This window comes from Pseudonocardia acidicola, assembly GCF_012911935.1.
Classification (GTDB): Bacteria; Actinomycetota; Actinomycetes; order Mycobacteriales; family Pseudonocardiaceae; genus Pseudonocardia; species Pseudonocardia acidicola.
Window position 1 is genome coordinate 1 of the sequence record NZ_JAAXLA010000024.1, and the last position, 56,408, is coordinate 56,408.

A 56,408-nucleotide genomic window follows, 5' to 3' on the forward strand; every position below is an offset into this window, starting at 1 on the left:
GGGTCAGGGGGCGGGCCAGCGGACCTCGAGCCGGGCTCCGCCGTCGGCGGCAGCGCCGGCCACGACCGTTCCACCGCGACCGCGGACCAGCGCCGCGACCAGGGCCAGGCCGAGGCCCGCACCGCCGCCCCCGGCCTCCGGGGCCAGCCGGGTGAAGCGGTCGAACACGCGTTCGCGGTCGGCCTCGGGGATGCCGGGGCCGTCGTCCTCGACGACGAGCCGCACCCAACGGCCGGCCGGCAGCACGCCGATCCGGACCACCGAACGGGCGTAGCGGCATGCGTTGCCCAGCAGGTTGTCCAGGACCAGCCCGACCTCGGCCGGGCTGGCGGCGGCCTTGGCCGGGGACGGCGCGACGAGCTGCAGTACCGGTCCGTCGCCGTTGTCGATCATCGCCGCTCGCCCGATCGCCTCCCGGGCGGCCTCCACCAGGTCGACCGGCTGGGCGGCCGGACGCTGCCCGGCGTCGGCCCGGGCCAGCGCGAGCAGGTCGGAGAGCAGCACCGACAGCCGCTGCGCCTCCACCGCGACTCCGCGCAGGGTCTCGTCGGCCAGTGTCGGGTCGGGGTGTGCGACCGCGACCTCGGCCTGCGCGCGGATCGCGGCCACCGGCGAACGAAGCTCGTGCGCGGCGTCGCCGGTGAACCGCTCCAGCCTGGTCACGGCGTCGTCGCGCCGGGCGAGCAGCGAGTTGATCTCCTCGGCCAGCGCGTACAGCTCGTCGCGGGCGGTGGGCAGCGGCAGCCGCTCCCCCGGCGGGAGTTTCGCCGCGGCCAGGCGCATCCGGTCGACCGGGCGCAACGCGGCCCGGGTCGCGACCCACGCCGCCAGCGCGACGGCCACGGCCGCCAGCAGCGCGGCCAGCAGCAGCCCCAACGCCCCCCGGGCCAGCAGCGTCCCCGCGCCCACCAGGTCGCCGGAGGCCACCACGAGGCGGGTCGAGCCGTCGGGGAGGATCGCCGGCACCGCCAGCCAGCGCCGCGGCTCGCCGTTGCGGAAGACGTTCACCGACTCGCCGGCCGCCAGGTCACGTATCTCCCCCGGGCGCAGCGGCAGCGGCCCACGGCCGTCGACCGGGGTGCCGGCGGTGTCCACCACCCGGACCGACTCCTGCGGCGCCAGGGCGTCCACCGGTGTGCCGGCGGCGATCCGGCCGGCGGCGGCCCGGGCCTGCCCGCGCAGCTCGGCGTCGGCCGCGCTGAGCAGCGTCGACTGCAGCAACCCGGCGCCCAGCTGGCTCAGCGTGATCAGCGCGCAGAGCGCGACCACCCCGACGACCAGCGTGATCCGGAACCGCAGCGTCCGGGCGGCCCACCATCGGCGCAGCCGGCGGATCACGCAGAGCCGACCAGGTACCCGTAGCCCCGCACGGTGCGCACGACGTGTCCGGCGCCGACGGCGTCGAGCTTGCGCCGCAGGTAGCCCACGTAGACCTCGACGACGTTGCGGCTGGCGGCCTGCTCGTCTCCCCACACCAGCCGGAGCAGCTCGTCCTTGGCCACGGCGGTGTCCGGGTGGGTCGCCAGTGCGTGCAGCAGCGCGAACTCCCGGGGCGAGAGCTCGACGGGCCGGCCGTCCCAGGTGACCGTGCGCGCCGCCGGGTCGACCACCAGCGACCCCAGCCGCACCCGCTGCCCGGTCCGGCCCAGCGCGGCGTCGCGCCGGCGCAGCATCGCCCGCAACTGCGCGACCAGCACGACGAAGGAGAACGGCTTGACCAGGTAGCCGTCGGCTCCGAGGTCGAGACCGTCGGCCTGGTCGATCTCGCCGTCCTTGGCCGACACCAGCAGCACCGGGGTGTCGACGCCGCCCGCTCGCAGGCGTTCGAGCACCCGGTAACCGGACAGCCCGGGCAGGATGATGTCCAGGACCACGGCGTCGAAGCTGCCGGTCATCGCGGCGCGCAGGGCGGACGGGCCGTCGCCGACCGCGACGACCTCCATGCCCTCGGCGGTCAGCCCCCGGGCGAGTGCGGTCCGCACCCCGGGTTCGTCGTCGACCACCAGCACTCGTGCCATCGGCGGCGACGCTACTGGTCCGGACGCGGCCGCGGGAACGTCGTGCCGGGCCCGTCACCTCAGACATCTCTCAGCCGCGATGCGTCAGGCTGTGCCCATGGCTGTAGGGCGCACGGGCTGGATCAGGGTCGGGATGGGCGTGACGGTCGCCGGTGCCGTCGGGCTGGGGCTGCTCGCGGTGCCGGCGGGGGCCGGGGCGGCTCCGCAGCTGCCACCGGTCTCGCCGGAGGATCTGGTCAGCTCGGTGCTCTCGGCGAAGCCGGGGCCCTTCAACGGCACCGTCGAGCTGGACAACGCGCTCGGCCTGCCCCCGATCCCGCAGCTGCCGCAGGCCGCGAACGGGACGAGCACGGCGCGGGTGTGGTCCGACGGCGATCACAAGGGCCGGCTGGCGGTGCCCACCGCGCAGGGTGAGCGCACGATCGTCGCCGACGGGACGACGGTGTGGTCCTGGAACTCCGCCGACCGCACCGTCACCCGCAAACCGGAGGGTGCCGGGGACCGGACGGCGCCCGAGTCGGCCATGACCGACCCGAGTGGCGCCGCCACCCAGGCGATCCGGAAACTGCGTACGACGAGCACGGTCAGCGTCGACGGCACCGCCGAGGTCGCCGGGCGGCCGGCCTACGAGCTGGTGCTCGCGCCGGCGCCGACCGAGCGGACCCTGCTGCGTGAGGTCCGGATCGCGGTGGACGCCCAGAAGCGGGTCCCGCTGCGGCTGAGCGTGCTGGCGAACGGCTCGTCCGCCCCGGCGCTGCAGATCGGGTTCACCGACGTCACGTTCGGCCCGCAGGACGGGTCGCTGTTCAGCTTCACCCCGCCACCCGGGGCCACCGTCACCAACGCACCGGCCGAGCACGGGCCCCAGGGCCAGCAGGGCCCGCCACCCGGGACGAAGGTCATCGGTGACGGCTGGGACGCCGTGGTGATCGGCAAGGTGCCCACGACCGGCGGCAGCCAGGGTGGGGCGCCCGGCGCGGGCCGCGGCAACGTCGCCGACCTCGCCGGCCTGGGCAAGCCGGTGAGCGGTAGCTGGGGCAGCGGCCGGGAGATCACCACCGCGGTCGCGACGGCGATCATCACCGGCGACGGCCGGATCGCGGCCGGCGCGGTGCCGGAGCAGGTCCTCACCGAAGCCCTGTCGAAGTGACCCTGACCCCCGACAATGCGCGGGTGGCCGTCGCACCGTCCGATGTTCCAGAGGTCACCACCGCGCCGCCCGCCGCGCGTGCCCGCGGGCTGCGCAAGGTGTTCGGGCGGACCGTGGCCGTCGACGGGATCGACCTGGACGTCCCGGCCGGTTCCGTGCTCGGGATGCTCGGCCCGAACGGTTCGGGCAAGACCACGCTCATCCGGATGCTGCTCGGGCTGACCCGTCCGACGGCCGGCACCGCCGAGTTGCTCGGCTCCCCGGTGCCCGAGGCGGTGGCGTACGCCCTGCCCGACGTCGGGGCCCTGGTGGAGGGCCCGGGGTTCCACCCGTTCCTGTCCGGCCGGGAGAACCTGCGCCGCGCGGCCGCCGCCGAGCCGCGGCTGGCCGGGCGGGCGATCCCGGGCGCGGTCGACGCCGCACTGGGGCGGGTGGGCCTGGCCGACGCGGCCGACCGTCGCTACCGCGGCTACTCCCTCGGCATGAAGCAGCGGCTCGGGCTGGCCGCGGCGCTGCTCGTGCCGCGCCGTCTGGTCGTCCTCGACGAGCCGACGAACGGCCTGGACCCGGCCGGTACCCGCGACGTGCGGCGGGTCATCGCCGAACTGCACGCGGGCGGCGCGACGGTGCTCGTGTCGTCACACCTGCTGGCCGAGGTGGAGGCGACGTGCACGCACGTCGCCGTGCTGCAGGCCGGCTCGCTGGTCGCCGCCGGTGAGCTGCGGACACTGCTCGAGGCCGACACCGGCGGGCTCGTGATCAGCACCCCGGACGTCGACGAGGCGTTGCGGGCGTTGCGGGGCGCGGGGGCCACGGCGTTCCGGGAGGGCGACGCGGTGGTCGTCGCCGACGACGGCCCGCCGGCGCCGGAGATCATCGCGTTGCTGGTCCGGGCCGGGGTGGCGGTGCACGAGGCGCGCCGGCGCCGCGCCCGGCTGGAGGAGCTTTTCGCGCGGCTGACGGAGGAGGCCCGGTGACCACAGCAGTGCCGCTCGCGGCGGACCCGGCGACCCACCCGCGCACCGCTGCGCCGCTGGGCCGGCTGCTCGCCGCCGAGGTCCGCTGGGTGCTGCGCCGCCCGCGCACGCTGGTGATGCTCGGCCTGTTCGCGCTGATGCCGGTGCTGATCTCGATCGGGGTGGTGATCGCGGACCGGCAGAGCGGCGGCGGGTTGATCGGCGCGATCGCCGGCAACGGCCTGGTGCTGCCGATCGCGACGATGACGCTGGCGCTGGCCCTGCTCCTGCCGCTGGCGGTCGCGATGGCTGCGGCCGATGCGATCGCCGGGGAGGCGACGCACGGGACGTTGCGCGGGCTGCTGCTGGCGCCGGTCGGGCGGCTGCGGCTGGTCGGGATGAAGGCATTCGGGGTGCTGGTGGTGGCCGTGCTGGCCACCGGGGTCATCGCGGTGGTCGGGGTGCTGGCCGGGCTCGTGGTCGTGGGCGGGGCCGACGGGCAGCTGGTGACGCTGTCGGGCACCACGGTGGGGCTCGGCGACGCGCTGGGCCGGGTGGCGCTGGTGGTGGTGTGGACGGTCGGGCAGCTGGCCGCCGTGGGGGCGATCGCGCTGGCGGTCTCGGCGCTGACCGAGCACCCGCTGGTCGTGCTGGCCGCAGTGCTCAGCGGGCTCATCGTGTTCGGCGTGCTCGGTGCGATCCCGGCGCTGGACTGGCTGCAGCCCTACCTGCTCACCTCGGGCTGGGGCGCGGGCGCCGACGCGCTGCGCGACCCGCTGCCGCTCGACGGGATGGTGCAGAGCTCGCTGCGGGCGCTGTGCTACATCGCCGTCGGCGGCGGGCTGACCATGGTCCGGATGCTGCGCCGCGACGCCTGACCCGTCGTGCGCGGTGAGTGGTGCGTCAGCGCCACCCACCGCGCACGGGTGTACGGGAGGATGGCGCGCATGGCTGATCTGCTCGACGACGCTGCGATCACCTCCGCGCTGGACGGCCTGCCCGGCTGGGAGCGCGACGGCGACTCCTTCGTCCGCACCGCGAAACTGCCCAGTTTCCCCGCCGCGATCGCTGTGGTGGACCGTGTCGCCGCCATCGCCGAGGAGCGCGACCACCACCCCGACATCGACATCCGCTGGCGGACCCTGACCTTCCGGCTGTCCACGCACTCCGCGGGCGGGCTGACCGAGCTCGACGTCGGGCTGGCCCGCGCCATCTCCGAGCAGCTCGACGCCGCGCAGGGCTGAGCGGCGGCTCAGGAGCCGGCGCGCTGCGCGGGGATCGTGTGGTCGACGAAGAACCGCTCGTCGGCGGGCACCGCCGGCAGGCCCAGCGCGTAGCGCTTGCGGCGGGCTTCCTCGGCGGTGAGCGGGCACCGGGTCGCCCATTGCCGGACCGGCGCGTCGGCGGGCAGGTAGCGGATCAGGTCGGTGTGGTAGATCCCGGCGGCCAGCCGCGCGGCCCGGCTGAGCACGGCCCGCTCGGTCCGGACGGTCAGCGGCGCCGGCGCCAGCATCGCGAGCCCGGGATCCGGGTCGAAGCCGACGATCTCGCTGAGCGCGGCGAGTACGTCGTTGCCCGCCCCGCGGGGCACCGGCCGCGACAGCCCCAGCCGGATCCGCGGGACCTCACGCAGCCCGAGGCGGGAGAACCTGCGGGCGACGGTCGTGCTGGAGCAGACGCCGTCGGTGACCAGGAGGACCTCGATCGCGGCTCCGTGAGCCGCCAGCCGCAGCAGCAGCCCACCTGCTTCGGCGAGCAGCTCGAACGGCTCGACGGCGAGCGCGACGACGCGGTGCACACGTTCGAGTACGGGCGCCGGGCCCCCGAGACTGGCCGGGTTGTCCGGCGCGGCGGTGCGCCGGGTGTCGCTCACGGCTCCTCCTCGCAGACACCGCTGGATTCGCGTCCGTCACCCGTCGCGTTACCCACCCCGGATGCGGCGTACTCGCTGCTCGGCCGCCGCCGGACCCATCCCGGCGCCGTCAGGGGGAGACTGGGCGCCTGCCGACCCATGGGAGCACTGATGACCGGGACCGAGCGGCCGCAGGCCCAGCGGCTGCCACGCAGGCTCTACGAGGCCGAGCTGCTGCGGTTGCAGAGCGAGCTGGTGCAGCTGCAGGAGTGGGTGCGCGGCAGCGGTGCCCGGCTCGTCGTGATCTTCGAAGGGCGGGACGCGGCGGGCAAGGGCGGCGCGATCAAAAGGGTGTCGGAGTACCTGAACCCGCGGATCTGCCGCATCGTGGCGCTGCCCGCGCCCACCGAACGGGAGCGCACCCAGTGGTACTTCCAGCGCTACGTCGAGCACCTGCCGGCGGCCGGGGAGATCGTGCTGCTCGACCGCAGCTGGTACAACCGCGCCGGCGTCGAGCGCGTGATGGGGTTCTGCACGCCCCAGGAATACAAGCGGTTCCTGCGCCAGTGCCCGATCTTCGAGGAACTGCTGATCGACGACGGCATCGAGCTGCGCAAGTACTGGTTCTCGGTGAGCGACGCCGAGCAGGAGCGGCGCTTCCGCGGCCGGCTCTCCGACCCGATGAAGCAGTGGAAGCTCTCCCCGATGGACCTGGAGTCCATCAGCCGCTGGGAGGACTACTCGCGGGCCAAGGACGAGATGTTCGTGCAGACCGACACCCGCACGTCGCCATGGCTGGTGGTCGAGGCCGAGGACAAGCGGCGGGCCCGGATCAACATGATCGCCCACCTGCTGTCCAGCGTGCCGTGGCGGCCCGTGGAGCGGCCCGAGCTGACCCTGCCGAAGCGGCCACGATCACAGGGCTACCTGCGGCCGCCCCGGGAGATGTTCAACGAGGTGCCCGACCACGCGGCGACGCTGAAGGACTGACCGGCACGGATCAGAACCGGCGGTTGGCCAGCACCCCGGTCCGCGCCCGAGCCGTCTCGGCCTGGTCGAGGTCGAGGTCGGCGACCAGCAGCCCGGGCTCGGCCCCCAGCTGCGCGACGACGGCGCCGAACGGGTCGGCGACGAGGCTCGCCCCGATCCCGGTGGGTGCCTTGCCCGCCTCACCGCCCACGGTCGTCGGGTCGGCCTGGTCGCACGCCGCGACGAACGCGCCGGAGTCCAGCGCGCGGGCGCGCACCAGCACGTCCCACTGCTCACGCTTGCCGCGCCCGGCCCCCCATGACGCGGGCAGCACGATCAGCGCCGCCCCGCGCCCGGCCAGCTGCTGGAACAGCCCGGGAAACCGCACGTCGTAGCAGGTCGCGAGACCGACGGTGTGGCCGTCGACGTCGGCGGTGACCGGCTCGCGGCCCGGCGCGACGGTGTCGGACTCGGCGAACCCGAAGGCGTCGAACAGGTGGATCTTGTCGTAGGACGTGTCGACGCCGCCGCCGGTGGCCAGCAGCGTGTTGTGCACCCGCCCGTCCGCGGACGGGGTGAACATGCCGGCGACCAGCGTGATCCCGGCGTCGGCCGCGATGGCCCGGACCCGTGTCGCCCACGGCCCGTCCAGCGGCTCGGCCACCGGCCCGAGCGGGACGCCGAACCGGCACATCGCCGCCTCCGGGAACACCACCAGGCGGGCGCCGGCGTCGGCGGCCCGCCGGGTGTAGTCGTCGATCAGCTTCAGGTTGTCCTCGGGCTCGGTCGAGGAGGCGGCCTGGGCGAGGGCGATGCGCATGCCGGAGATGATCCCCGTACGAGGCCCGCACGGCGAACCGCTAGAGTCGAGCCCGTGCAGCGCCAGTACTGGTTTGGACGCCCGGCCCCGGATGGGCCGGCAGGCGTCTCGCTGCGCTGACCTCCCATCCCCGAGCCGGATCGACAAGCCGGCTCGACGGGACCGACGAGGCGGCTTGCCGGAAAGGAAGCCCCCGTCATGTCTCTCACCGCCCACCCGGCGGACGCCTGCGACCAGGTGCTCGACGACCACCGCACCAACCGGATCAGTCCGCTCCTGTCCCCCGCGTTGCTGCGCCACGAGCTGCCCGTCGACGCGGCCGTGGCGGAGACGGTCACCCGTGCCCGCGCGGAGATCGTCGACGTCCTCGACGGGCGTGACGACCGGCTGATCGTGGTCGTCGGACCGTGCTCGATCCACGATCCCGAGGCCGCCCTGGACTACGCCCACCGGCTGGCCGCGCACACCGCGGGTGTCAGCGACCGGCTCCTGGTCGTCATGCGGGCCTACTTCGAGAAGCCCCGGTCCACCCTCGGCTGGAAGGGCCTGATCAACGACCCGGGCCTGGACGGGACGTTCGACGTCAACACCGGCCTGCGGCTGGCCCGCAAGCTGCTGCTCGACGTCTCCGCGCTCGGGCTGCCCGTCGGCTGCGAGTTCCTCGACCCGATCACCCCGCAGTTCATCGCCGACACGGTCAGCTGGGGCTCGATCGGCGCCCGGACCGCGGCCAGCCAGGTGCACCGTCAGCTGTGCAGTGCGCTGTCGATGCCGGTCGGGATCAAGAACTCGACCGACGGTGACGTCCAGGTGGCGGTCGACGGCGCGCGGGCGGCCGCGGCGAGCCACGTGTTCATGGGCATCAACCGCGACGGGCTCGCGGCGCTGATCACGACGTCGGGCAACCCGGACTGCCACGTCATCCTGCGTGGCGGGTCGGCCGGGCCCAACCACGACGCCGTCACCGTCGCGCACACGATGGAGCGGCTGCGCGCGGCCGGGCTGCCCGAGCGCGTGCTCATCGATGCCAGCCACGGCAACAGCGGCAAGGACCACGTGCAGCAGGCCGCCGTGGTCCGCGACGTCGCCGCGCGGATCGCCGCGGGCGAGCGGGGTGTGGCCGGCGTGATGCTGGAGAGCTTCCTGGCCGCCGGCCGCCAGGACCTGACGCTCGGTGCGCGCGACGAGCTCAGCTACGGCCGCAGCATCACCGACGCCTGCATGGACTGGGACACGACCGCGGCGCTGCTCGACGAGCTCGCGGCGGCGGTGCAGACCCGGCGCTGAGGCCCGGCACCACTGTCGCGCGCGGCTTCACGTCGTGGTCGCCGGCCGGAAACGACTACCGCGTGAAGCCGCGCGCGGGCGCTCCCTGCGGATGCCGCCGCAGCGCCGTAGGTTCGGCGGCATGCCCGACCCGCGGCTTCGAGTCTTCGTGGAGAACGGTCCTCGCGGGGGCGAGTGGGTGACGATCGAGGCCGGATCCGACGGCGCGCCACCGCCCCGCATCGAACTGCTCGACCCGGCGGTGGCGCAGGTCGTCGACGACAACACGTCGATGCCGCTGCCACCGGCGCAGCGGAAGCTGTCGACGTACGAGCGCACCGGGGTCCGGCACGCCGACGGCAGCGCGGTCTACCGGTGGTCGGGGCCGACGGACGCGCCACCGACTCGGCGGTGAGCCGCAGAGGTGCAAGCCCGGCAAACACGGGCGAGTGGTACCCTTTCGGTCGAATCCGGCGCGCCGCAGCCCCACGTTCGATCACGGAACGCAATTCACAGCGGGCGCTCCGACTGCCTCCATTAGCACGATCCGGCGACGGTCGTTCGCCAACCCCTTCCTCCGTGGTCGCCGCGCAAGCGTGCCACTCTGCTGCCGTGGCGACCGGCGACATGGAGCAGACAGTGCCCCTGGCCCGCACGCGGCACCTGCTCTGCAAGGTTCCCGAAGCGACGGTGTACTTCTGGATCATCAAGGTGCTGACCACCGGGATGGGCGAGGCCGCGGCCGACTACCTGGACCACGCGCTCAGCCCGGTGCTCGCGGTCGCACTCGCCGGCGTGGGGCTGGTGGCCTCACTGACGCTGCAGTTCACCGCCCGCCGGTACGTGGCGTGGATCTACTGGCTCGCCATCGTCATGGTCAGCGTGTTCGGCACGCTGGTCGCGGACGGTGTGCGCCTGGCCCTGGGGTTGTCGTACCTGGAGTCCACCCTCGGGTTGGTGGTCGTGCTGGCACTGGTCTTCGCGGCCTGGTACGCGAGCGAGAAGACGCTGTCCATCCACAGCATTCACACCCGGCGCCGAGAGTTCTTCTACTGGGCCGCGGTGATGACCACGTTCGCGCTCGGCACGGCAGCGGGCGACCTGACCGCGAGGACCCTGGCGCTGGGCTACCTCGCGTCGGGTGTGCTGTTCGCCGTGGTGATCGCGGTCCCGGCGGTGGCGCATCTGCGGTTCGGCCTCAACGCCATCCTGGCCTTCTGGCTGGCCTACATCGTGACCCGGCCGCTGGGCGCCTCGTTCGCGGACTGGGCGGCGGTGCCGCCCGCTGCAGGCGGCCTCGGGCTGGGCACCGGGACGGTCAGCGTGGGCCTGGCGATCGTGATCCTCGGTCTCGTCGGCTTCCTGAGCGCCACCCGCGGGGACGTCGCCTCGCAGTCCTGATCGGACAGTCCGCCCGGGATGCTCACCGCGTCCTGGCCGGCCGCCCCCGAACACCGCTGACGCGCTGACCTGCGGGCGCGCGATCGCCCGCGCCCGGCTATCGCCGCGGGGGTGGAATCGCGGCGCGGATTTCGGCCTCCCAGCAGCAGGCGCCGCCCGACCCTGCGCGTCACCCTGACCGGAGGAGTACGTGCGCACGTCCGCAGAAGCGGTGCACGTCCGCGGGGAAGCGGGTGCGTACGTCCGTGAAAGCGCGTGCGCACGCCGTGGCCTGGAACGGCCGCCCGGGCAGATGCACCGGGCCCGCACCGGTCGACCAATGGTGATCACTCGGTGTCCACGGGCGGCCGAACCGTTCGAGGAGGACAAATGACCGAAGGCATGACGCAAGGCCGGAACATCACGGTGGCCATCACCGGTGCAGGCGGCACCGGAGCCGCCAAGCGGCTACTGCAGGCCCTGCAGCAGGACACCCGCGTCTCGCACGTCGACCTCATGGTCTCGGACAACGGACGCAAGCTGGTGGCCTTCGAATTCCACACCGGGGAGGACCAGAACTCGGTGCTGCAGGCCCTCGGCGTGACCTCGCCGAAGGTGCGGGTGCTGGATCCCGACGACATGAGCGGACCGGTGACCAGCGGCAGCTATCGCAACGATGCCATGATCGTGCTGCCGTGCGCGGCCGGCGTGCTGGGCCGGATCGCGCAGGCCCAGGCGCTGACCCTGATCGAACGAGCCGCGGACGTGGCCCTCAAGCAACGCCGCACGCTGATCCTGTGCCTGCGGGAAGCGCCGTTGAACCTCGCCCACCTGCGCAACATGGTCGCGGTCACCGAGACCGGCGCGATCGTCTACCCGATGATCCCGACCTACTACAACGTCCCGCAGACCCTGGGGGAGTTGCAGGACGAGTTGGTCGAACGGCTGCTGGAACTCATCGACCTGCCGGAGACCGACCGCTACCAGTGGGACGGCCACGAGACCGTTGCCCACCGCGAGCACGTCCTCGAACACCGGTAACCGGTCCGGAGAACCGGCTTCCCGCACGTCAGAGGAGAAACTCCGTGCGAGTCGTGGTCGCGATGACCGGCGCCACCGGGGCGGTGCTCGGCATCCGGATGCTGGAGGCGTTGCGCGAACTCGAGGTGGAGACACACCTGGTGGTGAGTCGCTGGGCGCGGGCGACGGTGGCGCACGAGACGCCCTATTCGATCCGGGACGTCACCGCGTTGGCGTCTGTGACCTACAGCCCGGACGATCAGGGCGCGGCGATCTCCAGCGGCTCGTTCCCGACCGACGGCATGGTCGTGGCGCCGTGCAGCATGAAGACGCTGGCCGGCATCAGGACCGGATACGGCGAGGGACTGATCGCCCGCGCGGCCGACGTGACGCTGAAGGAGCGGCGCCGACTGGTACTGGTGGCCAGGGAGACGCCGCTCTCGGCGATCCATCTGGAGAACATGCTGGACCTGACCCGGATGGGCGCGGTGATCCTGCCGCCGATGCCCGCCTTCTACACCCGGCCGACGAGCGTCGCCGAGATCGTCGACCACATCGTCGGCCGTGCTCTGGATCAATTCGGCCAGTCGCTGCCGTCCGTGCGGCGGTGGGCGGGGATGGGCACAGCGCCCTCGACCCGACTCGCCGCGGTCCGACCTGAGGAATGAACATGGCGTACTCGGATCTACCTGACTTTCTGTCCCATTTAGACAACAACGGCCAGTTGCTGAAGATCACCGACACGGTGAAGCCCGAGCCGGACCTGGGCGCGGCGGCCCGAGCGGTGTCCAACCTGACCGATCGCGGGCCGGCGCTGCTGTTCAACAACATCTACGGCTACGAACACGGGTCGGTGGCGCTCAACGTGATCGGCTCGTGGCCGAACCACGCGCTGATGCTGGGCTTGGACAAGGACACCCCGGTCAAGGAGCAGTTCTTCGCGTTCGCCCGTCGCTGGGACGACTTCCCGGTCGCCGTGGAGCGCCGGGACGACCCGCCGTGGCGGGAGCACACCATGGACGGCGGGATCAACCTGTTCGACCTGTTCCCGTTGTTCCGGCTCAACCGCTACGACGTGGGCTGCTACATCGACAAAGCCGCGGTGGTCAGCCGCGATCCCGACGACCCGGACGACTTCAACAAGCAGAACGTCGGCATCTACCGCATCCAGGTCAAGGACATCGACCGGCTGGGGATCCAGCCGCTGCCCACCCACGACATCGGGCTGCACCTGCGCGCAGCCGAGGAGCGCCGGGAGAACCTGCCGGTGGCGATCACGATCGGCAACGAGCCGGTGATCACCACCGTCGGCGGCATGCCGCTGACCTACGAGCAGTCCGAGTACGAGATGGCCGGCGCCATCCAGGGCAGCCCGTACCAGATCGCCACGGCGCCGCTGACCGGCTTCGACGTGCCGTGGGGGTCCCAGGCGGTCCTGGAGGGCGAGATCATCGCCGGGGTCCGCGAGATCGAGGGCCCGTTCGGCGAGTTCACCGGACACTACTCGGGTGGACGCCGGCAACCGGTGATCCAGATCCGCAAGGTCAGCTACCGGACGAACCCCATCTTCGAGCACCTCTATCTCGGCATGCCGTGGACCGAGATGGACTACACGCTGGCCCTGAACACCAGCGTGCCGCTGTATCAGCAACTCAAGAGGGACTTCCCCGACGTCATCGCGGTCAACGCGATGTACACCCAGGGGCTGTTGGCCATCATCTCGGTCAAGCAGCGCTACGGCGGCTTCGCCAAAGCAGTCGGCCTGCGCGCCATGGCCACCCCGCACGGCCTCGGCTACTGCACCGTCATCATCATGGTCGACGACACGGTCGACCCGTTCAACCTGGCCCAGGTGATGTGGGCACTGTCGGTCAAGTTCCACCCGCACTACGACATCGTGACCGTGCCCAACGCGTCGGTGCTGCCGCTCGATCCCAGTTCCGATCCGCCCGGGATCATCCACAAGGTGGTGCTGGACGCGACCACTCCGATCGCGCCGGAGACCCGTGGCCACTACTCCCAGCAGGTCGACTCGCCGATGGGTACGAGGGAATGGGAAGAGAAGCTCAAGGGGCTGCTGCGATGACCAAGTCCGACGAATTGCCGACCATCTGCCCCCGCTGCGACGATCACGACATCCGGGTGCTCACCGTCTCTCCGGTCCCCGGCGCGTGGACCATGTTCTCCTGCCACACGTGTTTCTACAGTTGGCGCAGCACCGAACCCTCCTACGCCACCGATCCGGCCACGTACCCGGAGGTCTTCAAGATCGACCCGAAGACCATTCCGGAGATGCCGGTGTTCCCGTCGATTCCCGAGCCCCGGCAGCAGTAGCGCCCGCGGCAGCGTCGAGGATCGGCCACGACAGGGGAAGCACCCATGCCCTTCTACCAATGCACCACTCGTGCCGGGCTTCTGACCGGCGAACAGAAGGCCCGCCTGGCCAGGGAGATCACGCGCATCCACTGCGCGACAACGGGTGCACCGGAAAGCTTCGTCACGATGTCCTACAACGAGGTGTCACCGGCCGATCTGTTCGTCGCCGGCGAACCGTCGTCGGCATCGCGGATCACCGGCCTGATCCGTGCGGGGCGGCCGGAATCGGTCACCCTCCAGCTGCTCACCGGCATCTCCCGCGCGTGGAGCGCGGTCACCGGCCGGCCGGAGAACGATGTCGCCGTCTTCCTGCAGGAGATCGAGGCGCAGCACGTCATGGAGGGTGGCCGGGTCCTGCCCAGGCCGGGCGGGGAGCAGGAGTGGCTCGCCCACCGGAACTGACCGGCCGCGGCGGCATCGGCTGAACTGCCGCGGCACCGAGGGGAAGCAGGCTGGGATGGCCCGGTTGATCGGCGACCGTCTTCCTCCCGAGCTCGTCGAGGCACTCGGCGACGACGCTCTGGCCGGCGAGGATCAACCCGCCTATCTGCTGAGCACCTGCGACGATTCCGGCAACCCGCGGATATCCATGCTGAGCGTGGGCGAGCTGGTGGTCCCGGACGACCGGCACCTCCGGGTCGCGCTGTGGCAGGACACGCACACCGGCCACAACCTACGGGCCGGACGACCGGCGCTGTTCAGCTCCATCGCCCCGGGGTCGGTGCTGTACGTCCGCACCGACCCCGCTCCCCTGCCGGCGCCGCCCGGCTCCCGCCTGGACTTCTTCGAGCTGACGGTCACCGCCGTCGAGTCGGACGAGCACATCGGCATGCCGGTGACCAGCGGCATCACCTTCACGACGGCCGGCGCGGACGCCGGCCACGACGACATCGTGGCGACCTGGCGCCGTCAACGGGGACTGCTGGCCGCCGCACCCCGATCATGATTCCGGCGAGCTGCGACCCTCATCCTCGCCGGGTGAGGCGGCGCCGGGACGGCCGCCCTAGCGTCCGGTCGGTCAAAGCACCTGATTCCGTCCGACCGAGGAGCTGGGATGGCAGCCGCCTTCGACCGGAGCACGCTGCCCATCCGCCGTCCGCCGTTCGGCGGCACGACGAGAAGGACCCTCGAGGGGTCGGTTCCGGATTGGGACCAGGCGTCGCACGTCAAGCCACCCGACGGGGCGCCGAACGTGTTGCTCGTGCTGATCGACGACGCGGGCTTCGGCAACCCGAGCACGTTCGGCGGTGCGATCGACACCCCCAACTACACGCGCATGGCCGACGGCGGCCTTCGGTACAACCGCTTCCATGTGACGGCGGTGTGCTCGCCGACGCGAGCGGCGCTGCTCACCGGCCGCAACCAGCATCGCGTCGGGTTCGGTCTGGTCAGCGAGTTCTCCGGGCCGTTTCCCGGCTACAACGCCACGATCCCACGTGACTGCGCGACGCTGCCGCGTGTCCTCTCCGACAACGGCTACCTCACCGCAGCCATCGGGAAGTGGCACCTCACTCCGGATGATCAGCAGGGCGCTAGCGGCCCGTTCGACCGCTGGCCGACAGGACTGGGATTCGACTACTTCTGGGGATTCCTCGGTGGCGAGGCGGGCCAGTACGACCCGCTGATCACCGAGAACCAGAAGACGGTCGGCGTCCCCACCGGAACGAACGGCGAGCCGTACTACTTCCCCGACGACATGGCCCGCACGACGATCGACTGGCTGCACCGGGTACGGGCGGAGGACCCCGAGACACCGTGGTTCGTGTACTACGCGACCGGCTGCAGCCACGCCCCGCACCATGTGCCGAAGCGATGGTCCGAGAAGTACGCGGGGAGGTTCGACCGGGGCTGGGACGTGGTGCGCGAGGAGACCCTGGCCCGGCAGAAGGCCCTCGGCGTGGTTCCCCCCGAGACCACGTTGCCGAGCAACGATGCGTTCCCGGCCTGGGACTCCCTCGACGAGACGCACAAGCGGCTCTACGCCCGCCAGATGGAGGTCTACGCGGGCTACTCGGAGAACGCCGACTGGAACGTCGGCCGGGTGCTCGACTCGATCGAGGAGATGGGCGAGCTCGACAACACGCTGATCATCTGGATCTGGGGTGACAACGGGGCGAGCATGGAAGGGACGCTCACCGGGACGTTCAACGAGCTGACCACGCTCAACGGCATCTCGCTGACTCCCGAACAGCAGATGGGTCTGCTGTTCGAGCACGGCGGCCTGGAGGCCTGGGGCAGCGAGGAGCTGGCTCCGCACTACTCGGCGGGGTGGGCGTGGGCCGGTAACTGCCCCTTCGACTGGGGCAAGCAGGTGGCCTCCCACCTCGGCGGGACGCGCAACCCCCTCGTGATCCACTGGCCTGGCCACATCGACGCTGCCGGGCAGTTGCGAACGCAGTTCACCCACGTCACCGACCTCGCCCCGACGATCCTCGACATCGCCGGCATTCCGCGGCCAACCCATGTGGACGGCATCGAGCAGGAGCCGCTGCACGGCTTCTCGTTCGCCGACTCGTTCACCGATGCGCAGGCCCCCGAGCGACACACCCAGCAGTACTTCGAGGCCGTGGGCAACCGTGCGATGTACAAGGACGGCTGGTGGCTGGCGATGCGGCTGCCCCGGATCCCGTGGGAGCTTCATCCGCAGGCCCTGCGCCGCTTCGGCCCCGGCTGGGACCCCGACGCGGACCCCGTCGAGCTCTACTACCTGCCCGACGACTTCGCCCAGGCCCACAATCTCGCGGACGGGCACCCGGAGAAGGTCGAGGAGCTGCGCGCGCTGTTCTGGCAAGAGGCCGAGCGCTACCAGGTCCTGCCGCTGCTCGGTGGCCTCTCGTCCTTCTACGGCATCGTGCCGCCCGTCCCGAAGGTCTCGACGTTCACCTACCGCGGGCGGATCGAGAACGTCCCGGCCGGGATGATCCCGCGCATCTACAACCACTCGTACTCGATCAGCGCCGACCTCGTCATCCCCGAACGAGGCGCCGAGGGGGTGATCGTCGCCGCCTTCGACCACCTCGGCGGGTTCGCGCTGTTCGTCGAGGACGGACGACTCAAACACACCTACTCGATGCTCGGCGTCCTCGTGTACACGCAGGAGGCCCCCGAGCCGCTGCCGTCCGGCGAGGTCAACGTCACGATGGTGTTCGCCGCCGACGCCCCGGAACCGGCGACCGGCGGCGATGTGACGCTGTCCGTCAACGGAAAGCCCGTGGCCCGTGGCCACATGGAGCACACCGTGCCGGCCCGGTTCTCCGGCTACGCCGGGATGGACATCGGCTGTGACAACGGGCTCGTCGTCGATCCCCGCTACGCCGCGAAGGCGCCGTTCCGCTTCACCGGCGAGATCAAGCAGGTGGTGTTCGACATCAACCCCGACCTACGGGCCGAGGACACCCGTGCGCTCCACGAGCACGCCGCGCGGGTGCTGGCCACCTACGGCGCGAACGCCTGACCGGCCCCTCCACCGCGAAGCGAGGTGCACATGGCGAAGAACGGATCGCTCGACGTCCTCATCGCGCTCTACCTGATCCCCGACCTCGCACGCCGGGACTTCGACGCGTGCACCCGGCTCGTCGACGACTTCGCGGTGTCCACCGCGGGCCTCGCGCTCATCGTCAGGGACACCCACGGCGAGGTCCACGTCAAGGAGACCGGCGACCACGCAGTGCGCAACGGCCTCACCAAAGGCGCCCGCCTGGGCCTCGTCATGGGGCTGTTCGCGCTGCCGCTCATCGGCCTGACGGTCACCGGCGGCGCGGCGCTCGGCGCGCTGGCCGGGGCGTTCGCGCGCCGCCGGATGCTGGCCGGGATCGCCGACAAGATGCGCGAGGCCCTGCCCCCGGGATCGGCCGGGATCATCGCCGTCTACGGCCATCCCCACGCCGACGCAGTGGGCCGGGTCCTGCCGAACGCCATTCGGACCGCCACCGCACAGATCGAGCAAGGGTCCCCCGGCGAGCTCACAGAGGGCCTGCAGAAGGCCTCGGCCGGCCTGGCGGGCTGAGACAGGCCAGGCCGCACCCGACGGGCCCGCGAAGCGGTTCGCCGACCCGGCACCGGACCGAGAAGGCGAGCGTCCATGATCCGCCTGATCGAGGGACTTCCGGGCGGCGTGATCGGCATCGAGGCGATCGGCACCGTGACAGCCGACGATGACCGGGCCGTCGTCACGCCGGAGCTGCACCGCTCTCGTGGGAGCGCATCGCCGTCGTGACGGGCCTGACCGCGGTTCGCGCCCGCTGATTCTTGATTCATTCCAGAAACTAGGCCACACTTCGGCGCGTGCCATCGACTGCGGAGTTCGAGCGCATGTTGCGCGGGGCTGCTCTGCGCGTGACGCGTCCTCGGGTAGCGGTGCTGTCCGCGGTGCACGACCATCCGCACGCCGACACGGCCTCGATCATCGGTATCGTGCGTGATGCTCTCGGCGAGGTGTCCCACCAGGCCGTCTACGACGTGCTGCGCGCGCTGACTACCGCGGGCCTGGTGCGGTGCATCCAGCCGCCGGGCTCCGCGGCGCGCTACGAGTCGCGGGTCGGGGACAACCACCACCACGTCGTGTGCCGGTCGTGCGGCGCCATCGCCGATGTCGACTGCGCCGTCGGCACCACGCCCTGCCTGACCGCGTCCGACGACCACGGCTTCGCGATCGACGAGGCCGAGGTCATCTACTGGGGCCTGTGCCCCGCCTGCTCCACCACAACGCCCACCCTGTGATCACGGAAGGAAGTCCCGTGTCTGACGAGCACGTCACCGTCGAGAGCAAGATGAACGAGCAGGAGGCCGGCGGCTGTCCGGTCTCGGCCGGCCGCTTCAAGCACCCGACCGAGGGCGGGAGCAACCGAGACTGGTGGCCGAACCAGCTCAACCTGAAGATCCTCCGCAAGCACCCCGCCGTCGCCAACCCGATGGGCGAGGACTTCGACTACGCCACCGAGTTCAAGACCGTCGACCTGGACGAGCTGGCCAAGGACGTCGATGCGGTGCTGACGACGTCCCAGGACTGGTGGCCGGCCGACTTCGGCCACTACGGCGGATTCATGATCCGGATGGCGTGGCACAGCGCGGGCACGTACCGCGTCGACGACGGCCGCGGAGGTGCGGGCGCCGGCATGCAGCGCTTCGCCCCGATCAACAGCTGGCCGGACAACGGGAACCTGGACAAGGCGCGCCGACTGCTGTGGCCGGTGAAGAAGAAGTGGGGCCGCAAGATCTCCTGGGCCGACCTGATGATCTTCACGGGCAACCGCGCCCTGGAGACCATGGGTTTCAAGACCTTCGGTTTCGCCGGCGGCCGCGCCGACGTCTGGGAGCCGGACGAGGACGTCTACTGGGGCCCGGAGCGCACCTGGCTCGGCGACGAGCGCTACACCGGTGACCGGGAGCTCGAGAAGCCGCTGGCCGCCGTCCAGATGGGCCTCATCTACGTCAACCCGGAGGGCCCGAACGGCAACCCGGACCCGCTGGCCTCGGCCCGCGACATCCGCGAGACGTTCGCCCGGATGGCGATGAACGACGAGGAGACCGTCGCGCTGATCGCCGGCGGGCACACCTTCGGCAAGACCCACGGCGCGGCCGACCCGGACAAGTACGTCGGCCCCGAGCCCGAGGGCGCTTCCATCGAGGAGCAGGGCCTGGGTTGGAAGCAGAGCTACGGCAGCGGCAAGGGCCGGGACACGATCACCAGCGGACTCGAGGTCACCTGGACCTCCACGCCGACGCAGTGGAGCAACGGCTTCTTCGACAACCTGTTCGGCTACGAGTGGGAGCTGACCAAGAGCCCCGCCGGGGCCTACCAGTGGGTGGCGAAGGACGGCGCGGGCGCCAACACCGTGCCGGACCCGGAGACCAACGAGCTCAACCGTCCGCCGACGATGCTGACGACCGACATCGCGCTGCGCGTCGACCCGATCTACGAGGCGATCTCGCGGCGCTTCCACCAGAACCCAGACGAGTTCGCCGACGCGTTCGCTCGCGCCTGGTACAAGCTGACGCACCGCGACATGGGCCCGATCCAGCGCTACCTCGGCCCGCTGGTGCCGCAGGAGGAGCTGCTCTGGCAGGACCCGGTCCCGGCCGTGGACCACGAGCTGGTGTCGGCCGACGACGTCGCCGCGCTCAAGCAGAAGATCCTCGACTCGGGCCTGTCGGTCTCGCAGCTGGTCTCCGCCGCGTGGGCGGCGGCCTCCTCGTTCCGCATCAGCGACAAGCGCGGTGGCGCGAACGGCGGCCGCATCCGCCTCGAGCCGCAGCGCGACTGGGAGGTCAACGACCCCGACCAGCTGGCGCAGGTGATCCGCACGCTGGAGGGCATCCAGGAGGAGTTCAACTCCTCCGCGACCGGCGGCAAGAAGGTCTCGTTCGCCGACCTCGTCGTGCTCGGCGGCGCCGCCGCGGTCGAGAAGGCCGCGAAGGACGCCGGTCACGATGTCCAGGTGCCGTTCACCCCGGGCCGCACGGACGCGACCCAGGAGAAGACCGACGTCGAGTCGTTCTCGTACCTCGAGCCGACCGCCGACGGCTTCCGCAACTACCGCGGCAAGGGGCACCGCCTGCCCGGCGAGTACCTGCTCGTCGACCGGGCGAACCTGCTGAGCCTGAGTGCGCCGGAGATGACCGTCCTGGTCGGTGGCCTGCGCGTGCTGGGCGCGAACACCGGCGGGTCCACCGCGGGTGTGTTCACCGACAAGCCGGGCACGCTGACCAACGACTTCTTCACGAACCTGCTCGACATGGGCATCGAGTGGAAGTCGGTGGCCGGCGACGACAATGCCTTCGAGGCCCGCGACCACGCCACCGGCGAGGTCAAGTGGACCGGTAGCCGCGTCGACCTCGTCTTCGGCTCGAACTCCGAGCTGCGGGCCCTCGCGGAGGTCTACGCGAGCGACGACGCGAAGGAGAAGTTCGTGCGCGACTTCGTCGCCGCGTGGGACAAGGTCATGATGCTCGACCGGTACGACCTGGTCTGATCCCCGGCTGATCCCGATGTCCAGGTCGGCCGCTCTGCGGCCGACCTGGACCACCGCGAGATCAGGATCGGCAGGCACCCGGTCCGCCGAAACCGACTCGCACCCCTGAGCCCGCACGCAGGAACCGGCCCGGCCGCTACGGCCGGGCCGGTTCCTGGCGCCGGGTCAGGCCGGAGCCGGCAGGTCGTCCAACTCGACGAGCCGGTGAATCATCAGAAATCGCGTTGCCGCTCCCTCGTCGTCTCGGGCTGGCTCCGGTCGCTCATGGCCGAGGTCGCCAGGTCCGCGGACAGGCGCGCTGCGGACTCCCTGCGGGCTCCAGGCGAGAGATAGGCCTCTGACCGGTGCGAACACCCTTCCCCACACGTTGAACCGGAACGAATCACGGCAGATCGGCCACCAGCGGCGATACCGGGGACACCCGCACTGACCTGCGTGGACCTGCTCCGCGGTTCGTCGTGATCCATCGCCTTGGTGAGTGCCCTGACGAACGATCGACGATGCCAGGCTTGCCCGGTGACGCACCCATGCGATTCACCGATGTGACGGTGCACAGCGATATGCGGAAAAGCTATTCTGAACGGTGCGATCAGAGAATGAATTCCTAGCTCCGCAATTCAAGGATAGCATGGGCGGGGAGAGCGTCGACAGGCCCCCTTTCGAGCAGGAGTTGGAGGCGGAGACCCGGCAGATCCGCCGGCTGCATGCGCTGCTCGCCACCGAGCTCGCGGCCACCACGGCCCGGGCGCAGGGCATGCTGGCCGCGCCGACGGGCGGGGAGCTCAGCGCCCGCTGGGAGCGCGACGTCTCCGTGCACCGCTGGTCCGGGCGGGTGGCCGCGCTGACCGCCGCCCGCTCGGGGTTGTGCTTCGGTCGGCTCGACCACACCGACAGGTCGACGAGCTACATCGGCCGCATCGGGCTCACCGATCCCGCGGATTCCGAAAGCGCGCTCATCGACTGGCGGGCGCCCGCCGCCCGGCCGTTCTACTGCGCAACGTTGGCCACGCCACTCGGCGTGACCCGGCGACGGCATTTCCAGCTCGCCGGGACGGCGCCCGACGAGCGGGTCGCGACTTTCCACGACGATGTGCTGGACCGGGCAGCCCTCGCGCGCGCCGATTCCGAATCCGCTTCCGATCCGGCGCTGCTCGCCGCGCTGAGGGCGCCGCGCGGGTCGACGATGCGCGACATCGTGACGACGATCCAGGCCGAGCAGGACGCGATCATCCGGCTGCCGCTCTCCGGCGTCGTCGTGATCGAGGGCGGCCCGGGGACCGGGAAAACCGCTGTTGCGCTGCACCGCGTCGCCTACCTGCTCTACACCCATCGCGAGCGGCTGGCCCGCAGCGGCGTGCTGGTCGTCGGTCCCAGTGCCGGGTTCATCCGGTACGTCGGAGGCGTGCTCCCCGCGCTGGGCGAGTCGGCGGTGGTGTTCACCACTCCCGGCCGACTGGCGCACGGCGTCGTCGCGACCGCCGTCGATCAGGACGAGGCGGCCCGCACGAAGGGCGGGCTGGCGATGCTGGACGTACTGCGCCGCGCCGTCGCCGAGCGGCAGGAGCTGCCCGGGTCGCCGATCGCGATCGAGCTCGACGACGTCACCGTCGAGATCGACCGTGCGACGGCGGCAGAAGCCAGGAGACGCGCCCGGGCCACCGGCCTGCCCCACAACGCTGCACGGACGACGTTCCGCGACACGCTCGGCAGCCTGCTCGTCCAGCAGGGCGTCGAGCGGCTCGACCAGGACCTGGAGGACCCGCCCGAGCTCGCCGACATCCTCCGCGAGCTCAGCGATCTCCCGGAGATCGCGCCGGCAGGTGCGGCGCAGGTGTCGGCAGAGCTGCGCCACGGGTTGCGCGACGACCTGCGCTCGGACCTCGGCTTCCACGCGGCGGTCGAGCGGCTCTGGCCGGTGCTGACCCCGCAGCAGCTCCTCGCCGAACTCTTCGCGTCGCCGGACCGGCTGGCCTCGGCCGGCGGCGGGATCGACCTCTCCGGGCTGTACCGCGCCGAGGGCTCCGCGTGGACGGTGGCGGACGCGCCGCTGCTCGACGAGCTGGCCGAGCTGCTCGGTCCCCCGCCCGGCCCGCCGGGTGGGCGGGGCGAGCCGGAGCGCGAACCCGACAGCGCCTACGCCGCGGAGGTACTGAGCATCCTGGAGTCGGCCGACCGCCAGCTCGCCGGGGAAGATCCCGACGAGCTGCGCCCGACCGACTTCGTCACCGCGGACGTGCTCGCTGCCCGGCAGGTTCCCGAGCACCTCATGACCGTCGCCGAGCGGGCGGCCGCCGACCGGGACTGGCGGTTCGGGCATCTCGTCGTCGACGAGGCGCAGGAGCTCTCCGCCATGGACTGGCACGTCCTGCTGCGGCGCTGCCCTTCCCGTTCGATCACCGCGGTGGGCGACCTCGCGCAGCGCAGCGCCCCCGCGGGAGCGCATGCGTGGGCGGACGTGCTCTCCCCGCACCTCGGTTCCCGGTGGACCCACCGGACGCTCACGGTGAACTACCGGACGCCCGCCGAGATCATGGCGCCGGCCGCTGCCGTGCTGGCCGAGTTCGCGCCCGACCGGCAGCCGCCCGAATCGGTGCGGGCGACGGGCGAGGATCCGTGGCAGCGCACCGTGCCCGCGACCGACCTCGCAGCCGAGGTGCGCAAGGTCGTCGAGGCGGAGGTGGCGCGGCTGGGCCACGGGACGCTGGCGGTGATCGCCGCCGACCCGACGCATGTCCTGGGGGTCAACGCCGCGGCGGAGCAGGGCGGGGATCCCCAGGTGAAACAACTGAACGGCCTTGCCGGTCTTCCCGCCCAGGTGCACACCCCGGTGTCGGCAAAAGGTCTCGAGTTCGACGCCGTCGTGATCGTCGACCCGGAGCGGATCCGGGCACACAACCCCGCCGACCTCTACGTCTCGATGACCCGCGCCACCCAGCGGCTCGGGCTGCTGCACGTCGAGCACTGAGGCGGCACGACCACGCAGACCGTGTGGGGTCCTCGCCGGGTGCACACACTTTGCGAGGACCTCACGAGGTCTTCGAAGTGACGAACGGCGGGGCCGGTTAGCCCGCCGACCAGGCAAAACAGCCCGCCGCCGGACGTTGAAGCGGAACGAATCCCGGCCGAACAGCCACCAGCGGCGATACCGGGGACACCCGCACTGACCTGCGTGGACCTGCTTCGCGGTTCGTCGTGACCTCTCGCTGTTGGTGGGGCTCCTGACGAACGGCGGTCGTGGCCCGTCACTACCCACGCGCTACCGGGGCGCGGCCTGCCGACCGATGAGCGGATCGGCGGGCCGAGGCTCGGCGGGAGGGCGCTGGCACCTTTGATCGAACACCGTCCCTGCAGCGGCTGCACCGCTGTTTTCCGAGCCTCGGCTCGGACTACTCTGCGCCGAGCGCGGGTGCCACGGAACCCCCGACCCCCCGCGGCACTGTGGCAGACGTCGGGGCGCGGCCCGGGACGCGCCCCGGCCCCGAGATCCGCTTCGGGTCATCCGTCCTTACGCGCGGCGCTGGCGCGGGACGCCCGGGACGCGTCCCGGGCCGCCTCGGTCGCCCCCTGAGTGGTCTCCTGCGTCGCTTCCTGCGTCGCTTCCTGGGTCGCTTCCACCGCGCGGGACGTGGCGTGGCTCACCGCGTCAAGCACCGGTGTGCCGATGCTGAGCAAGGCCTTTGCGAACTCGCGCTGCGCCGCGAGTGCCTCCTGAGCAGCGTCGAACCAGGCGTCAACGAGCCGGTCCGGACCCGGAACGTCGCCCGTGCGGCCCGCCCCCAAGCCGATGACGGTCTGCGCCGTCTCGCCCCAGCTGCGGATCGCGGTCGACATCGCTTCCTGGCCAGTTCGGGCGGCACGGGTGATGTGCTCCTGGGCAGTTGCGGTCATGGTGTCTCCCCACTTCCTGACCTCGTGACGGCACGGGCGGATCGCTGTCACCCCTCGACCACCCTGGGCCAAGGCCGGCCTCTGACCATGCGGCCCACCTGACTCGCCGCATCGACCGGCGCGGCCACGGATCCCAACCCGCATCGAACGTACGGGGCAACCGAGCTGACACAAGACCAGCGCGAGCACATCACGGAGAACGCACCACGCAGTTCCTCCGCCCGCGCCGGGTCGCGGCCGAGCCGGTGAACTGACCGGGGTAATCGGGACCGAACGACCTGCTCCCCCCACACAAACACAATCAGTGACGTTATGCCCAACAGGGACTCTGACTCGGCCCCGTGGAATTCGTGGCGGCCCCACGTCCTCCCCTTTTCGAGATCCGGCAGTGGCGATACGGTGCCGACGGCGCGGGATGGACGGCGATCGGATGATCAACACTCGGGAAGCCGCCTGGGAGCGGGGCCTGAACGCCCTGCGCCGCTACGCCGCGGTCAAGGGCACGGCGCGGGTCCCACCCGGCGCCCGCGCCGACGGGGTGGAGGTCGGAGCGTGGGCGGCGGCGCAACGTGCGCAGTACTGGGCGGGCGCGCTCGCCCCGCAGCGGGTCGCACTGCTGGAGCGCCTTCCCGGCTGGGACTGGAGCGGGGCCCATCAGCGGAAATGGGAGTCGCGGCTAGCCGCGCTGACGCGGTATGTGCGCGCCCACCCCACCGCGCAGGTCCCTGCCGGGGCTGTCATCGATCACGTGCACATCGGCGCGTGGGCCGCCGCCCAGCGCGCTGCGTACGTCGCGGGCACGCTGCCCGCCTGCAACGCCGGCCTCCTCGAAGCGCTTCCCGGTTGGACCTGGGCAACCGAGGACCGATCCCACGTGTGAATTCCGAACTGGACGGGCAATGCGACAAATTTGATCGTGTTCTCGGTTGCCCTGGGGAGTGGCCTCCGGGAAGTGGAACGTCGGAGAGGAACATTCGCTGCGGTGAGGACGTATGCCACGATCAGGTTACCGCGTGATTAGCTGAGTGAAAGGTCGTCCGTCACGACAAGTACCCGTCAGGACGCTGAACTGCGACAACCCGACGCGCTACACGTTGAACCGGAACTCCACCACATCCCCGTCGGCCATCACGTAGTCCTTGCCCTCCATGCGCACCTTGCCGGCGGCCTTGGCCGCGGCCATCGAGCCGGCCTCGACGAGGTCGTCGTAGGACACGATCTCGGCCTTGATGAAGCCGCGCTCGAAGTCGGTGTGGATCACACCGGCGGCCTGCGGCGCGGTGGCGCCCTTCTTGATCGTCCAAGCCCGGGCCTCCTTGGGGCCCGCGGTCAGGTAGGTCTGCAGGCCGAGGGTGTGGAACCCGGCGCGGGCCAGTGCATTGAGGCCCGGCTCGTCCTGCCCGATCGACTCCAGCAGCTCGGCGGCCGACTCGTCGTCGAGCTCGAGCAGCTCGGACTCGACCTTCGCGTCGAGGAACACCGCATCGGCCGGGGCCACCATCGCGGCCAGCTCCTTGCGGCGGGCCTCGTCGGTGAGCACGCCCTCGTCGGCATTGAAGACGTAGAGGAACGGTTTGGTGGTCAGCAGCGACAGCTCGCGCAGCGGGGCACGGTCGACGCCCGCGGCGAACAGCGTGGTGCCGCCGTTGAGGATCTGCTGCGCGGCCTCGGCGGCCTCCAGAACCACCCGGCGGTCCTTCTGCATCCGGGCTTCCTTCTGCAGCCGCGGGATCGCCTTCTCCAGCGTCTGCAGGTCGGCCAGGATCAGCTCGGTCGCGATGGTCTCGATGTCGGCGGAGGGGTCGACCGCACCGTCGACGTGGACGACGTCGGGGTCGTCGAACACCCGCACGACCTGGCAGATCGCGTCGGACTCGCGGATGTTGGCCAGGAACTTGTTGCCCAGCCCGGCGCCCTCGGACGCGCCCTTGACGATCCCGGCGATGTCGACGAACGACACCGTGGCCGGCACGACCTTGGCCGAGGCGAACATCTTCGCCAGCACGCCGAGCCGGGGGTCGGGCAGCGGCACCACGCCGACGTTGGGCTCGATCGTCGCGAACGGGTAGTTCGCGGCCAGCACGTCGTTCCGGGTCAGCGCATTGAACAGAGTCGACTTGCCCACGTTGGGCAGGCCGACGATGCCGAGGGTGAGACTCACGATATCCAGGGTAGACGCGGACGCCGTGGTGCCGGCGGGCGCCGCCGTGGCATGAGAGCGCCCTCATCCGGCTCTCATCGTCGCGCCACGGCCGGCGGCGAGCGTGGCGGGCATGACCCGCATCCCGCCGTCCGCGCCGCTGCTCGCGTCGGAGATCGACCCGCGCTGGCCGGCGCCGCTGCGGCTGCTCCTCGGTCCGCGCCACCGAGCTGCTGCGGGCCGCCCTCGGTGCCGTCGACCGCGGCGAACACCCGCCCGTGCCCGTGCACGGCGACTTCTACGAGGCCCAGCTGCTCGTCGCGGGCGGCGCGGTCACCGGGCTGCTCGACGTCGACACGACCGGGTGCGTCGGCGCCGCCCTGAGCGGGCTCGGCCCGGCCGGCGCGGGCGTCGCGTTCGCCGACGGCGACGGTTCGCGCGCGGACGACGTGCGGCCGATCAGCGTCGACAGCGCCGACCCCGGCAACCCGGCCCCGGCCGACCTCTCGCCGGAGTCCGCGGACTCCCCGCTGGAGAGCGTGGACGACTCGATCGGCTCGCCCGTCGGCAGCCCGGACGACACCCCGGCGGGGACGGCCCCGACACCCCCGAGGACACCCCGGGCCACGACTGATCCCCGCCCCGCCCGAGCTCCCCGGAACCCTTGGGTCCGGGAAGCTCGGGCGTTGACCCATCACCCGATCGCGTGACACGGCTAACGAGAGCCGCAGTCCATCGATGCTCCTTGTAGATCAATGTGGTTACGACGTCCGGCCCAACGAACGGTGGTGCGCTCGTGCGGTTCCCCTCCCGCCAACTCCTGGTCGCAGGCTCGGTCCTGGGAGCGCTGTCGGCGAGCGGCACGGCGGCGGTCCATCTGACCGCGGCCGCAATGCAGGCGCCCGAGGTCGCCCTCCCGCAGTTCGCGCCCGGCCTGTCGAACGCGGCGACCGGCATCCCGGCCCCCACCGCCCCGACACCGACCCTGACCACGCCGATCTCCGGCGCGCAGATCGCCGGGCACGCCTTCACCCAGGCTCAGGACAAGGCGGCGGCCATCGCCGCAGCCCAGCAGCAGGCGGAGGCCGAGCGGGCGGCCGCCGAGCAGCGCGCGGCCGCGGCCGCACAGTCCCCGGCGGCGCAGGCCGACCACGACCGGGAGCAGATGCGCGAGGAGCTGCGCCGCGCGATCCGCCAGGCGTGCGACGGCGGGAACCTGCGCGGCCCCATCTGCCAGGCCGCCGACTGACCCTCGGCCGCCGCGTCAGGGCAGCTCGTCGAGCCGGTACCCCATGCCGCGGACCGTCACGATCCGCTCCGCGCCGAGCTTGCGCCGCAGGTAGCGGACGTAGACGTCGACCACGTTGGACCCCGGGTCGAAGTCGTAGCCCCACACGTGGCTGAGCAGCTGCTCGCGGGACGGCACCTGCCCGGGATGGCGCAGGAACGTCTCGGCGAGCGCGAACTCCCGGGCCGACAGGTCCACCGTCCGTCCGCCGACCTCGGCCTGCCGCGTCCGCAGGTCCGGTCTCAGCCCGCCGTGGGCGAGCACGGTCATCTCGGCCGAGCGGTCGGCGGTCAGTCCCAGCCGCACCCGGGCGAGCAGCTCCTCGAACCGGAACGGCTTGGGCATGTAGTCGTCGGCACCGCCCTCCAGCCCGGCGACGGTGTCCCCGACGCTGTCCCGCGCGGTCAAGATGATCACCGGAATCGGGTTGCGTTCGTCGCGGAGCCTGCGCAGCACCGAGAACCCGTCCGTCCCGGGCACCCCGATGTCGAGCACCAGCAGGTCGAAGCCGCCGGTCATCGCGTAGTCGTGGGCCGACGGGCCGTCGGACACCCAGAACCGCAGCTCACCACCCGCCGGCTGAGAACCGATCGCGATCCGGTCCCGGCTGCGGTGTACCGGCAGGCGTTGTCCGCCAACGCGATCAGCGCCTGCGTGACCCGCTGCGGGTCGAGCACGCAGTCGACTTGAGCGGCGGTCTCCACCACCCATTCCCGGTCGCCGAGCCCGGCCAGCTTGCCCAGGACATCCGCGGTCGGCGCGGCGACGTCGACGGGCGCGGGATGCAGGAACGCCAGCTGGCCGAAACGGGTCTGCAGCAGCAGGTCGGAGACCAGAGGAACTTCTCGTTCGGCCGCGCCAGGTTGTAGGTGATCGCGAGCTTCAGCACCTCGTTCACGGACGCGACCCGCCGGCCGGTGGTCGGGTTGATCCCGATTCGGTGAGCGCCGCGAACTCGCCGACCTCGGCGCGCAGCGACGCGTCCACCCGCTCGTCGATGCCCTGGATCAGCAGCCGCCAGGTCACGAACGTGACGACGGCCAGCGCTGCGAGCACCAGCAACAGGACCCAGCCGATGATCCGGGTGCGCGCCGACGAGGGCCGCGGCAGCAGCCGGCGGCGCGACGGCGCGGGCTCGGCCTGCGTGGTCATCGACGTCCTCGGGGTTCGCGATGATGATCCACGACCATCGTCGCGGAGATCGGCGGAGGCGCCGGGGCCGGGCGGTCAACCGTCGTCATCGCCGGCGCCGGGCCACCGGGCCCGGACGCGGAGCGCAGCGCAGCGCAGCGCCACGAAGCCGAGCGTGACCCCGGCGACCAGCGGCACCGCGGTCACGACGAGCAGCGGGACGCGCACCCTTCCGAGGCGCGCCCTCCCGGGTGGAGAGTGGATGAGACGCGCACGAGAGCCCTCTCATGCGGCGCCGCCCGGCCCGGCGGCCACGTCCGATTCCCGCCAGAATCAGGGTGCGCGCGGGTGGCAGCATCGACGCCGTGCTACTCGACCAGGACCGTTGCTACCGCGCCGTCGCCTCCCGCGACGCACGCTTCGACGGGCTGTTCATCACCGCCGTGCGCACGACCCGGATCTACTGCCGCCCGTCCTGCCCGGCGACGACCCCCAAGCGCGCCAACGTCGAGTTCCTGCCGACCGCGGGTGCCGCACAGCAGCGCGGCTACCGGGCCTGCCGGCGCTGCCTGCCCGACGCCGTTCCGGGCTCCCCGGACTGGAACAGCCGCGCCGACCTCGCCGCCCGCGCGATGCGGCTGATCACCGACGGTGTCGTCGAGCGCGACGGAGTCACCGGCCTCGCCGCACGCCTCGGCTACTCCGAGCGGCAGCTGAACCGGGTGCTGAGCGCCGAACTCGGTGCCGGCCCGCTCACGCTGGCCCGGGCGCACCGCGCGCACACCGCACGGCTGCTCATCGAGACCACGCCGCTGGGCATGGCCGACGTCGCGTTCGCGGCCGGATTCGCGAGCGTCCGGCAGTTCAACGACACCGTGCGCGAGGTCTACGGGGTGCCGCCGACGACGCTGCGCACCGAGTCCCGTAACCGCCGGGGCCCGGTGCCCGCGGTGGCCGGAACCCTCGTGCTGCGGCTGCCGTACCGCCGGCCGTTCGACGCCGCCGGGCTGCTGAACTTCTTCGCCGCCCGCGCACTCGACGGTGTCGAGTCCGTCGCGGACGGCACGTACCGGCGCACGCTGCGGCTGCCCCACGGCGCCGCCACCGTCGCGCTGACTCCCGCCGACGGGCACGTCGCCGCCACGCTGCGGCTGGCCGATCCGCGCGATCTGGGGCCGGCGGTGGCGCGGCTGCGCCGGATGCTGGACCTGGACGCGGATCCGGTCGCGATCGACGAGGTGCTCGGCGCCGACCCCGCACTGGCGGCGTCGGTTGCCGCCACTCCCGGGATCCGGCTGGCGGGGACCGTCGACGGCACCGAGCAGGCCGTGCGCGCGGTGCTCGGCCAGCAGGTCTCGGTGGCCGGCGCCCGCACCACGACCTCCCGGCTGACCGCGGCGCTCGGCGAGCGGCTGCCGGCGGCACTCGCCGCCGGCGGTCCCGACCTGTTGTTCCCCACCGCCGAGGCGATCGCCGAGCGCGGCGCCGAGGCGATGACCGGGCCTGCCCGCCGGACCGCGTCCGTGGTCGGGCTGGCCGCGGCCGTGGCCGACGGCACGCTCGTGCTCGACCCGGCGCGCGACCCCGACGACCTGCACGCCGCGCTCACCGCGCTGCCCGGGATCGGGCCGTGGACCGCCGGCTATCTGTCCATCCGCCTGCTCGGGGCGCCCGACGAACTGCTGCCCGGCGATCTCGCCGTCCGTCGTGGCGCCGGGGTGCTCGGCCTCCCATCCGATGTGGATGGTCTGAGCCGGCACGCCGGGCGCTGGCGCCCCTGGCGGTCCTACGCCGCCACCCACCTGTGGCGGGCAGCCGCCACCAACCCACGTACCCGGAGGAACGCATGACCGGCAACGACACCGCAACATGGTCCACACTGGACACTGTGATCGGCCCGTTCACCGCCGTGGTGGACGCCGACGGGGCCGTGCTGGCCTCGGGCTGGACCGCGGACCTGGACGCGCTGCTGCCGCAGGTGCACCTGTCGCTGCGGCCGTCCACGCTGACCCACGGCGACCTGGGCCCCGCGGGGGCGGCCGTCACCCGCTACCACGACGGCGACCTGTCCGCGGTCGACGACGTCCCCGTCCGGCAGCGCTCCGGCGGGTTCCTCGAGCACGCCTGGGAGGTGCTGCGCACGGTCCCGGCCGGCAGCCCGGTGAGCTACACCGAGTACGCCGCCAAGGCCGGCCGGCCCGCGGCGATCCGGGCCGCCGCGTCGGCCTGCGCCCGCAACGCCGCGGCGCTGTTCGTGCCGTGCCATCGGGTGCTGCGCTCGGACGGCTCGCTGGGCGGGTTCCGCTGGGGTGTCGGCGTGAAGCGGTGGCTGCTCGACCACGAGTCGCAGAACTGCGCTTCACGTACTGCGTGAGGCGTAGGAGCTCGGCCGGGTGACGGTGCCGCCGACCCAGGCGGTCGCCACGGCCCTCCGGACGCGGCGGCACGGATCCGCCCTCCCGGGCCGGGCCTCCCGGATCGACCGTCTGTTCGACCGCCCGCCGAGCGGGGAACGCCGCTGGCCGTCCCCCGGCCGGGTGCCGGGCGTGCCGGGCGGGAACTGTCGGACGCCGGGTGCACAGTGTCGGCGTGGATCTCGTGACAGCGGTGAACGTGCTGCTCATCGGGCTGCTCGTCGGGCTGGCCGTCGGCGCCGGCGTCACCTGGCTGTTCGCCGGGTCCCGGCAGAAGGTGGCGGCCGCGGAGGCCGGCCGCCGGGCCGCCGACGCCTCGGCCGGTGCCCGTGCCGAGGCCGCCGGCCTGCGTGCCGAACGGGCCGGGCTGCTGGAGCGCATCGAGGACCTCACCGAGCAGGTCGGGCAGACCGGCGAGCGGCTGCGCCGGGCCGAGTCCGAGGCAGCGGCCGCCGCCGCGGCGCTGCGCAGCGAGCGCGAGGCGAGTGCCGCCCGCGAGGAGCTGATCGCGCGCCGCGACGAAGAGCTCAAGCAGGCCTTCCGGGCGCTGTCGGCCGACGCGCTCGCCCGCAACAACGAGCAGTTCGTCGCGCTCGCCGAGGGCCGCATCAAGGAGGCCACCGCCGCGCTGGCCGCCAAGGCCGAGGGCGATGCCACCGCCCGCGCACAGGCCATCGGCGCCCTGCTCGACCCGATGACGGCCACGCTGCAGCGCGTCGAGGGCCAGCTGCGGAGCGTCGAGAAGGAGCGCGAGTCCGCCTACGCCGGGCTGCGCGAGCAGGTCACCGCGATGCACCGCAGCTCCGAGCAGTTGCAGAACGAGACCAAGCAGCTGGTCAACGCGCTGCGCGCGCCGCAGGTTCGCGGCCGCTGGGGCGAGCTGCAGCTCGAGCGGATCGTGCAGCTCGCCGGCATGGTCGAACACTGCGACTTCTCCACGCAGGTCACCGCGGGCGGCGAGGGCGGCGTGATCCGCCCGGACATGATCGTGCACCTGGCCGGCGGCAAGCAGATCGTCGTCGACGCGAAGGTGCCGTTCGCCGCATACCTGGAGGCGGTGGAGAGCCGCGACCCCGAGGTGCACGCCGAGCGGCTCACCGCGCACTCCCGCCAACTGCGCCAGCACGTCGACGCGCTGGCCGCCAAGGCCTACTGGGCGGCGTTCGAGCCGACCCCGGAGTTCGTGGTGCTGTTCGTTCCCGGCGACCCGTTCCTCGAGGCCGCGCTGCAGGCCGACCCGTCGCTGCTGGAGCACGCGTTCTCCCGCAACGTCGTCGTGGCCACCCCGACCACGCTGATCGCGCTGCTGCGCACGGTCGCCTACAGCTGGCGGCAGGAGGCCCTCGCCCGCAACGCCGCGCAGGTCCACCAGCTCGGCAAGGAGCTGCACGGCCGGCTGGCTACCATGGGCACGCACATCGCCAAGCTCGGCCGTAGCCTCGACACCGCGGTCGACAGCTACAACAAGACGGTGTCGTCGCTGGAGTCGCGCGTGCTGGTCACGGCGCGCAAGCTCACGGAACTGAAGGTCGCCGACGACGAGCTCGCCACGCCCGGGCAGGTCGAACGGGCCCCGCGCACCGTGGCTGCTCCGGAGCTGGTCGCCTCGGCCGCGGATTCCCTGGTCGCGCTGCACGAGGTGACTCGTGACGGTGGCCGCGAGCAGGGCCGCGAACACGCCGCCGACACCGACGACGAGCCTCGGGCTACCGTGAACGGGTGACGGCTTCCCGGGGTGCTGCGTCCGGACAGAAGAGGCAGCCGGCGTCCAGCGGGCGCTGGCCCGTCTCGGAACGCTCCATCCTGGGCACCGTACTGGGGATCCCGCCGCTGGCGGCGGTCGGTGTCGCCCTCGCCTTCACCGCGCTCGGCGTGCTCGTCGACATCCTGCGTCTGGGCACCCTCGGGACCATCTTCAAGATCTGCTACTTCGCCGGCTGCGTGCTGGCCGTGGCCTGGGTCCGGCGGCGGAACCTGTTCGGCCCGATGGTGCAACCGCCGCTGCTCATCGCGGTCGCGGTGCCCGTCGTGGTGCTGCTCGTCGGTTCGCCGGGGCCCGGCGCCGGGATCACTCAGAAGCTCCTCGTGATCGGCGCCCCGTTGATCAACGCCTTCCCGACGATGGCGGTCACCACCGGCGTCGTCGTGGCCCTCGGGGCCGCACGACTGCTGCTGCAGCGCGGCGACCGTCGCGGCCGCCCGGCCGCCCGGCCGGGCGGCAACCGCACTCCCCGCGGATCGGCCCGCGGCGGCGGCTCCGGCGCGACCGGCCGCGGCCGGTCGGCGGGGACGGGCCGGGGCGGCAGCGCGACAGGACGCGGCGGCGGAACCGGCCGGGGCGGCACCGGGTCGGGCCGGACCGGCGGTACCCGCGACACCTCCACCCGCGGCGGACCCCGTGACGCCCCGCGCGAGGCCGTGCCCCATGGCAGCGGCGCCCGGGGGCCGGGCGGCGCCGGCGCGACCCGCAACCCCGGCCGCGGCGGCGACCCCGGATACGGCTCGCCCCGGACCGGCGCCCCGCGCGCCGGCGGATCTACCGGACAGCGCGGTTCGGACGCAGCTCGCGGGGCAGGGAGAACGTCAGCGTTTCCTCCGCGGTATTGATCTCCTCGACGTCCTCCCAGCCGCGCTCGGCCAGGTAGTCGATCACGCCGCGGACGAGCACCTCGGGCACGGACGCGCCGCTGGTCAGGCCGATCGTCTGCACCCCGTCCAGCCAGGCGTCGTCGATCTCCCGAGCGAAGTCGATCAGGTGCGCGGCGCCCGCGCCGGCAGACAGCGCAACCTCGACCAGCCGCACCGAGTTCGACGAGTTGCGCGAGCCGACCACCAGCACCAGGTCGCACTGCGGGGCCATCGCCTTGACCGCGACCTGCCGGTTCTGGGTGGCGTAGCAGATGTCGTCGCTCGGCGGGTTCTGCAGCGTCGGGAACCGCTCGCGCAGCGCCCGCACCGTCTCCATGGTCTCGTCGACGCTCAGCGTCGTCTGCGAGAGCCACACGACCTTCTCCGGGTCGCGCACGGTCACCGCCGCGACGTCATCAGCGGTCTCGACGAGCTGGATGTGCGCGGGCGCCTCACCGGCGGTGCCCTCGACCTCCTCGTGGCCACGGTGGCCGACGAGCAGGATGTCGTAGTCCTCGCGGGCGAACCGCTTCGCCTCCTGGTGCACCTTCGTGACCAGCGGGCACGTCGCGTCGATCGTGCGCAGCTCGCGTCCGCGGGCCTGGTCGCGGACGGCCGGCGAGACGCCGTGCGCGGAGAACACCACGAGGGCCCCCGGGGGTGCCTCGTCGGTCTCGTCGACGAAGATCGCGCCGCGTTCGCTGAGCGTCTCCACGACGTGGCGGTTGTGGACGATCTGCTTACGCACGTAGACCGGCGGTCCGTGCTGCTCCAGCGCCTGCTCCACGGCCTCGACGGCCCGGTCGACGCCGGCACAGTAGCCACGCGGCTTGGCCAGCAGGATGCGCTTGCTCATCGATCCGGACATGTCCGCCAGGGTACGGGGAGGGCAGCAGACGGGCTGCGGCGTGACGGCCCGGGTGACGGGACCCACGCCCACCCGGTGCCGGATTCGTCCGCCCCCGGGTGCCGCGCCGCGCAGGACAGGGGAGAATGCCCAGCATGAAGCCGCTACCGATGCCGGTGCGGATCGCCGCCGGCCTCGTCGCCACCGCCGTCGAACAGGTCCGCGACCTGCCCCGGCTGGTCGTCGAGTTCCCGGTCACCGCCGTGAGCCAGGCCCTGCAGGCGTCGATGCGCGTGCAGCAGAAGATCACCGAGCTCGCGATCAAGGGCGACCGCGCGCTCGGCACGCTGCGCCCGGTTGCGGATTCCCCCAGCTGGGCGACCTTCGACGACGAGCCCCCCGCCACGCGCAACGGCGCGAGCACCGTCACCCCGCTGCGCCCGCCTTCGCGCCCGGCGGACCCGATGGACGACCCGATCGACGGGCCGCAGAACGAGGACCCGCCGGCCAGCCCCGCCGCCGCGGCCGCGGCCGCCGTCACCGCGCGCGCCGCGGCCGGCGAGACCGCCGGGGTCGAAACCGGAGACGACTCCGACTCCGAGGCCGGCGGCCCCAACGTGCTGCCCGGCTACGCCGACATGACCATCCCGCAGCTGCGGGCACGGCTGCGGAAGCTGGACGTCGACGGCCTGCGCGTGCTGCTCGCCTGGGAGACCGCGCACGCCAACCGCCCACCGTTCGTCACCATGCTCGGCAACCGGATCACGACGGTCACCGAGGGGTGAGCCCGGCTCGCGTCGGGCGCCTGCGCGGGGCGGCCCGCAGGTGAGCCGGTCGACATCTCCGCCGACCACGCAGGACGCCCCCTGGCCGGTTCGCACGGTCGCCCGCAAGATCGCCGAGTGGGTGGACCGGCTGGGCGCCGTGTGGGTCGAGGGCCAGCTCGCCCAGGTCACCGCCCGCGCGGGCACCGGGACCGCGTTCCTCGTGCTGCGTGACCCGGCCGCCGACGTGTCGCTGCAGCTCACCTGCCCCGTCGCCCTGGTCCGCGAGGGCGGACCCGCGGTCGCCGAGGGCAACCGGGTGGTCGTGCACGGCAAGCCGTCGTTCTTCCTGGGCCGCGGCACGCTGAGCCTGCGGGTAGACCAGATCCACGCGGTCGGGCTCGGCGAGCTGCTGGCCCGCATCGAACGGCTGCGCAAGCTGCTCGCTGCGGAAGGCCTGTTCGACCCGGCCCGCAAGCGTCGCCCGCCGTTCCTGCCCGGCTGCATCGGGCTGATCACGGGGCGGGCGTCGGCGGCCGAGCACGACGTGCTGTCGAACGCGACGGCGCGCTGGCCGTCGGTCCGGTTCCGGATCGAGAACACCGCGACGCAGGGCGCGCTGGCCGTCCCGCAGATCGTCGAGGCGCTCGGGGTGCTCGACCGGGACGCGGCCGTCGACGTGATCGTGCTGGCCCGTGGCGGCGGCAGCGTCGAGGACCTGCTGCCGTTCTCCGACGAGACGCTGTGCCGCGCCGTCGCCGCCTGCCGGACGCCCGTGGTGTCCGCGATCGGTCACGAGCCGGACACCCCGCTGGTCGACCATGTCGCCGACGTCCGCTGCTCCACTCCCACCGAGGCCGGCCGCCGGCTGGTACCCGACCTCGCCGAGGAGACCGCCCGCATCGCCGGGCTGCGCGACCGGGCCCGGCGGGCACTGTCGGGCTGGGTGGACCGCGAGCAGCGGCTGCTCGACGCGCTGCGTGCCCGCCCGGTGCTGGCCGATCCGCTGCGTGGTCTCCAGGCCCGGCACGTCGAGGTCGAGCGACTGCGGGACGGCACCCGCGACGCCCTGGAGCGCCGGCTGACCCGCTCGGAGACCGAGATCGCGCACCTGCGGGCCCGGCTCACCGCGCTGGGCCCCGCGGCGACGCTCGCCCGCGGCTACGCCGTCGTACAGCGGGTGCCCGCCGGCGGCACGGACCCGGGGGCCGGTGTGGCCTGGCCGGTGCTGCGCTCGGTCGACGAGGTGACCGTGGGCGACCGGCTGCGGATCCGGGTCGCCGACGGCGCCGTCGCGGCCGCCGTGCTGGCGGAGGAGGATGCGGCGCCGGTGGCGAAGGCCGAGCCGCGCAGGAAGAAGGCGAACGCGACATGAGCACCCCGCAGCGGCCCGACGTCGGCGGGCTGGACTACGAGCAGGCTCGCGACGAGCTGACCGAGGTGGTGCGCGCCCTGGAGGTGGGCGGGCTCAGTCTCGACGAGTCGGTGGCCCTGTGGGAGCGCGGCGAAGCGTTGGCCCGGCGCTGCGAGGAACAGTTGGCCGGCGCCCGCACCCGGGTGGAGGCGGTCCTCGACCGGGCCGATACCGCCACCCCCACCGACTCCTGATCCGCGGCGGGCTCAGTTCGTGGGCGCGGTACCGGCGGGGAGCAGCTCGCCGGTCAGGGTGGCGGTGGCCATGGTGCGGAACTCGTCCTCGGTGCCGCTGCCGGTGATCAGCAAGCGGACGGGCGGGCTGCCCGGCGTCGCGACGTCGGCCACCCAGAACGGCTCCGCGCCGGGCTGGCCGTAGACCACCCAGTGCTGACCCGCCGCGTCGACCGTGCCGCGCCCGGTCTGCGGACCTCCGGCCTCCGCGGCGACCAGCGCCTCCTCGGCCGCGTCGCTCTGCACGATCTTCACGTACCGGCCATCGGGTGTGATCCAGCCGACCCGCACCGCCCGGCCGCCCCCGGCCACCGGGCCCTGATCGGTGGCGTTCGCCCGCCACCCGGCCGGCACCGCCGGGATGCGCAGCCCGAACGGCACCCGGGGCGCGAACTCGCGCAGCCGGGCCGCGGCGTCGACCGCCGGGACCGCGTCGGAGGACACCGTCGGGCCGCCGGGGCTGAACGTGCACGACCGCATCGCACCGGCCATGAGCAGCACGATCGGCACCATCACGGCCAGCGCGATGATCATGTCGCGCATGCTCAGCGCGGACCGGGCGGGTTTCACGGGCGGTGGAAGCGGGCCACCGGAAGGCTGCGTCCGGACCTCGTCCTCGGATCGCGGAGACGGGCCGGCCGGGTCCTGCTGGGGGTCGGAGGCGGTGCTCACAACACCATCGTCTCAGTCGCCGACCGCACCGCGCGCGGCGGTGATCTGCCAGGATCGGCTCAAACCCCCGCCGACCGGCACACGCCGGAACCGCCGCGGGGCGCGCGCACCGCTCCGTTCGACCTCGGAGCGGGGCAGGCGACGAGCCGAAGGAGGCCGGAGATGACCATGTCCGGGACGAGTGAGGGACAGCATGAGCGGCGGCGGGAGGCACCCGACCGCAACCTCGCGATGGAACTGGTCCGGGTCACCGAGGCCGCAGCGATGGCCGCGGGCCGCTGGGTCGGCCGCGGCGACAAGAACGGCGGTGACGGCGCAGCGGTCGACGCGATGCGCCAGCTCATCGGCACCGTGTCCATGCGCGGCGTCGTGGTGATCGGCGAGGGCGAGAAGGACGAGGCGCCGATGCTCTACAACGGCGAGGAGGTGGGCAACGGCGAGGGCCCGTGGTGCGACGTCGCGGTCGACCCGATCGACGGCACCACCCTGATGGCCAAGGGCATGCCGAATGCGCTGGCCGTGCTCGCGGTGGCCGAGCGGGGCTCGATGTTCGACCCGTCGGCCGTGTTCTACATGGAGAAGATCGCCGTCGGCCCCGAGGCGGCCGACGCGATCGACCTCACCGCACCCGTCGCGGAGAACATCCGGCGGGTGGCCGCGGCCAAGCACACCGACGTCGCCGACGTGACGGTCTGCATCCTCGACCGGCCCCGCCACGAGGCGATCGTGAAGGAGGTCCGCTCGACCGGGGCACGGATCCACTTCATCTCCGACGGCGACGTGGCCGGCGCCATCTCCGCGGCCCGCCCGAACACCGGTGTCGACCTGCTCTACGGCATCGGCGGCACCCCGGAGGGGATCATCGCCGCGGCCGCGCTCAAGTGCATGGGCGGCGCGATCCAGGGCCGGCTCTGGCCGACCGACGACGCCGAGCGGGAGAAGGCGGTGGCCGCCGGCCACGACCTGGACCGGGTGCTGACCACCGACGACCTGGTCCGCGGGGACAACGTGTTCTTCTGCGCGACCGGGGTGACCGACGGCGATCTGCTCCGCGGTGTGCACTACCGGGCCGGCGGCTGCACCACGCAGTCGATCGTGATGCGGTCCAAGTCGGGCACCGTCCGCATGATCGACGGCTATCACCGGCTCACCAAGCTGCGCGAGTACTCCTCGATCGACTTCGACGTGCCGGGCGAGGCGGCGGGCTCCTCGGAGATCAACACCCCGCCGCTGCCGTGATCCGATCACGCGGCGCCGTTGCGCTGATCGGCTGAGCGGACCGGCCGGCGCGGGACTGCGCCCTGTCCCGCGCCGGATCCCGGCACCGGGCCGGTGGCCGTGGGCGGGGCGCGGTCCGCCACCCGGGACAGCTCCGGGACCTGGCGGTCCAGGCCGCGCGGCAGCCGCCACACCCGCTGTCCCGGTTCGAGCTCGCTCACGGAGAACGGCCGGCCACGTCCGAGCATGACCCGTTTCACCGGAGGTGTTATCCCGCTCATCCCCACCTGCGGCCGCGCCGGACCGGGGACAACATGGCGGGCATGACCATCGACAGCGACGCCGGCGAGTTCCGTGTCGAACACGACACGATGGGCGAGGTGCGGGTGCCCGTGGATGCGCTGTGGCGGGCGCAGACCCAGCGCGCGGTGCAGAACTTCCCGATCTCCGGCCGCGGCCTGGAACGGGCCCAGATCCGGGCGCTCGGCCTGGTCAAGGGCGCGGCGGCGCGGGTGAACGGGCGGATCGGTGTGCTGCCGGAGCCGCTGGCGGCGGCGGTCGCGGCGGCCGCGGACGAGGTCGCGGCCGGGCAGCACGACGCGCACTTCCCGGTGGACGTGTTCCAGACCGGCTCCGGCACGTCGTCGAACATGAACGCCAACGAGGTCATCGCGACACTGGCCAGCAGGGCCACGGGCGAGAACGTGCACCCGAACGACCACGTCAACGCGTCGCAGTCGTCGAACGACGTGTTCCCGACGACCATCCATCTCGCCGCGACCGAGGCGCTGACCGTCGACGTGATCCCGGCGCTGGAGCACCTGGCCGCCGCGCTGCGCCGGCGCGCGGCCGACTGGGCCGAGGTGGTCAAGGCCGGGCGCACCCACCTGATGGACGCCGTGCCGATCACGCTGGGCCAGGAAGCCGGCGGCTGGGCGACCCAGACCGAGTACGGCGCAGACCGGATCCGCGACGCGCTCCCCCGGCTGGGTCAGTTGCCCATCGGTGGCACCGCGGTGGGCACCGGGCTGAACGCACCCGACGGGTTCGGCGCCGGTGTCGTCGAGGAGCTGCGCGCGGCCACCGGGCTGGAGGCACTGTCGGAGGCGGCCGACCACATCGAGGCCCAGGGCGCCCGCGACGGGCTGGTGGAGGCCTCCGGCGCGCTGCGCACCGTCGCGGTGTCCCTGTTCAAGATCGCCAACGACCTCCGCTGGCTGGGTTCCGGGCCGCGCACCGGGCTGGCCGAGCTGCACCTGCCGGACCTGCAGCCGGGCAGCTCGATCATGCCGGGCAAGGTCAACCCGGTGATCTGCGAGGCGACCATGATGGTGGCCGCGCAGGTGATCGGTAACGACGCCACGGTCGCGTTCTCCGGCACCCAGGGCAACCTCGAGCTCAACGTGATGATGCCGGTGATGGCCCGCAACGTGCTGGAGTCGGCGCGGTTGCTGTCCGCGGTCGCGCGGCTGCTCGCCGACAAGGTCGTCGACGGCGCTGAGGCCGACGTCGAGCGCACCCGGGAGTACGCCGAGTCCTCACCGTCGGTGGTGACGCCGCTGAACTCCTACCTCGGGTACGAGGAGGCCGCCTCGATCGCGAAGCAGTCGCTGAGGGAGCGCAAGACCATCCGCGAGGTCGTGCTGGAGCGCGGGCACGTCGACAAGGGAACGCTCACCGTGGAGCAGCTCGACGCCGCACTCGACGTACTCGCGATGACGCGGAGGTGAGCCGCCGCTGACATAGCACTCAGAGTGATCGTCTAGTAACCAGCTCGGCCGATTGGCCGAGTGGGCGTCGCCAACTGTTCACTCGGTGTACGCAATACTCATGGGTAACCGTGATTGAGTAGCAACTGTTCCGCTCGCAACTACCTGGGGAATGGGCGAACTCGGATGACGGACCACGAACGTTTCTGCTTCGAGCCGCTGTTCAACCTGCAGACCGCCCGGGTTGTCGGGTTCGAGGTCAAACCGCGCAATCCACGCGACCAGGTCGGCGTCCGGGCGGTGGGCACGGTCTGGGGGACCCGCCAGATCGTCGACCTCGACGCCGGCATCGCGCTGGCCTCCCTGGCCTTCGCCACCGACTACGACGCGACGGTGCCGCTGCACGTCAACGTGCTCGCCGACACCGTCGTGGCCGCGCGGCGCAGGCTGCGGTCGATGCTCGACGGGCTGGCCCAGCGCGAGCAGGTGATGCCACCGGTCGTGCTGGAGGTCAACCCGGCAGCCTCGGCCGCGCCGGTCGAGGCGCTGGTCGAGGGACTCCACGAGCTGCGCAGCTGGGGTTTCCAGATCGCGCTGGACGCGGTGGGCCGCGGCTTCGGCCTCGATCTCGTGCCCACGATCCGGCCCGACCTGGTCAAGCTCGACGAGCACCTGGTGGCCGGCCTGACCGGCGGCGGGACGGCCGAAGTGGTGGTGCAGGCGGTCTGCGACGTATGCGCCGCCGTGGGTACCCGGATCGCCGCCACCGGCGTGGCGACCCGCGACCAACTCGCCGAGCTCCCCGGACGCGGCGTGTCGTGGGCGCAGGGACCGCTGCTGGACATGCCGCGCCGTCGCCCGTCCACCGGCTCGGTCCCGCTGCCCCCGGAACTGATCGCGCTCACCGCTCGCCGCACCGTCACGGCGTTGCCGGGGGCCCAGAAGGTCCCGAGCCCGCGGCCGCGGCCCCGCCCGACCGTGGTCCGGGATCTCGCACAGGCCGCCGTCTCGCTGCCCGACACGTCGACGGCCGACGCCGCCCGCCGGGCGCTGGCCGACCACCCGCTGGCCGGCGGCCTGGTGCTGCTCGACGGACACCGCCGGCCCACCGGCTACCTCGACCGCAACCGGTTCATGCTGGCGATCTCCGGACCGTACGGCCGCGCGCTCTACGCGTCCCGACCGGCGAAGACCCTGGCCGAGGCGCCGCGGCTCGTCGACGAGCTGACCCCCGTCCAGGACGCGCTGGCCGCGAGCCTGCGTGGCGACCGGGCCCGCAGCTACGACGATGTCGTGCTCACCGCCGCCGACGGCACCTGCAGCGGCGTGGTGCGGGTGGCCGACCTCCTGCGCGACGCCCCGGCCCCCGCCGCATAGGCGCCTCGCAGCGCGCGACACGTCGTGCCCCGGCGCCACTGCCGCGCACGAGCGCACAGCGCGCGGTCGTCGGTGGGCGCTGCGACACTGCGTGCGTGCTGCTCAGCGAGGTCGTCGCCACCTCCGCCGCGGTCGGGGCCACCCGGTCGCGCAAGGACAAGACAGCCGCGCTCGCCGCCCTGCTGCGCGCCGCCGGGCCGGCGGAGGTCGAGCCGGCCACCGCGTGGCTGGCCGGTGAGCCACGGCAGGGCCGGATCGGCACCGGGTGGCGCACGCTGTCGGGGCTCGCCACCGATCCGGCGCCCGACCCGTCGCTCACCGTGGCCGAGGTCGACAAGACCCTCGACGCACTGGCCGGCACCTCCGGCCCCGGGTCCACCGCCCGCCGGCGCGAACTGCTGATCGAGCTGTTCGCCGCCGCGACCGCCGACGAGCAGTCCTTCCTGCACCGCCTGCTCACCGGTGAGCTACGCCAGGGCGCGCTCGAGGGCGTGATGCTCGAGGCGATCGCGGCCGCCGCGGATGTGCCGGCCACAGCGGTGCGGCGCGCGTTCATGCTGGCCGGGCGGCTACCGCAGACGGCCCGGGCCGCCCTGACCGGCGGCGTCGCGGCACTGGAGTCGGCGCGGCTGGAGATCGGCCGGCCGGTGCGCCCGATGCTGGCCAGCCCGGGTGCCTCCCTCGACGCCGCGCTGGCCGGGCTGGGCCCCGAGGTGAGCGTCGAGTTCAAGCTCGACGGCGCGCGCATCCAGGTGCACCGCGACGGCGACGAGGTCCGGGTGTGGACCCGCACGTTGCGCGAGATCACCGACGGCGTTCCCGAGATCGTCGAGCACGTGCGCGCGCTTCCGTGCCGGTCGGTCGTGCTCGACGGCGAGACGCTCGCCCTCGACGACGACGGCCGGCCCCGCCCCTTCCAGGACACGATGAGCCGGTTCGGCAGCGATCTGGGAGCACCGGGCGAACTGCTCAGCCCGTTCTTCTTCGACGTCCTGCACCTCGACGGCACCGACCTGCTCGACGCGCCGCTGGCGCACCGGCTCGACGCGCTGGCCGGGCTGCTCGGCGGGCCCGGCGCCGCGCCGCTGCGGATGCCCGGGGCGCTGCGCCCGACGGCAGCCGAGGCTGCCGCAGTGCTCGACGACGCGCTGGCCGCAGGACATGAGGGCGTCATGGTCAAGTCGCTCGACGCGCCCTACGCGGCGGGCCGCCGCGGCAAGAGCTGGCAGAAGGTCAAGCCGGTGCACACCCTCGACCTCGTGGTGCTCGGCGCCGAGTGGGGCTACGGGCGGCGCACCGGCAGCCTGTCCAACATCCACCTCGGCGCCCGCGACCCCGACGGCGGCGAGCCGATCATGGTCGGCAAGACGTTCAAGGGAATGAGCGACGAACTGCTGGCCTGGCAGACCGCGACGTTCCCCGGGTTGGCGCGGGAAGAGCGCGGCAACGCCGTGCTGCTGCGCCCCGAACTCGTCGTCGAGATCGCGCTCGACGGCGCGCAGCGCAGCCCGCGCTACCCCGGTGGCGTCGCGCTGCGGTTCGCGCGGGTGCTGCGCTACCGCCCGGACAAGACCCCCGCGGAGGCCGACACCATCGGCACCGTCCGGGCCCTGCTGCGCGACTGACCTCGCTCGGACCTGTGCCGATCGGCTCCGGCGCGTACCCTTTCCGTTCCGTGCGCTTCCTCGACGGCCAACACCCCGGCCACGACCTGACCTACGACGACGTCTTCCTCGTCCCCGGGCGATCCTCGGTGGCCTCCCGCTTCGACGTCGACCTCACCACCGCCGACGGCTCCGGCGCCACCGTGCCGGTGATCGCCGCGAACATGACCGCGGTCGCGGGCCGGCGGATGGCCGAGACCCTCGCCCGCCGGGGCGCGCTCACGGTGCTGCCGCAGGACGTCGCCCCGCAGGCCGTGGCCGAGATCGTCGCGTGGATCAAGTCCCGGCACCCGGTCTGGGACACCCCGCTCGTGCTGCGCACCGGCGACGCCGTCGCCGACGCGCTGAACCTGCTGCCCAAGCGTGCCCACGGCACCGTCGTGGTCGTCGACGATGCCGGTCGCCCCGTCGGCACGGTCGACGAGGCGGCCTGCCTCGGGGTTGACCGGTTCACCCGGCTCGCCGACGTGCTCGACCCGTCGCCGGTCGCGCTGCCGATGGGCACCCCGCCGCGGGAGGTGTTCGAGGCCCTCGGCGGACCGCGGCAGGTCGCGCTCGGGCTCGACGCCGACGGCAGGCTCGCCGGGCTGCTCACCGGCATCGGGGCGCTGCGCGCAGAGATCTACGCACCGACCCTCGACGCGCGGGGCCGGCTGCGCACGGCCGCCGCGATCGGGATCAACGGCGACATCGGCGTGAAGGCCAAGGCGCTGCTCGACGCCGGCGTCGACCTGCTCGTCGTCGACACCGCGCACGGGCACCAGGACAACATGCTCGACGCGCTGCGCGCGGTCCGCGCGGCGGTCGACGCCGCGGAGTCCCCGGTTCCGATCGCCGCCGGCAACGTCGTCACCGCGGAGGGCGTGCGCGACCTGGCCGCCGCCGGCGCGGACATCATCAAGGTCGGCGTCGGTCCGGGCGCGATGTGCACCACCCGGATGATGACCGGCGTCGGGCGCCCGCAGTTCTCCGCGGTGGCCGAGTGCGCGGCGGCCGGGCGCGACCACGGCGCGCGGGTCTGGGCCGACGGCGGCGCGCGGCACCCGCGCGACATCGCGCTGGCGCTGGCCGCCGGGGCGTCCGCCGTGATGATCGGATCCTGGCTGGCCGGGACCTACGAGTCGCCCGGCGATCTGCTGCGCGACGAGGCGGGCCGGCCGTACAAGGAGTCGTTCGGGATGGCGTCCAAGCGGGCCGTGAGCGCCCGCACCCGCGGCGAGGACGCCTTCGACCGCGCCCGCAAGACGCTGTTCGAGGAGGGCATCTCCAGCTCTCGGCAGCTGCTCGACCCGGCCCGCCCGGGGGTGGAGGACCTACTGGACGGGATCTGCTCGGGCGTGCGCTCGGCGTGTACCTACGTCGGCGCCCGCACCCTCGACGAGCTGCACGAGCGCGCCGTCATGGGCGTCCAGACGGTGGCCGGCTTCACCGAGGGCACCCCCCACGGCCTCTAGCCCGCCTCTAGCCCGCCTCTAGCTCCGCTCCCCCGTTGTCACGAACGGCACTTCCGCTCAATAGGTGTGAACGAAAGTGCCGTTCGTGACAGAACGGGCGGGGCGGCTAGGCGCCGGGGCCCTCCAGGAGCTCCGTGACCAGGGCAGCGATCGGGCTCCGCTCACTGCGCATGAGCGTGACGTGGGCGAACAGCGGGTGCCCCTTCAGCTTCTCGATCACCGCCGCGACGCCGTCGTGCCGGCCGACGCGCAGGTTGTCGCGCTGCGCGACGTCGTGCGTGAGCACCACCCGCGACGCCGTGCCGAGCCGGGAGAGCACCGTGAGCAGCACGTTGCGCTCCAGCGACTGCGCCTCGTCGACGATCACGAAGGTGTCGTGCAGCGAGCGGCCGCGGATGTGGGTCAGCGGCAGCACCTCGAGCATCCCGCGGGAGAGCACCTCGTCGATGACGTCCTGGCTGACCAGTGCGCCGAGGGTGTCGAACACCGCCTGCGCCCAGGGCGACATCTTCTCGCTCTCGCTGCCCGGCAGGTACCCGAGCTCCTGCCCGCCGACGGCGTAGAGCGGCCGGAACACCACGATCTTGCGGTGCTGCTGGCGTTCGAGCACCGCCTCCAGCCCCGCGCACAGGGCGAGCGCGGACTTCCCGGTGCCGGCCCGGCCACCGAGGGAGACGATGCCGACCTCCGGGTCGAGCAGGAGGTCGAGCGCGACCCGCTGTTCGGCCGACCGGCCGTGCAGGCCGAACGCCTCGCGGTCGCCACGGATCAGCCGCACCCGTTTGTCGGCCGTGACCCGGCCCAACGCGGACGCCGATCCGGCGAGCAGCCGCAGCCCGGTGTTGCACGGCATGTCCCGCGCCGCGTCGTGGTCGATCACGCCCTCCCGGAAGAGGAGGTCGACCTCGTCCTGCGTGACGTCCAGATCGGCCATCCCGGTCCAGCCGGAGGGAACGACGTCCTGACCGTGGTAGTCGTCGGCCGGCAGACCCACCGCGGCGGCCTTGACCCGCAGCGGCATGTCCTTGGTGACGAGAATGATCTCGCGCTTGCCCGCCGCTTCCGCGCGGAGGTTCAGCGCACAGGCCAGGATCCGGCTGTCGTTGCTGTCGGTCCGGAAGCCGGCCGGCAGCACCATCGGATCGGTGTGGTTCAGCTCGACGTGCAGAGTGCCGCCTGCGGTGCCGATCGGCACCGGGGAGTCCAGGCGGCCGTGCTGAATGCGCAGCTCGTCGAGCTGACGCAGCGCCGTGCGGGCGAACCACCCCAGTTCGGGGTGGTGCCGCTTGCCCTCGAGTTCGGAGATCACCACCAACGGCAGCACCACGTCGTGCTCCTCGAACCGGGTCAGTGACCACGGGTCCGACAGCAGCACGGAGGTGTCGAGCACGTAGCAGCGGGACGCGGTGTCGGTGCACTCCGAAGTGGGGGCGATACGACGTTCGGTCACGGATGCTCCCTCGTGGGCGCGGCACCACGCCCACACTCTGGTGGGCCGGCTGACCCTGGAGCGGGACGTCCCGACGGCCTCGAGCTCGCCGCCGAGCACGCCCGCGAGGGCCGGGTGCCGGCCCCCTCGGGTGCTAGTGACACCACGACCAGGGCCCTCCCGAGCGATACGCATCGGGTACGCACCGCCGATGCGAACGCTACCGGCGGTCACCCGGGTGCGGTCAACAGCAACACCGTGTCATCTCGGACGGCAGAACCGAGAATTAACAGAACGGTCTACCGCTCATCGCTCGCCGAACACCGTCCGTCGTCGCAGACGACACAGATGTGACACGGCCGGCCGCCCACCGTCCGGCCGTCACGTCGGACCGCCATCCGGGTCAGCCGTGCCCTGCGGCTGCGACGGTCAGGTCCGCCCGGATGGCTGCGGGGACCAGCGGTTCGTCGAGCAGCCGGCGGTAGCGCTCGACCCGCGTGCCCGGCCCGGGTCGCGTCAACCAGTCCTGCAGCAGCAGGTAGCCCTCGACATAGGTCGTCGTGTAGGCGCGCCACAACGGGTGACCGAGGAAACGGAGCATCTGCCGGGCACGCGGCTCACCGATCAGCAGCCACCGGCACAGGTGAGCGAGCACCTCCTCCTCGGGCGCGTGCCTGTCGTGCAGCAGCAGCGCAGCGTCCTGCCGGACCCGCAGCAGACCGAGCGATGCCGCGGCGATCCGCTCGGCCACCTCACCGTCGAGGTGCAGCCCGGCGCCGGCCAGGATCTGCTGCGCCCACGGGCCCCAACCCGGGCCGACGACGGTCTGCAGGCCGAGATCCGCCGTCCCCTCGGCCATCAGGGCCTGCGGGGTGTTGACGAGGACGATCGCCTGCTCGGCCCGGCGGTCCCCGGCCGCCCACCGCGCCTGCCTGCGACAGCGTTCGGTGTGGTGCCCGGGGTAGGACTCGTGGGCGATCAGCCGCGGCAGCTGTGCCAGCCGCAGCCCCGCCCCCGCGTTGAGTGCGACCTCCGAACGGTAGCCGCCGAGGTAGCGGTGCAGCCCACTCCACGGGCGATCGTCGACGATCCGGTAGGAGACGGTTTCCCGCTCCGGCAACGCGAACAGCCCCCGGACCCGGGCGCGCAGGGCCCCGGAGAGGGCGTGCACCGCGGCGGCGAGGCGCGGCGGGGCGATCGTGTCGCGCCGGCGGTACGCGGCCAGTCGCTCCGCCAACGGCCCGCGCCCGGGCAGCAGCTCGTCGAGCTCGCGGTGGGCCCGGCGGTACTCGTCCTCGTCACCGGTGCCGATACGCACGTCGAAACAAGCCTCGACCTCGGCCACGAACCCCACGGTCTCCCCGGCCACCCTCCGGGCGATGCACTCCAGGGCGGCCAGCTGCCCGGCCAGGAATCGCTCGCGACGGAGCGAGAACCCGGCGCCGGGCAGCTCGCGACACAAACGCCGCGCGGTCCGCAGCAACCCACCGGCATCAGGGGCGCCCTCCGCGGCGACGTGGCGACGGAGCCACTCGTCACCGGTGTAGGTGTCGACGAGACCCGGCACGAGACGGTCCAGGCGCAACCCCAGCAACAGGTAGTCACGCACCAGCAGGTCCCGCACCACGGGCGCAACCTAACCCCCGCCGCACCGACGCGGCGGTCGATCGAGCCGCGACCCCTTGCTACGGAACGTCCACCATCGAAAAAGATACGGTTCCGAACGGGTGAGAGCAGCTCACGTTGCGTGACGTTACCACTGGTAGACCTGGGGACCACCGGATGGAAATACCCCCGATTGGATGCGTAACTAAACGTAAAGTGCTGCACTCACACGATAGTGTTGCCGGATTTGGTGTATGGACTGCCTGCCGATAACTTTTTCCTCAGTCAGCGCGGGCTCCCCGGTCAGACGCTGGCAGTACACGGCGACGACTCGCATCGTCGCCAGATGACTCAACAGGAGATGAACTGTGCTGAAGAAGGCTGGAATTGTCGTGGCTGCGGCCGCTGCCGGTCTGCTCGCGGTGAGCCCGCTCGCCTTCGCTGGCGACAAGGGTGGCGACTGGGGCCACGGCGCCGACCAGGTCAACAGCAGCAAGGAGCTGCACCAGGGCCTGGTGAACGTCTCGGACAACAACGTCAACGTGCCGATCCAGGCCTGCAACAACGACGTCCCGGTCGCCGTCAACGGCATCGGTGCCGCCGTGGCCGCCCAGAAGGTCGCCACCCCGCTGTCCTCCGCCCTGGGCATCCTGGCCCCGGCCTCGTCGGAGACCAACAGCGTCATCAAGGACCAGCGCGCCTGCGGCCAGGACTCCAACGCCGGCGACGTGAACACCCAGGCGAACAAGCACTGAGCTTCACCGCCTGACTGAAAATGGCGCCGGGCCTTGTGCCCGGCGCCATTTTCGTGCACCCATAACGAGTGGTGCCGAGCCGTGCGACCCGCCGGCAGATCAGTCACCGGCCGCCCCCGAGGGCCGGGCTTCGAGGTCGGCATCGACCGCCAATCGGGTGCAACAGCCTCAGCGAGGGGCCGGGTCGTCGACCCACATGCACGACCCAGCGTGATCCACAACCGCCCAATCGGATGCGCATCTAAACGTCAATCATCCATCTCACACGATGGTGGTACGGGATTTGATCATCGGGTTCGCCGGGCGTTAAATTCTGCTCAGTCAGCGTGGGCTCCCCGGTCAGACGCTGGCACTGGAGGGGGCCGATTTTCGAATCGGCGCCAGAGTACTAAACAGGAGATGAACTGTGCTGAAGAAGGCTGGAATCGTCGTGGCTGCGGCCGCTGCCGGTCTGCTCGCCATGAGCCCGCTCGCCTTCGCCGGTGAGGGCCACCACGGCGCCGACCAGGTGAACAGCAACAAGGAGCTGCACCAGGGCCTGGTCAACGTCTCGGACAACAACGCCAACGTGCCGGTCCAGGCCTGCAACAACGACGTCCCGGTCGCCGTCAACGGCGTCGGTGCCGCCGTGGCCGCCCAGAAGGTCGCGGTCCCGCTGTCCTCGGCCCTGGGCATCCTCGGCCCGGCCAAGTCGGACACCAACAGCGTCATCAAGGACGAGCGCGCCTGCGGCCAGGACTCCAACGCCGGCGACGTGAACACCCAGGCGAACAAGCACTGAGCTTCACCGCCTGACTGAAAAGGCGCCGGGCCGCGTGCCCGGCGCCTTTTCGTTTGCCTCTATAACGAAAAGCCAACAAAGAGATTACGATTGAGTAGCGTTCAGGAACCGAACCGGCGGTGCCGGGCCGCGTAATCGCGCAGGGCCCGCAGGAAATCGACCCGCCGGAACTCGGGCCAGTACGCCTCGCAGAACCAGAACTCCGAGTGGGCCGACTGCCACAGCAGGAACCCGGAGAGCCGCTGCTCCCCTGACGTCCGGATGACGAGGTCGGGGTCCGGCTGCCCCGACGTGTACAGGTGCGCGGCGATGTGGTCGACGTCGAGCACCTCGGCCAGTTCCTCGATCGACGTGCCCGACTCCGCGTGCTGCAGCAGCAGCTTGCGCACCGCGTCCGCGATCTCCTGCCGGCCGCCGTACCCGACCGCAACGTTCACCTGCAGGCCCGACCGCCCGATCGTCCGCGCCGCCGCGGCCGACAACCGCTCCGCGATCTCGGAGGGCAGCAGCTCCAGCGCACCCACCACTCGCAGCTGCCAGGATGCCGTCGGCTCGCTCAGCTCGTCCACGACGTCGGCGATGATCTCGAGCAGGGGCTCCAGCTCGTCGGCCGGCCGGTTCAGGTTGTCCGTGGAGAGCAGGAACAGGGTCACGACCTCGACATCGGCCTCGCGGCACCACTCGAGCAGATCCGCGATCTTGGCCGCTCCCGCCCGGTGGCCGTCGTTGACGTCGACGAAGCCCGCATCACGGGCCCAGCGGCGGTTCCCGTCGAGCATGAGCGCCACGTGGCGGGGCCGTATCGCACCACTCAGCTGTCGGCTGAGCTTGCGCTCGTACATCGAGTAGAGCAGGTCGCGCACGCCCACGAGTGATCAGCCTACGCCGGGGCCGCTCGATGACGGCCACGCGCACCACCTCGACCTCGCGACCACCCGGTGGCGGGGGTTCACATGCACACAACCCGGCGGAAACCCGGGGTGCCGTAATGTCGGGGCGTGACCGCCGGGACCTTCGCGCCGCCGCCCGCCGGCCAGCCACTGGTGAAGCCCCGGATGCGCGGCTGGATCCATCTCTGGTCGTTCGTCGTCTCCGTCGCCGCCTGCGCCGTGCTCATCTCGGTGTCGGCCGCGCTGGTCGGGACCACGGCCGCGCTGGCCACCACCGTGTACAGCGTGACGGTATTGGGGCTGTTCGGGATCAGCGCGCTGTACCACCGGCACACCTGGACCACGCTGCGCAGCCGCAAGATCATGCGGCGGCTCGACCACTCGATGATCTTCCTGTTCATCGCGGGCACCTACACCCCGGTGGCCGTGCTCGCCATGGACACGGGCACCGCGCGCTGGGTGCTCACGGTGGTCTGGGCCGGAGCGATCGCCGGGGTCGCACTGAAGATGGCCTGGCCGACGGCGCCCGCGTGGGTCGGCGTCCCGATCTACCTCGCGCTCGGCTGGGTCGCGGTCTTCGTGCTCCCCGACCTGCTGACCAACGGGGGCGTCGCGGCCCTGGTGCTGCTGCTCACCGGCGGGCTGTTCTACACCATCGGCGCAATCATCTACGCCACCCGCAAGCCGAACCCGTGGCCGCGGACGTTCGGGTACCACGAGTTCTTCCACGCCGCGACGGTGCTCGCCGCGGCGTGCCACCAGATCGCGATCTGGCTGGTGCTGCTACCCGTGAGCGGATAACGCTGTTCTGACGACTGTTTCCGCGCACGAGCAGCGTCAGCTGCCTTCGCCGGTCGGGCCCTTCGCGCGCAGCTCGTCGACCTTCGCCATCGCCGCGCGCAGTTCACCGAGCCACTCCTCGGCATGCTCCCCGACCAGCCGCACCGCCCAGGCCAGCGCATCCGAGCGGGACCGGGCCACCCCGGAGTCGACCAGCGTGTCGAGCACGATGCGCTCCGGCTGGCGCAGCCGGGTCATCACCGGCACCGAGGCCGTGGTGAACAACTCCTGGGTGTCGCCGATCCTGGCGCCCCAGGCGACTTTGCGCTGGTAGCGGCGCTCGGCCTGGCGCGCGATATCGATACGCTCGTCACGGGTCTGCTCCCGGAACCGGGAGATCCGCCCGGCGGCGGCCGCGGCGCGCTCGGCGCGGCCTGCCTCGGTGTCGGGGAAGTCGCCCTCGACGGGCGGCAGCTCGCCGACGATCACGATCTCCTCGCGGTCGACGGTCACCTCCGGCGCCGAGACGAACCAGTCCCCCGGCAGCCGGCCCTGCAACCAGGCAGCCGCGTCATCGGCCGCCGGCAGGTCGGCCTGCTGCCACCCGCCGCGGCCCGGTCCGCGACCACCTCTGCCTCCCGGTCCGTGCCATCCGTGGTGCATCCGTCCGGACATCACGTCACCTCCGCCTGCTGTGTCAATTACGAGATTACACAGCAACAAACCTGGTAGCCACGGTGCGCCACACCCGACCCCCACCCCGCGAGTCGGCACTTCTCGGCTACCGAGTCGGCACTGCGGGGAGTGCCGACCCTCCCGAAACTGCCGACTCGCCCTTCCGAAACTGCCGACTCGCGGGGTTACGGGGCCAGGCCGAGGAGCAGGGTGATCTCCTCGACGGTGGTGACGGGGCGGTCGCAGACGAACCCCCGGCACACGTAGGCCGCCGGACGGCCGTCCACCAGCGGGCGGTCCGCCAGCAGCGGCACGCCCACGGCACCGGGTACCCCGGAGACGACGACCGTCCCGCCCGGTGCGATCCGGCGGGTGTGGGCGAGCAGCGCCGCCCGCGCCCGGTCGTCGTCCGCGCCGACGACCGCCACCTGCAGCGGGCCGCAGGCCATCGCCTCGGCTGCGGTCAGCCAGTGCCCGGCGAAGCGCGGATGCCGCTCGGCCAGCGTCCCCACCGCCCGGACCGCCGCCTCGGCCGCATCCCGGTAGCGCCCCACCGCCGGGCCCTCCGCCAGCGCGGACGCCGTCAGCAGGGCGTTGGCCAGCGCCGATGCCCCTGCCGGCGTCGCGTTGTCGGTGAGCTCGCGGGGCCGGTGCAGCAGCGTCTCGGCGTCGTCGGCGGTGTCGAAGAACGTGCCGGGGCGCTCCGGATCGGCGAAGCGCTCCAGCGCCAGGTCGAGCAGGCCGGTCGCGGCCGGCAGCCAGCGCGCCTCACCCGTCGCCTGGTGCAGCGCCAACAGCGCGTCGGCCAGGTAGGCGTGGTCTTCCAGCACCCCGTTCGCGGCACCCACCGCGCCGTTCCGGGAGGACCGGCGCAGCCGGCCGCCCACCACGTGCAGCTCCAGCAGCAGGCCCGCGGCCCGCATCGCCGCGTCCACCCACTCCGGGTGCTCCAGCGCCGCCCCGGCCTCGGCCAGCGCGAGGATCGCCATCCCGTTCCAGGCGGTGATCACCTTGTCGTCGCGGCCGGGCTGCGGCCGGGCGTCCCGCGCCGCCAGCAGCGCGGTCCGAACCTTCTCCCAGCGCGGCTCGTCGGGCGGGTCGGCGAGCAACTGCAGCGTCGACGCCCCGTGCTCGAACGTGCCGGCGTCGGTCACCTCGAGCAGTGCCGCGGCCCACCGCCCGTCATCCTCGCCGAGCACCTCGCGCAGCTGCGCGGGCGTCCAGGCGTAGGTGAGGCCCTCGACGCCCTCGGTGTCGGCGTCCAGCGCGGAGGCGAACCCGCCCTCCGGGGTGCGCAGGTCACGCAGCAGGAACTCGGCGGTCTGCTCCGCCACGCGGCGGGCCAGCGCGGACCCGGTGCGCCGGGCCAGGTGGGCATACACCCGCAGCAACAGTGCGTTGTCGTACAGCATCTTCTCGAAGTGCGGCACCACCCACTGCGCGTCGACGCTGTAGCGGGCGAAACCCCCGGCGAGCTGGTCGTACATCCCGCCGCGGGCCATCCGCTCGCAGGTGTGCTCCACCAGTTGCAGCGCACGGGCCGAGCCGGTGCGCTCGTGGTGGCGCAGCAGGAACTCCAGCGCCATCGACGGCGGGAACTTGGGCGCGCCGCCGAACCCGCCGAAGCGCGGGTCGAAGTTCTCCGCCAGGGTGGCCGCCGCCCGGTCGAGCGCGGCCGCGCCCACACCGGCCGGGGGCAGCGCGGCGGCTGCGCCGTCGGCCAGCCGGGCCGCGATCTCACCGGCCGAGCTGCGGACCCGCTCGCCGTCCTCGCGCCAGGCCTTCGTCACCGCGTCGAGCAGCTGGCGGAACCCGGGCATCCCGTGCCGCGGCGTCGGCGGGTAGTAGGTACCGCAGTGGAACGGTTCCCCGACCGGGGTCAGAAAGCACGTCATCGGCCAGCCGCCCTGGCCGGTCATCGCCTGGGTGGCCGCCATGTAGACCGAATCGATGTCCGGGCGTTCCTCGCGATCCACCTTGATCGCGACGTACTCGGCGTTGATCTGCTCCGCGGTGGCCGGGTCCTCGAACGACTCGTGGGCCATCACGTGGCACCAGTGACAGGCGGCGTAGCCGACCGAGAGCAGAATCGGCACGTCCCGTCGCTGGGCCTCGGCGAACGCCTCGTCGGACCACTCCCACCAGTCGATGGGGTTGTCGGCGTGCTGGAGCAGGTACGGGCTGGTTGCCGCGGCGAGCCGGTTGGGCATGGCGCCCAGCCTGTCAGCCCTTGCTGCTCCCGGCATTCCCCGTGCCCGGATCGGTGTCCGTGCCCGGCTCGGTCGGCGCGCCAGGCTCAGCGGCATCGCCCTGCTGGTCGAACGATGTCGGCACCTTCCGCAGGTGCTTGGTCATCGAGCGGATCAGCAGCACGGTGGCCAGCCCCAGCAGCACGATCACGACGAGCGCGATCGGCGAGGACTCGCCGAACTCCTCACCCTTGCCCGGTGGCGGTGCCGGGCTCTGCGCCGGCACCGCGACAGCGGCCACGACCTCGCTCGAGCCCGGCGTCCCGCCCAGCTCGACCAGCACCCCGGCCACGTCCAGCACCTCCGCTAATCACCCCGGAAACCGGCCGACCCCGGCCGCCCGGCCACGGGCGACACGTGCGCGCCCGTATGTGGACAACCTACGCACCACCCGACCGGGCCCGGCGCGCAGCCCGGCTCAGCCGGCCCGCAGCGCGGGTTGCACCAGGCCGGCGAACAGATCGTCCTCCGGTGGCGAGCTGTCCACCAGGGAACGCACCAACTCGTAGTCCTCGGTCGGCCATACCTTCCGCTGGATCTCGTGCGGGACGAAGAACCAGCGGCTGGTCGGGTCGATCTGGGTGGCGTGCGCCTTGAGGGCCTCGTCGCGGACGCTGAACCACTCGTCGCAGCGCACCCGGGTGGTGACCCGCAGGCCCGGGTCCTGGCGCTCCTCCGGCCAGTTGGCCAGCCATTCCTCGTACGGCGACTCCAGGCCGTGCGACAGCAGCGCCTCGTGGAACGCCACCAGCCGGGCCTTGGAGAACCCGTGCGAGTAGTACAACTTCAGCGGCTGCCACGGGTCGCCCGCCTCGGAGAACCGGTCCGGGTCGCCCGCCGCGTCGAAGGCCGCCACCGAGATCTCGTGGCAGCGGATGTGGTCCGGATGCGGGTAGCCACCGTTCTCGTCATAGGTGACGACGACGTGCGGGCGGAACTCACGGACCACCGTGACCAGCGCCGCGGTGGCCTCCTCCAGGTCGGCCAGCGCGAAACAGCCCTCGGGCAGCGGCGGCTTGGGGTCACCCTCGGGCAGCCCGGAGTCGACGAAGCCGAGCCACCGGTGCCGCACCCCGAGGATCTCCGCGGCGCGCGCCATCTCCGCCCGCCGCACGGCCGGGATGTCGGCCTTCACCTCGGGCCGGTCCATGGCCGGGTTGAGGATGCTGCCGCGCTCGCCGCCGGTGCACGTCACGACCATGACCTCGTGCCCCTCCGCGGCGTAGCGCGCGGTGGTGGCGGCGCCCTTGCTCGACTCGTCGTCGGGATGGGCGTGCACGGTCATCAGCCGGAACCCCGGGGCCCCGTCCGGGCGGGCCTGATTCATGTGCGTCGGATCGGGATGGGTCATGGGTCGACCGCGGTCCTTCCGGTTCGTCGTCAGCTGGGTCAGCCGGTTCGTCCGGCGGGCCGGCGCAGATCGTTCCAGAGCACAACGACATTCCGCCTGCCGACGGTTGCCAACGCCACGTCACCGCGGGATCTTCCCCGACCGGGCGAACGACCACGCTGCGCCGGCGGCCCGGTCACGCAGCGCCACCGCACCTGCAGCCCGCGAGGGGCCGGCCGGCCCGGCGGCCGCACGCTGCGGCGGCTGCGCCGGCCCCACCGCCCAGTGCAGCGAC

Annotated in this window: 57 protein-coding genes; 38 read left to right on the top strand and 19 right to left on the bottom strand. The window is 72.5% G+C overall.

The window, feature by feature from the left end; all coding sequences use genetic code 11:
• Positions 1-3: 3 nt before the first annotated feature.
• Entirely contained in the window at positions 4-1,338 is a 1,335-nt protein-coding gene (locus tag HF526_RS14590; protein WP_338051479.1) for a sensor histidine kinase, read from the bottom strand.
• Positions 1,335-2,018, bottom strand: a complete 684-nt coding sequence (locus tag HF526_RS14595; RefSeq protein ID WP_169381974.1) for a response regulator transcription factor — start codon at positions 2,016-2,018, stop codon at positions 1,335-1,337. Before HF526_RS14595 ends, HF526_RS14590 begins: the two co-directional genes overlap by 4 nt.
• A 97-nt stretch (positions 2,019-2,115) precedes the next feature.
• Between HF526_RS14595 and HF526_RS14600 the strand changes: the two genes are divergently transcribed.
• The 4 genes from HF526_RS14600 (at position 2,116) to HF526_RS14615 (ending at position 5,368) form a co-directional block, all read left to right on the top strand.
• On the top strand, positions 2,116-3,168 hold the full coding sequence (locus tag HF526_RS14600) for a LolA family protein (protein ID WP_239028690.1): 1,053 nt from the start codon (positions 2,116-2,118) through the stop codon (positions 3,166-3,168).
• Between the two features lie 23 nt (positions 3,169-3,191).
• A complete protein-coding gene (locus HF526_RS14605) occupies positions 3,192-4,145 on the top strand; it encodes an ATP-binding cassette domain-containing protein (RefSeq protein ID WP_169381975.1) in 954 nt (317 codons plus the stop codon).
• A complete protein-coding gene (locus tag HF526_RS14610) occupies positions 4,142-5,002 on the top strand; it encodes an ABC transporter permease subunit (protein WP_338051480.1) in 861 nt (286 codons plus the stop codon). Before HF526_RS14605 ends, HF526_RS14610 begins: the two co-directional genes overlap by 4 nt.
• A gap of 69 nt (positions 5,003-5,071) precedes the next feature.
• Positions 5,072-5,368, top strand: a complete 297-nt coding sequence (locus tag HF526_RS14615) for a 4a-hydroxytetrahydrobiopterin dehydratase (protein WP_169381976.1) — start codon at positions 5,072-5,074, stop codon at positions 5,366-5,368.
• An 8-nt stretch (positions 5,369-5,376) separates the two neighbouring features.
• Here the strand turns inward: HF526_RS14615 and HF526_RS14620 are convergent, their stop codons facing one another.
• Positions 5,377-5,997, bottom strand: coding sequence for a hypothetical protein (locus HF526_RS14620; RefSeq protein WP_169381977.1), 621 nt, complete (start codon positions 5,995-5,997; stop codon positions 5,377-5,379).
• Between the two features lie 150 nt (positions 5,998-6,147).
• On the opposite strand from HF526_RS14620, the gene ppk2 reads away from it, so the two are divergent.
• Entirely contained in the window at positions 6,148-6,966 is an 819-nt protein-coding gene (ppk2, locus tag HF526_RS14625) for a polyphosphate kinase 2 (protein WP_169381978.1), read from the top strand.
• Between the two features lie 10 nt (positions 6,967-6,976).
• On the opposite strand, the gene HF526_RS14630 is transcribed toward ppk2, so the two are convergent.
• Positions 6,977-7,765 carry a carbon-nitrogen hydrolase family protein gene (locus HF526_RS14630; protein ID WP_169381979.1) on the bottom strand — a complete coding sequence of 263 codons (789 nt, stop codon included), beginning with the start codon at positions 7,763-7,765 and terminating at the stop codon, positions 6,977-6,979.
• Positions 7,766-7,963: 198 nt separating this feature from the next.
• Between HF526_RS14630 and HF526_RS14635 the strand changes: the two genes are divergently transcribed.
• The 15 genes from HF526_RS14635 (at position 7,964) to HF526_RS14700 (ending at position 23,743) form a co-directional block, all read left to right on the top strand.
• A complete protein-coding gene (locus tag HF526_RS14635) occupies positions 7,964-9,052 on the top strand; it encodes a 3-deoxy-7-phosphoheptulonate synthase (protein ID WP_169381980.1) in 1,089 nt (362 codons plus the stop codon).
• Positions 9,053-9,173: 121 nt separating this feature from the next.
• Positions 9,174-9,446: a hypothetical protein gene (locus HF526_RS14640; RefSeq protein ID WP_169381981.1), complete on the top strand. Its 273-nt coding sequence runs from the start codon at positions 9,174-9,176 to the stop codon at positions 9,444-9,446.
• Between the two features lie 197 nt (positions 9,447-9,643).
• The gene (locus HF526_RS14645; RefSeq protein WP_338051481.1) at positions 9,644-10,432 is read left to right on the top strand and encodes a COG4705 family protein; all 789 of its coding nucleotides are present in this window, start codon (positions 9,644-9,646) and stop codon (positions 10,430-10,432) included.
• 369 nt (positions 10,433-10,801) lie between these two features.
• Positions 10,802-11,452 (top strand): UbiX family flavin prenyltransferase, encoded by a 651-nt coding sequence (locus HF526_RS14650; protein WP_169381982.1) that lies wholly within the window; start codon positions 10,802-10,804, stop codon positions 11,450-11,452.
• 44 nt (positions 11,453-11,496) lie between these two features.
• Positions 11,497-12,099 (top strand): UbiX family flavin prenyltransferase, encoded by a 603-nt coding sequence (locus HF526_RS14655; protein WP_338051482.1) that lies wholly within the window; start codon positions 11,497-11,499, stop codon positions 12,097-12,099.
• A 2-nt stretch (positions 12,100-12,101) separates the two neighbouring features.
• Entirely contained in the window at positions 12,102-13,517 is a 1,416-nt protein-coding gene (locus HF526_RS14660; protein ID WP_169381983.1) for a non-oxidative hydroxyarylic acid decarboxylases subunit C, read from the top strand.
• On the top strand, positions 13,514-13,765 hold the full coding sequence (locus tag HF526_RS14665; RefSeq protein ID WP_169381984.1) for a non-oxidative hydroxyarylic acid decarboxylases subunit D: 252 nt from the start codon (positions 13,514-13,516) through the stop codon (positions 13,763-13,765). The genes HF526_RS14660 and HF526_RS14665 overlap by 4 nt, the downstream gene beginning before the upstream one ends.
• Positions 13,766-13,810: 45 nt before the next feature.
• Positions 13,811-14,209, top strand: a complete 399-nt coding sequence (locus tag HF526_RS14670; RefSeq protein WP_169381985.1) for a tautomerase family protein — start codon at positions 13,811-13,813, stop codon at positions 14,207-14,209.
• Positions 14,210-14,264: 55 nt separating this feature from the next.
• Positions 14,265-14,753 carry a hypothetical protein gene (locus HF526_RS14675; protein ID WP_169381986.1) on the top strand — a complete coding sequence of 163 codons (489 nt, stop codon included), beginning with the start codon at positions 14,265-14,267 and terminating at the stop codon, positions 14,751-14,753.
• Positions 14,754-14,861: 108 nt separating this feature from the next.
• On the top strand, positions 14,862-17,261 hold the full coding sequence (locus HF526_RS14680; RefSeq protein WP_169381987.1) for an arylsulfatase: 2,400 nt from the start codon (positions 14,862-14,864) through the stop codon (positions 17,259-17,261).
• 30 nt (positions 17,262-17,291) lie between these two features.
• Complete coding sequence (locus tag HF526_RS14685) at positions 17,292-17,813, top strand: DUF1269 domain-containing protein (protein ID WP_169381988.1); 522 nt, start codon at positions 17,292-17,294, stop codon at positions 17,811-17,813.
• A gap of 75 nt (positions 17,814-17,888) precedes the next feature.
• On the top strand, positions 17,889-18,023 hold the full coding sequence (locus tag HF526_RS36375) for a hypothetical protein (protein ID WP_275404014.1): 135 nt from the start codon (positions 17,889-17,891) through the stop codon (positions 18,021-18,023).
• Positions 18,024-18,091: 68 nt separating this feature from the next.
• Positions 18,092-18,526: a transcriptional repressor gene (locus tag HF526_RS14690; RefSeq protein WP_169381989.1), complete on the top strand. Its 435-nt coding sequence runs from the start codon at positions 18,092-18,094 to the stop codon at positions 18,524-18,526.
• 50 nt (positions 18,527-18,576) lie between these two features.
• Positions 18,577-20,778, top strand: a complete 2,202-nt coding sequence (gene katG, locus HF526_RS14695) for a catalase/peroxidase HPI (protein ID WP_169382044.1) — start codon at positions 18,577-18,579, stop codon at positions 20,776-20,778.
• A 628-nt stretch (positions 20,779-21,406) separates the two neighbouring features.
• Positions 21,407-23,743 carry a UvrD-helicase domain-containing protein gene (locus HF526_RS14700; RefSeq protein ID WP_169381990.1) on the top strand — a complete coding sequence of 779 codons (2,337 nt, stop codon included), beginning with the start codon at positions 21,407-21,409 and terminating at the stop codon, positions 23,741-23,743.
• A gap of 530 nt (positions 23,744-24,273) precedes the next feature.
• Here the strand turns inward: HF526_RS14700 and HF526_RS14705 are convergent.
• Positions 24,274-24,666 carry a hypothetical protein gene (locus tag HF526_RS14705; RefSeq protein WP_169381991.1) on the bottom strand — a complete coding sequence of 131 codons (393 nt, stop codon included), beginning with the start codon at positions 24,664-24,666 and terminating at the stop codon, positions 24,274-24,276.
• 430 nt (positions 24,667-25,096) lie between these two features.
• Here HF526_RS14705 and HF526_RS14710 point away from each other — a divergent pair, with 430 nt between their 5' ends.
• A complete protein-coding gene (locus HF526_RS14710; RefSeq protein ID WP_169381992.1) occupies positions 25,097-25,546 on the top strand; it encodes a helicase associated domain-containing protein in 450 nt (149 codons plus the stop codon).
• 207 nt (positions 25,547-25,753) lie between these two features.
• Here HF526_RS14710 and ychF read toward each other — a convergent pair whose 3' ends face one another.
• A complete protein-coding gene (gene ychF / locus HF526_RS14715; RefSeq protein ID WP_169381993.1) occupies positions 25,754-26,827 on the bottom strand; it encodes a redox-regulated ATPase YchF in 1,074 nt (357 codons plus the stop codon).
• Positions 26,828-27,084: 257 nt separating this feature from the next.
• On the opposite strand from ychF, the gene HF526_RS14720 reads away from it, so the two are divergent.
• Together HF526_RS14720 and HF526_RS14725 are read left to right on the top strand one after the other, a co-directional pair.
• Positions 27,085-27,516: a hypothetical protein gene (locus HF526_RS14720; RefSeq protein ID WP_169381994.1), complete on the top strand. Its 432-nt coding sequence runs from the start codon at positions 27,085-27,087 to the stop codon at positions 27,514-27,516.
• Between the two features lie 86 nt (positions 27,517-27,602).
• Positions 27,603-28,055: a hypothetical protein gene (locus HF526_RS14725; protein ID WP_169381995.1), complete on the top strand. Its 453-nt coding sequence runs from the start codon at positions 27,603-27,605 to the stop codon at positions 28,053-28,055.
• Positions 28,056-28,070: 15 nt separating this feature from the next.
• Here the strand turns inward: HF526_RS14725 and HF526_RS14730 are convergent, their stop codons facing one another.
• From HF526_RS14730 to HF526_RS36380, 3 genes are all read right to left on the bottom strand, one after another.
• On the bottom strand, positions 28,071-28,646 hold the full coding sequence (locus tag HF526_RS14730; protein ID WP_338051483.1) for a response regulator transcription factor: 576 nt from the start codon (positions 28,644-28,646) through the stop codon (positions 28,071-28,073).
• 342 nt (positions 28,647-28,988) lie between these two features.
• A complete protein-coding gene (locus tag HF526_RS14735) occupies positions 28,989-29,246 on the bottom strand; it encodes a hypothetical protein (RefSeq protein ID WP_169381997.1) in 258 nt (85 codons plus the stop codon).
• 75 nt (positions 29,247-29,321) lie between these two features.
• The gene (locus HF526_RS36380; RefSeq protein ID WP_275404015.1) at positions 29,322-29,453 is read right to left on the bottom strand and encodes a hypothetical protein; all 132 of its coding nucleotides are present in this window, start codon (positions 29,451-29,453) and stop codon (positions 29,322-29,324) included.
• Between the two features lie 137 nt (positions 29,454-29,590).
• On the opposite strand from HF526_RS36380, the gene HF526_RS14740 reads away from it, so the two are divergent.
• The 4 genes from HF526_RS14740 to HF526_RS14755 all read left to right on the top strand — a co-directional run bounded on the left by HF526_RS14740 (position 29,591) and on the right by HF526_RS14755 (position 34,246).
• Entirely contained in the window at positions 29,591-31,075 is a 1,485-nt protein-coding gene (locus tag HF526_RS14740; protein WP_169381998.1) for an AlkA N-terminal domain-containing protein, read from the top strand.
• The gene (locus tag HF526_RS14745) at positions 31,072-31,599 is read left to right on the top strand and encodes a methylated-DNA--[protein]-cysteine S-methyltransferase (protein ID WP_169381999.1); all 528 of its coding nucleotides are present in this window, start codon (positions 31,072-31,074) and stop codon (positions 31,597-31,599) included. Before HF526_RS14740 ends, HF526_RS14745 begins: the two co-directional genes overlap by 4 nt.
• A gap of 215 nt (positions 31,600-31,814) precedes the next feature.
• Complete coding sequence (locus HF526_RS14750; RefSeq protein ID WP_338051484.1) at positions 31,815-33,362, top strand: DNA recombination protein RmuC; 1,548 nt, start codon at positions 31,815-31,817, stop codon at positions 33,360-33,362.
• Positions 33,359-34,246 (top strand): DUF6542 domain-containing protein, encoded by an 888-nt coding sequence (locus HF526_RS14755; RefSeq protein WP_169382000.1) that lies wholly within the window; start codon positions 33,359-33,361, stop codon positions 34,244-34,246. Before HF526_RS14750 ends, HF526_RS14755 begins: the two co-directional genes overlap by 4 nt.
• On the opposite strand, the gene HF526_RS14760 is transcribed toward HF526_RS14755, so the two are convergent.
• Complete coding sequence (locus tag HF526_RS14760) at positions 34,176-35,135, bottom strand: 4-hydroxy-3-methylbut-2-enyl diphosphate reductase (RefSeq protein ID WP_169382001.1); 960 nt, start codon at positions 35,133-35,135, stop codon at positions 34,176-34,178. The two genes, HF526_RS14755 and HF526_RS14760, sit on opposite strands and share 71 nt — an antisense overlap.
• Before the next feature lie 134 nt (positions 35,136-35,269).
• Between HF526_RS14760 and HF526_RS14765 the strand changes: the two genes are divergently transcribed.
• Genes HF526_RS14765 through HF526_RS14775 form a run of 3 tightly spaced genes read left to right on the top strand, consistent with a single transcriptional unit; the run spans position 35,270 to position 37,486 of the window.
• Positions 35,270-35,899, top strand: coding sequence for a lipid droplet-associated protein (locus HF526_RS14765; RefSeq protein ID WP_169382002.1), 630 nt, complete (start codon positions 35,270-35,272; stop codon positions 35,897-35,899).
• A gap of 40 nt (positions 35,900-35,939) precedes the next feature.
• The gene (gene xseA, locus HF526_RS14770) at positions 35,940-37,253 is read left to right on the top strand and encodes an exodeoxyribonuclease VII large subunit (RefSeq protein ID WP_169382003.1); all 1,314 of its coding nucleotides are present in this window, start codon (positions 35,940-35,942) and stop codon (positions 37,251-37,253) included.
• Entirely contained in the window at positions 37,250-37,486 is a 237-nt protein-coding gene (locus HF526_RS14775; protein WP_169382004.1) for an exodeoxyribonuclease VII small subunit, read from the top strand. The genes xseA and HF526_RS14775 overlap by 4 nt, the downstream gene beginning before the upstream one ends.
• Positions 37,487-37,498: 12 nt before the next feature.
• Here HF526_RS14775 and HF526_RS14780 read toward each other — a convergent pair whose 3' ends face one another.
• Complete coding sequence (locus HF526_RS14780) at positions 37,499-38,197, bottom strand: DUF4245 family protein (protein ID WP_169382005.1); 699 nt, start codon at positions 38,195-38,197, stop codon at positions 37,499-37,501.
• A gap of 162 nt (positions 38,198-38,359) precedes the next feature.
• Between HF526_RS14780 and glpX the strand changes: the two genes are divergently transcribed.
• Positions 38,360-39,436 (top strand): class II fructose-bisphosphatase, encoded by a 1,077-nt coding sequence (glpX, locus tag HF526_RS14785; protein ID WP_420821619.1) that lies wholly within the window; start codon positions 38,360-38,362, stop codon positions 39,434-39,436.
• Between the two features lie 5 nt (positions 39,437-39,441).
• On the opposite strand, the gene HF526_RS14790 is transcribed toward glpX, so the two are convergent.
• Complete coding sequence (locus HF526_RS14790) at positions 39,442-39,636, bottom strand: hypothetical protein (protein WP_169382006.1); 195 nt, start codon at positions 39,634-39,636, stop codon at positions 39,442-39,444.
• A 102-nt stretch (positions 39,637-39,738) separates the two neighbouring features.
• On the opposite strand from HF526_RS14790, the gene HF526_RS14795 reads away from it, so the two are divergent.
• The 4 genes from HF526_RS14795 to HF526_RS14810 all read left to right on the top strand — a co-directional run bounded on the left by HF526_RS14795 (position 39,739) and on the right by HF526_RS14810 (position 45,619).
• Complete coding sequence (locus tag HF526_RS14795) at positions 39,739-41,145, top strand: class II fumarate hydratase (protein ID WP_169382007.1); 1,407 nt, start codon at positions 39,739-39,741, stop codon at positions 41,143-41,145.
• Positions 41,146-41,310: 165 nt separating this feature from the next.
• Positions 41,311-42,501: an EAL domain-containing protein gene (locus tag HF526_RS35380; RefSeq protein ID WP_169382008.1), complete on the top strand. Its 1,191-nt coding sequence runs from the start codon at positions 41,311-41,313 to the stop codon at positions 42,499-42,501.
• Positions 42,502-42,596: 95 nt separating this feature from the next.
• A complete protein-coding gene (locus tag HF526_RS14805; RefSeq protein ID WP_169382009.1) occupies positions 42,597-44,126 on the top strand; it encodes an ATP-dependent DNA ligase in 1,530 nt (509 codons plus the stop codon).
• Between the two features lie 50 nt (positions 44,127-44,176).
• Positions 44,177-45,619: a GuaB1 family IMP dehydrogenase-related protein gene (locus HF526_RS14810; RefSeq protein WP_169382010.1), complete on the top strand. Its 1,443-nt coding sequence runs from the start codon at positions 44,177-44,179 to the stop codon at positions 45,617-45,619.
• A gap of 106 nt (positions 45,620-45,725) precedes the next feature.
• Here the strand turns inward: HF526_RS14810 and HF526_RS14815 are convergent, their stop codons facing one another.
• Both HF526_RS14815 and HF526_RS14820 read right to left on the bottom strand, forming a co-directional pair.
• Positions 45,726-47,069, bottom strand: coding sequence for a PhoH family protein (locus HF526_RS14815; RefSeq protein WP_338051485.1), 1,344 nt, complete (start codon positions 47,067-47,069; stop codon positions 45,726-45,728).
• A 382-nt stretch (positions 47,070-47,451) separates the two neighbouring features.
• Complete coding sequence (locus HF526_RS14820) at positions 47,452-48,675, bottom strand: DUF885 domain-containing protein (protein WP_169382011.1); 1,224 nt, start codon at positions 48,673-48,675, stop codon at positions 47,452-47,454.
• 346 nt (positions 48,676-49,021) lie between these two features.
• Here HF526_RS14820 and HF526_RS14825 point away from each other — a divergent pair, with 346 nt between their 5' ends.
• Together HF526_RS14825 and HF526_RS14830 are read left to right on the top strand one after the other, a co-directional pair.
• Positions 49,022-49,408 (top strand): hypothetical protein, encoded by a 387-nt coding sequence (locus tag HF526_RS14825; protein ID WP_169382012.1) that lies wholly within the window; start codon positions 49,022-49,024, stop codon positions 49,406-49,408.
• Between the two features lie 406 nt (positions 49,409-49,814).
• Positions 49,815-50,189, top strand: a complete 375-nt coding sequence (locus HF526_RS14830) for a hypothetical protein (protein ID WP_169382013.1) — start codon at positions 49,815-49,817, stop codon at positions 50,187-50,189.
• A gap of 101 nt (positions 50,190-50,290) precedes the next feature.
• On the opposite strand, the gene HF526_RS14835 is transcribed toward HF526_RS14830, so the two are convergent.
• A complete protein-coding gene (locus HF526_RS14835) occupies positions 50,291-51,052 on the bottom strand; it encodes an isoprenyl transferase (protein ID WP_169382048.1) in 762 nt (253 codons plus the stop codon).
• 135 nt (positions 51,053-51,187) lie between these two features.
• On the opposite strand from HF526_RS14835, the gene trhA reads away from it, so the two are divergent.
• Positions 51,188-51,880 carry a PAQR family membrane homeostasis protein TrhA gene (trhA, locus tag HF526_RS14840; protein ID WP_420821620.1) on the top strand — a complete coding sequence of 231 codons (693 nt, stop codon included), beginning with the start codon at positions 51,188-51,190 and terminating at the stop codon, positions 51,878-51,880.
• Between the two features lie 36 nt (positions 51,881-51,916).
• Here the strand turns inward: trhA and HF526_RS14845 are convergent, their stop codons facing one another.
• The 4 genes from HF526_RS14845 to mca all read right to left on the bottom strand — a co-directional run bounded on the left by HF526_RS14845 (position 51,917) and on the right by mca (position 56,134).
• Positions 51,917-52,534 carry a hypothetical protein gene (locus tag HF526_RS14845; protein WP_420821621.1) on the bottom strand — a complete coding sequence of 206 codons (618 nt, stop codon included), beginning with the start codon at positions 52,532-52,534 and terminating at the stop codon, positions 51,917-51,919.
• 185 nt (positions 52,535-52,719) lie between these two features.
• The gene (locus tag HF526_RS14850) at positions 52,720-54,744 is read right to left on the bottom strand and encodes a thioredoxin domain-containing protein (protein ID WP_169382014.1); all 2,025 of its coding nucleotides are present in this window, start codon (positions 54,742-54,744) and stop codon (positions 52,720-52,722) included.
• A 13-nt stretch (positions 54,745-54,757) separates the two neighbouring features.
• Positions 54,758-55,075: a hypothetical protein gene (locus HF526_RS14855; RefSeq protein WP_211177229.1), complete on the bottom strand. Its 318-nt coding sequence runs from the start codon at positions 55,073-55,075 to the stop codon at positions 54,758-54,760.
• 126 nt (positions 55,076-55,201) lie between these two features.
• On the bottom strand, positions 55,202-56,134 hold the full coding sequence (gene mca, locus HF526_RS14860) for a mycothiol conjugate amidase Mca (protein ID WP_239028691.1): 933 nt from the start codon (positions 56,132-56,134) through the stop codon (positions 55,202-55,204).
• Positions 56,135-56,408: the final 274 nt, after the last annotated feature.

Excerpts from the sequence above, each read along its gene's own strand:
- HF526_RS14680 (WP_169381987.1), top strand. The coding sequence starts at position 14,862 with ATGGCAGCCGCCTTCGACCGGAGCACGCTGCCCATCCGCCGTCCGCCG.
- HF526_RS14765 (WP_169382002.1), top strand. The coding sequence starts at position 35,270 with ATGAAGCCGCTACCGATGCCGGTGCGGATCGCCGCCGGCCTCGTCGCC.
- HF526_RS14675 (WP_169381986.1), top strand. The coding sequence starts at position 14,265 with ATGGCCCGGTTGATCGGCGACCGTCTTCCTCCCGAGCTCGTCGAGGCA.
- mca (WP_239028691.1), bottom strand. The coding sequence starts at position 56,134 with ATGACCCATCCCGATCCGACGCACATGAATCAGGCCCGCCCGGACGGG.
- HF526_RS36375 (WP_275404014.1), top strand. The coding sequence starts at position 17,889 with ATGATCCGCCTGATCGAGGGACTTCCGGGCGGCGTGATCGGCATCGAG.
- HF526_RS14615 (WP_169381976.1), top strand. The coding sequence starts at position 5,072 with ATGGCTGATCTGCTCGACGACGCTGCGATCACCTCCGCGCTGGACGGC.
- HF526_RS14795 (WP_169382007.1), top strand. The coding sequence starts at position 39,739 with ATGACCATCGACAGCGACGCCGGCGAGTTCCGTGTCGAACACGACACG.
- HF526_RS14850 (WP_169382014.1), bottom strand. The coding sequence starts at position 54,744 with ATGCCCAACCGGCTCGCCGCGGCAACCAGCCCGTACCTGCTCCAGCAC.
- HF526_RS14630 (WP_169381979.1), bottom strand. The coding sequence starts at position 7,765 with ATGCGCATCGCCCTCGCCCAGGCCGCCTCCTCGACCGAGCCCGAGGAC.
- HF526_RS14710 (WP_169381992.1), top strand. The coding sequence starts at position 25,097 with ATGATCAACACTCGGGAAGCCGCCTGGGAGCGGGGCCTGAACGCCCTG.
- HF526_RS35380 (WP_169382008.1), top strand. The coding sequence starts at position 41,311 with ATGACGGACCACGAACGTTTCTGCTTCGAGCCGCTGTTCAACCTGCAG.
- glpX (WP_420821619.1), top strand. The coding sequence starts at position 38,360 with ATGACCATGTCCGGGACGAGTGAGGGACAGCATGAGCGGCGGCGGGAG.
- HF526_RS14670 (WP_169381985.1), top strand. The coding sequence starts at position 13,811 with ATGCCCTTCTACCAATGCACCACTCGTGCCGGGCTTCTGACCGGCGAA.
- HF526_RS14640 (WP_169381981.1), top strand. The coding sequence starts at position 9,174 with ATGCCCGACCCGCGGCTTCGAGTCTTCGTGGAGAACGGTCCTCGCGGG.
- HF526_RS14700 (WP_169381990.1), top strand. The coding sequence starts at position 21,407 with ATGGGCGGGGAGAGCGTCGACAGGCCCCCTTTCGAGCAGGAGTTGGAG.
- HF526_RS14845 (WP_420821621.1), bottom strand. The coding sequence starts at position 52,534 with ATGTCCGGACGGATGCACCACGGATGGCACGGACCGGGAGGCAGAGGT.
- HF526_RS14650 (WP_169381982.1), top strand. The coding sequence starts at position 10,802 with ATGACCGAAGGCATGACGCAAGGCCGGAACATCACGGTGGCCATCACC.
- HF526_RS14685 (WP_169381988.1), top strand. The coding sequence starts at position 17,292 with ATGGCGAAGAACGGATCGCTCGACGTCCTCATCGCGCTCTACCTGATC.
- HF526_RS14745 (WP_169381999.1), top strand. The coding sequence starts at position 31,072 with ATGACCGGCAACGACACCGCAACATGGTCCACACTGGACACTGTGATC.
- HF526_RS14660 (WP_169381983.1), top strand. The coding sequence starts at position 12,102 with ATGGCGTACTCGGATCTACCTGACTTTCTGTCCCATTTAGACAACAAC.
- HF526_RS14635 (WP_169381980.1), top strand. The coding sequence starts at position 7,964 with ATGTCTCTCACCGCCCACCCGGCGGACGCCTGCGACCAGGTGCTCGAC.
- ppk2 (WP_169381978.1), top strand. The coding sequence starts at position 6,148 with ATGACCGGGACCGAGCGGCCGCAGGCCCAGCGGCTGCCACGCAGGCTC.
- HF526_RS14705 (WP_169381991.1), bottom strand. The coding sequence starts at position 24,666 with ATGACCGCAACTGCCCAGGAGCACATCACCCGTGCCGCCCGAACTGGC.
- katG (WP_169382044.1), top strand. The coding sequence starts at position 18,577 with ATGAACGAGCAGGAGGCCGGCGGCTGTCCGGTCTCGGCCGGCCGCTTC.
- HF526_RS14775 (WP_169382004.1), top strand. The coding sequence starts at position 37,250 with ATGAGCACCCCGCAGCGGCCCGACGTCGGCGGGCTGGACTACGAGCAG.
- HF526_RS14760 (WP_169382001.1), bottom strand. The coding sequence starts at position 35,135 with ATGTCCGGATCGATGAGCAAGCGCATCCTGCTGGCCAAGCCGCGTGGC.
- HF526_RS14735 (WP_169381997.1), bottom strand. The coding sequence starts at position 29,246 with ATGACCACGCAGGCCGAGCCCGCGCCGTCGCGCCGCCGGCTGCTGCCG.
- HF526_RS14595 (WP_169381974.1), bottom strand. The coding sequence starts at position 2,018 with ATGGCACGAGTGCTGGTGGTCGACGACGAACCCGGGGTGCGGACCGCA.
- HF526_RS14600 (WP_239028690.1), top strand. The coding sequence starts at position 2,116 with ATGGCTGTAGGGCGCACGGGCTGGATCAGGGTCGGGATGGGCGTGACG.
- HF526_RS14665 (WP_169381984.1), top strand. The coding sequence starts at position 13,514 with ATGACCAAGTCCGACGAATTGCCGACCATCTGCCCCCGCTGCGACGAT.